We start from the raw sequence: 57,671 nt of genomic DNA, 5'->3' as shown, positions 1-57,671 counted from the left end.
ATATTTCTCGCTTTAATTGTTGTACTTCAATATTGATGTTTTCTCTTGTGTTTCCGGCAAACAAATCGTTTTCTAAATCTTCAATTTTATTACCTAAGGTTTCAATAATACTAAAATAATGATCTACAACAGCATCAATTAAGGCATACAATAAATAGTCTGATTTTAGACCGCGTATTCTACCATTACCATGGCGCAGGCGTTCTCTTACTGTATCAAAGACATCGCCTTCTGCTTCTTGAAAAGAAAGGACGTAATTTTTTCCTAAAACGAAGCTCACTTGTTCTATAATAATGTTTTCATCGTTATCATAATACAGCATTTTAAGTACAATAAATAGATAGTCGTCATACTCATCAATTTTAGGACGTTGTGTGGTATTTACGATATCTTCGAGAACAAGAGGGTGTAATTCGTACTGTTTACCTATGTTTTCAATCTCATTAATGGAGTTTAACCCATCAATATTTATCCAAGTAACAGAATCTGTGCTTTTGTGTATTTTGGCATCTTCAATATTGGTGAGGATGCTTTCATCTAAGGTTTCTTTGGTGTAATCAAAGGATTCAATATGAAGTCGTTTTTCGGTTTTTACACCAGTATAAACTAAAGTGCCCGGAGCTTTTCCAATATGTTTTTTATAATTATGTGTGCGTTTTTTTATTGGTTTATTCTTCATAAGTTATAAAATACTACTGTCGTCTAAAGCATCCTTTTGCAATAAAGTTACAGCTTTTTGAAGAATGAGATTGTTTGGATAGGTTACTAAATCTCCATTATCCTCTCTAAGATGAATTTGAAACGCTCTAATATCTTCAATAATAGCCTCTAGTGGATAGTCTTTATCATGAATTTTTATTTTATCACCAACTTTATATGGGAAAGAAAAAAACATAATTACACCAGAAGTGATATTACTTAAAATAGACCAAATAGCAAATAAGGCCACTCCAATAACTGCAAATACAGAAGAAAATACAAGTGTAATATCTCGTGTTTCTGCACCAAGAATAAAGGCTTCTATTAAAATAGCTATAAGAACAAAAACGACAGTTACATATCTACCAATTAATGTTGCTCGTGCTTCTGTAGTACCGCTTTTTTCGCCTGTTTTTTTTACAGTAATTACAATAATTGTCCTAATTATAAATAATACGATTAATAATATAATCGTATAAATGAATTTGTCTTGATAGTTGGAAAACATTGAACTCATGTAAGGCTTATTTTGCTACACAAATATAATTCAGAAACCATAAAGTCTATTGTAATTTTAAAGTTTCTCTAAGGTTTAAATCTGTATTGCTTTTTTTATTCCAATAGTCAGATTTTAAGGTTTCTAATTTTGTAGCTTTTGTAGTTAAGGTTGCGCTAGAAGTACCTATTCCGTTAGTTGTGGTTTCTTCCCAACCTAAAATATCGAAAGGAAAATGAGGATTGAAATTTATTTTTAAAGTTCGGTTTGCTTCAGGATACGAAATGGTATAACTATTATTTTCTAATTTGGTAAAAGCTTTTTGAGGTTCTAAGGCTTCGTGATTAAGTCTTGTAGATTCTAATGCCGGAATTAGGTCTAATTGCCCTACAGGAAGACTTTTAGGATCTATTCTTAATTTAGTCCATAATTCATTTTCGGTCCATGTTTTATCTAGCTTAAAGTTTTCGTCAGCTTCCCCTTGAAAATAAGAATGTGATTGTACTTCAAAAGTATTGCGATTATTTAATTGCATATAAACATGTCCACACCATTCTTGTATAGAAGCAGAGATTTTTAAGGCATGTTGATTATTAGTAACGGGATAAAACGTACTCTGCATTATAGAGTATGGATATATGCCCGTATTAAAATTTTTAGTCGCATTTAATTTTAAAACAGGAATATTAGTTTCATTATAGTTGTCTGCTTTGACTTGTACATTGGGTAGAAAATCTTCTGTGACATAAACTAAAACAGCTGTGCCTTCTCGTAATTCGCCATAGCGAGCTTGTTCTAATTTGTAGGATGTTATTTCTGCTTCACCATCATACCAATACGCTTTAAACTCTTCTGATAATTTAGGTGCTGGTGCTAGCTCTTCTGTTTTAGGTTCTGAAACTGTGGCTGTTTCTAATGTTTTGGTCTTGTTTTCTGTACAAGATGTAATAATAGATGTTACTCCTAGAATTAAAAGGTAAAAAAAGTTACGTTTTATATATTTCTCCATGACTTGAATGTTTTTAGATTCTGAAACTAATCTGAAATTAAGACATTTTGCCTCATAATTTCAAAGTATAATAAAGATAAGACTCTAAAAACCTTTGACAATGGTATTTAACGTTTCGTAAAGTAAATGTGTTGGCAAACCAACAACGTTGTTATAAGAACCTTCAATACTTGTAATGCCTATTGCTCCAATCCATTCCTGTATACCATAAGCGCCAGCTTTATCTAGTGGTTTATAGGTTTTAACATAGTGCCAAATTTCTTCGTCTGTTAAAGCCTTAAAAGTTACTTTTGTTGTTGTATTAACAAGGTGTTGCTCTGTTTTTAAAGTAAAACAGATAGAAGTAACAACTTCATGTGTTTTATTACTCAACGATTTTATCATAGAAAAAGCATCGTCTTCATCTTTAGGTTTGCCAATGGCTTTATGGTCTAGCCAAACAATTGTATCGCTTGTAATAAGAATGTTTTTATGCTGAATGTTTTCTGTAAAAGGTGTCGCTTTTAATTTTGCTAAATAATCAGTGATTTCTTCACGTTTTAAGTCTTCAGGATAAATTTCTTCAACAGGTTTTAACTGAATGTCAAAGTCAAGATGCATTGCTTTTAAAAAAGCATGACGACGCGGGGAAGCAGAAGCAAGAATGATATTGAAATCTTTGAGTTTGTCATTAAGCATTAGCGATGGTTTTATATTAAAATAGTTACGAAAAAAGAAGTTTTATATAAAGATAAAATAAGGGTTATTTTAATATAAAGTTATATAGCAATAAAGACAACATACCTGTGAGCATTACTAATTTTAAAACTAAACTAATGTGTTTGTATTGTGCTTTCTTTTGGGCACTAAATAATTTTATACTCACATAAATTAGCGGAGCGATAACTAATATTAAAAAATAGCCAACGACAAGTTGTTGCTTAAATAAGTAGGTAATTACGTAGTAAGTTATAGCGCATATAGGAATAAGAGACAGAAAAAATGCAATTTTATTAGCACGTTCTCTTCCTAAAATAATAGGTAGCGTTTGAATTCCTGCTTTATAGTCGCCATCAATATCTTCAATGTCTTTTACTAATTCTCTGATAAGATTAATCATAAAAGCAAAAATGGCGTAATCTCTAATAATATTAATGAATGTTAATTGGACAGCTTTGTTATTTATATTTATTGCAGGGATTAACTCAATAATACCCACCAATAAAATGCTTAATGCCACCACAATAGACACGACAATATTACCAACTAAGGCTATTTGTTTTAGAGAAGTCGAATAAATATAAAGCAATGCAGAAGCTATAAAAAAGATAGCAAAAAAACCGGATTTATTAATCTCGTTAGTAATATAAAACCCTAAGCCAACACCTAATATATTAAGTATGATAAATAAAGTATATGCATTTTTTTCGGAAATATGCTTATGGATAATAACTTGGTTGGGTTTGTTTATTTTGTCAGTTTCAACATCATAAATATCATTAATAACGTAGCCTCCAGCAGCAATACAAAGTGTAGCTAATACTAGAAGGAAAAAGTTAAAATCGTTTAAGGTGGTTAATACGCTATGACTTTCGTGAAATGGTAATAAAAGCGCATATTTTACTAAATATTGCATTAGAGCAATCATTAGTAAATTTTTCCAACGGATTAAATTTAAAAAGTGAATCATTTGAAAGCTTAGTGGGATAAAATTTTAGTGATTAAATAAAATGTGGTAACCGCAATGATAATAAAAAGAATAGTGCTAATAATTACTGTTCTTTTTAAGAGTTTACGTTCTTGTTGTCGTATTTTATTTTTAATTTTTTGTTTGTCTTCTCTTGTTAAATCTTTATGCAAAAAATGCATTTTGTAATGTAGATGTGCTTCAAGATCTAGCTTATCCTTATATTTAGAAAAAGGCTTTGACGACCTTTGGTTAAATGTAGCCTGACTATTTCCAAAGCCAATATATCCAAACCCTGTGCTATGTCTTCTTCTGCTTGACATCTATGCTTTAGTCATATTTTGCATTAAAATTTCCATTCCATTTGCCTTGTACTTTTAGGACTTGCTCAATCACATCTCTTACAGCACCTTTTCCTCCATTTTTATGTGAAATATATTTTGAAATGGCTTTAATTTCTGGAACAGCATCTTGCGGACAACACGGCAAACCAACTAATTTCATTACGGGATAATCTGGAATATCGTCTCCCATATACAACACTTGTGATTTTGAAATATTGTGTTGATCTAAATACGAATAGAGTTGTTCAATTTTATTATGAGCTCCTAAAAAGATGTCTTTAATACCTAATCCAGCCAAACGTTTTCTTACACCTTCGTTAGAGCCTCCAGAAATAATACAAAGATTAAATTGGGCATCAATTGCTGTTTTTAGCGCAAACCCGTCTTTAATATTCATAGTTCTTAACATTTCGCCTTCTGTGGTTACTGTGATTGTACCATCGGTTAGGACACCATCAACATCAAAAATAAAGGTGGTAATGTCTGCTAAATATTCTTTGTAACTTTTATCGTCGTTCATTGGTTTATTTATTTTTTTGTTACTGGTCTAGAGGTTAGATTATGCGTCTTTTTTATAGAAGCTGTCAGTAATTTATAAATGGCTTCGTGTTCTTCTTTTTCAATCAGTTTTAGTTGCCGCTTTATTGTTTTTTTATCATTTCGTTTGGCAGGTCCTGTTTGTGCCATATAGGGAGACATTTGTTGAATTTTCTTTGCCGTTTCTTCAATTAAAGGGTGCAATATTTTAAATTCTATATTTTTAGTTTCGCAGATTTCATGACCAATTCTGTAGAGTTGGTTGGTGAAATTATTAACAAAAACAGCTGCCAAATGAAGTGTTTGTCGTTGTTCGGTTGTAATCTTATGAGGTTTGCAACCTACTGCTTTGGCTAAATCTTTTAATAGTGTAAGATTTTCCTTTTCGTAAACTTCTACACAAATAGGAACTTCCGAAAATTCTATTTCAGCCGTTTTAGAAAAAGTTTGTAAAGGGTAAAAAACACCAATCTTATTCTTTTTATCTAAATCGTGCATGGCAACACTTCCTGAGGTATGAACCACCATACGATTAGAAAATGGTAAATCAGAAGACAATTGTGAAATGCTATCATCGCTAACAGCAATAATGTAAATGTCGGCTTCCTTTAATTCGTCTAGCGAGTCTGTAATATCAACATCATTAGCGTAAGACGAAATTGATGCTCGCGTACGGTTATACCATTGGACAACTGAAACGGTTTCAGATTTTAAAAAGGCTTTATATAAATGTGTGGCTACGTTGCCAGCACCTAGTAATACAACTGATATCATGCTGTAAAAATACTAAGATTTCTTATTTTAGAATCACTAGAATGGGATTAAAAGAATAACTTTGGGTAACATTAAAAGAATGAGTCTATTTAGTAGATTGTAAATGTTAATTTCTATGGGTAAATCAGACATAAAAAATAGAGAAGATGTTTTTCTATTGGTATCAAAATTTTACGAAAAGGTAAGAAAAGATGAAAAATTAGGACCATTTTTCAATGAAACTATTAAAAATTGGGACGAACATTTAGAACATTTAACCACATTTTGGGAATCGAGTTTATTCCTAAAAACTAAATATTATGGTAATCCATTAGAAGCACATGTTAAAGTTGATGCTGCATTTAATCATAGTATTACCGAGTTGCACTTTGGCTTATGGTTAAATCTTTGGTTTCAAACTATAGATGAGTTGTTTGAAGGCGACTATGCCGAAAATGCTAAACGTAGAGCACGTAAAATGGGTACCTTTATGTATATGAATATTTTTGCTGCAAGAAAGGCCTAATTTTTTATAGGCATCTTCATAAATTTGTGTTTTAAAATCTAAAACAAAACACAGATGAAACTGATTAGAGAATTTAAGGAATTTGCAGTTAAAGGAAATATGATGGATATGGCAATAGGTATCATCATTGGTGCGGCCTTTAATAAAGTTATAGATGTTTTAGCAAAGCAGGTTATTTTACCACCTTTATCCTTATTGACAGACGGAGTTAATTTTGGTGATAAGAAATTAGTGTTACGAGAGGCTATAAATAGTGCTTCTGGTGAGATTATGACTAGTGAAGTTGCTATAGCTTATGGAAAATTATCTGAAGTGTTTTTAGATTTCTTAATCATTGGATTTACGGTTTTTATAATTGTAAAGTTTATGAATAGACTTAGAAATAAAGCCCATGATGCTAAAGATAAAACAGTGGTGACACCAAAGGATATTCAGCTCTTGTCAGATTTAAAAGAATTAATGGAAGAGCAAAATAGAATGCTTAAATCTAACATAAGGAATTAGGTTTGTAAATATGTATAAATTTAACATGTTTTAGTATTTTAATCTCATTTCCAAATCACTAAAATATCCTATCTTTGCGCGAGCTTAAAAAGCCTATAGTTATGCAAAAGAAGATCGCTAATTTCCTATTCTCCACTAAACTTACTGCGTTTTTATTTATTGCCTTTGCTGTTGCAATGGCAGTTGGTACTATTCTAGATAGAAACATGGATACATCGCCAACACCATACACAAGAACGCTAATATATAATGCATGGTGGTTTGAAGCCATAATGGTGTTTTTTGTAATTAATTTTATAGGTAATATTTTCAGATTCCGTTTGCATAAAAAAGAAAAGTGGGCCACTTTAATTTTGCACTTATCCTTCATACTTATCTTGTTCGGTGCTTTTGTGACACGTTATATAGGATTTGAAGGTATGATGCCAATAAGAGAAGGCGAAACAGAAAGTGAGTTTTTCTCTCAAAAAACATATATAGGAGGACGAATTATTGGTGATTATAAAATTAATGGCCAATTACAACAACGAAGAATAGAAGAAGAAGTCGATTTTTCTCCACGATTAGATAATGATTTTGAAAAAACCTTTGATTATGGTGATACCGAAGTAACCGTTAAACTCGAGGAATTTATTCCTGGCGCAGAGGAAGATATCATTCCTAATGAAACTGGAAAACGCTATTTAAAAGTTGTAGAGGCAGGCGATAGCGGAGCTCATAATCACTTTTTAGAGGATGGTACAGTAGCTAATATTCACAATGTTTTAGTGTCTTTAAATAAGTTTCAAGAAGGAGCTATTAATATTACAGAAACGGAAGATGGGCTTTTCATTAACTCTCCTTACGATGGGGAATACATGACTATGGCAACTCGTGCTACAGGTAAGTTAATTAAAGATAGTTTACAGCCTTTAATCCTAAGGTCTAGATATATTATTGGTAACATGCAGTTTGTATTGCCAAAACCTATTGTAAAAGGTGATTTTGGAGTTGTAAAAAAGCCGGAGCTTCTAAAAAGTAATGCAGATCCAGATGGCCTAGTCTTAAGTGTAACCGCAAATGGGGATACTAAAAAAGTAGGTATTTTAGGTGGTCCTGGTAATTATACCGCTTTGAAAGAATTTAAAGTAGGTGGTTTAGAAATAGCATTACAATATGGCCCTAAGTTGTTAAAACTACCATTCGAAATTAAACTTAATGATTTTATTGCTGAAAAATATCCAGGTACGGAAAAAGCCTATTCTTCTTATGAAAGTAAAATAACTGTGTTTGATAAAGAAGACGGAGATTTTGATTACCATATATACATGAATCATGTTTTAGATCATAAAGGTTATCGTTTTTTTCAGGCGAGTTTTCATCCCGATGAAAAAGGAACAGTCCTTTCTGTAAATCATGATTTTTGGGGAACATACATTACTTATGCAGGTTATATATTATTGTATTTATCAATGATGGCTATTTTATTTGTAAAGAACACGCGTTTTGATGATATCCGAAAAAGACTAGCTAAATTAAAAGAGAAGAAAGCAAAAATGATGACCATGATTTTGCTTTTAATTAGTTTCTCTGGTTTTGCTCAAGTGCATTCAGAAGATGATGGTCATAACCACCAAAAGAAAACAGATAAAGCACAGATAGACTCAATACTTAGAGTGCATATTACACCAAAAGAACATGCCGCGAAGTTTTCTAAAATGGTCGTTCAGGATTATAGTGGTCGTATGATGCCAATGCATACCTATGCTTCAGAGATGCTTCGTAAATTAAGTAAAAGTGATGTTTATGAAGAATTTGATGCAGACCAAGTCTTTTTATCTATTCAAGAAAGTCCTATGCTTTGGTATAATGTGCCAATCATTTATTTGAAACCAAGAAAAGCAGATTCAATACGGTCAATAATAGGTATTGATTATGGTGAAGAATATTCGAGATTAGTAGATTATTTTACGCCAGAAGGTAGGTATAAACTAGCACCTTATTTAGAAGAAGCTTACAAAACACAAGTGCCTAATGGCTTTCAAAAAGAAGTAAAAGAGGCAGATTCTAGAGTTAATTTATTATATAATGCTATAGAAGGAAGGTCTATTAAAATATTTCCTGTTCCTAATGATGATAATAATAAATGGATTTCTTCTTTAGAGTTTAGAGAGCAAAACTATAGAGAAAAAATTGAAGATACGCTTTACGGTAATTTTATAAATAATGGCTTTAGTGCGTATTTAGTCACTTTAAATAATGCCAAACAAACTGGAGATTATTCTAAAGCAGAAGAATTACTAGAAGGCATTAAAAAAACACAACAACGTTTTGGAAGTGAAGTCATGTTATCTGACGAAAAAATTAATTCCGAAATTCTGTATAACGATTACGATGTATTTAGACAACTCTTTAGCTGGTACATGTATGCTGGTACATTATTATTTGTTTTAATTATTATTCAGATTTTTAAGTACCAAAGTAAAGGCCTTAAGGTTGCAATAAATGTATTGCTAGGTGTTATAGTATTGTTGTTTGTGATGCATACTTTAGGTTTAATCTGGAGATGGTATTTGTCAGGTCATGCACCTTGGAGTGATGCTTATGAGTCCATGATTTATGTCGCTTGGTCTACCATGTTGTTTGGATTTATTGTAGGTGTTACTAAGAAAAAAGATAGTACAGGAACCTCTAAGTCAATTTTAGGAAAATTTACGACATCTAGTTTAACTGTTGCAGCTGGAGCTTTTGTAACATCTATGATATTAATGATTGCACATTGGAATTGGATGGATCCAGCTATTGCAAATCTTCAACCTGTATTACAAGGGTATTGGTTAATGATACATGTTTCTGTAATCGTTGCAAGTTACGGACCGTTTACCTTAGGAATGATTTTAGGTGTGGTTTCATTAGTCTTAATGATTTTTACCAACAAAGCGAATAAGGATAGAATGCTCATTAATATTAAAGAGTTAGCCATAATCAACGAAATGGCACTAACGGTTGGTTTAGTATTGTTAACTATTGGAAACTTCCTTGGCGGAATGTGGGCCAATGAAAGTTGGGGACGTTATTGGGGTTGGGATCCAAAAGAAACTTGGGCACTTATTAGCATTATGATTTATGCCTTTGTTATTCACATGCGTTTAGTTCCTGGATTAAGAGGTAAATGGATTTACAATTTAATGTCAATTATAGCCTTTGGAAGTATTCTAATGACGTATTTTGGGGTTAATTTCTATCTTGCAGGATTGCATTCGTATGCAAGTGGTGATCAAATATTAAGCTTTCAGTTTATTGCAATAACGCTTGGTGTCATTGCATTACTAGGGGTTTTGTCTTATATGAAATATAAAAAGCATTATAAGTAATAAGTAAAAGCTTTAAAAATTTGTTTTAAAATTGGTTGATAGATATGAGTATTTATCAACCCATTTTTTTTGTTGAGAGTTCTCTAATGAGTTGCATCCATTTTTATTAAATTTACATCTCTTAGAAACATAATTATGACTAAAAATAAACGAGGCTTAAATACCATTTGCACACATACAGGTGAAGTTAAGGACGAACAATTTAAAGGAGCAGTATCTCCTATATATTTAAGTACATCTTATGAGTTTTTAGATGTGGATGTCAAACGATATCCTCGGTATTTTAATACTCCTAATCAAGACTATTTAGCTCAAAAAATTGCGGCTTTAGAACATACAGAATCGGCTATGATTTTTGGTTCTGGTATGGCAGCAATTAGTACAATGTTTTTAGCCTTTTTACGACAAGGAGATCATTTGGTAGTTCAGAATACGTTATATGGTGGAACCTTAAATTTTATAAAAGAAGAATTTCCTAAATATGGTATAGAATACACCTTTACCAATGGGTATCAAGTTGAAGATTTTAAAGCAGCTATTCAACCGAACACAAAATTGATTCACATTGAAACACCTTCCAACCCTTTAATGACTATTACAGATATTAAAGCGATTGCAAAACTGGGTAAATCTAAAGGTATTTTAACCTCTATTGACAATACCTTTGCTTCACCAGTAAATCAAAATCCTATAGACTTAGGTATTGATATGGTAATGCATTCTGCAACCAAATACTTTGGAGGTCATAGCGATATTTTGGCTGGTGCTGTAGCAAGCTCTAATGAGCATATGGAACGCATATGGAATGTAGGCAAGAATCTTGGTGGAAGTCTAAGTGATATGACTGTTTGGATGTTAGAACGTAGTATGAAAACTTTAGGGCTGCGTGTAAAAGCACAAACCAAAAATGCTATGAAGTTGGCCAAATGGTTAGAAAAACATCCAAAGGTTTTAAAGGTTTATTATCCAGGATTAAAGTCGCATCCAGATTACAAGTTAGCCAGGTCACAAATGAAAGGTTTTGGAGCTATGTTGTCTTTTGAATTGATAGATGGCATCGATTCGCAACAATTTCAAAAAGAACTCAAGCTTATTAAATCGTCTATGAGTTTGGCTGGTGTTGAGAGTACTGTGTTATCACCGCATTTAACATCTCACGCATTATTAACTCAAGATGAACGTGATGCTATTGGACTTAGCAATCAGTTAATTCGATTTTCTGTAGGTATAGAAGATGTAAAGGATTTAAAACGTGATATAGAACAAGCTATAAATAGTACAAAGCACTAATATTTAAAGTGTTTTTTGTCTAAAATCACATTTTAAATTTAGTTGTAGAGACAGTCTGTTGAAGTTTTTAGTTTTAAATGAATGTCTTGCGTAACCTATTTCGGTATTTATAGTGTTGGTTATTAAAATACCCAGCCCCATAAAAGCTCTATTTTGTTGAAAATCAAAAGCGTTTAAATTGAAATGAATTTCATCATAGGATGAAATAAAGAGCATGTTATTTAGTGGTATTTTAATTTTAAATCGATAACGTATTCTATGTTTTAATAGGTTTTCTGTAGGATATGCTAAGAACCGTTGTTCTAATCTTAACCTATGAGAAAAACCAATAGTGTTTGCTTTATGATTAAAGACTAACTGTTCAATTATTCTATTGTCTCTGGTATGGGGAATATCATTGACTTCAAATGATGAATCAATATCACCATAAGCATAGCTTAAACCAATGGATAATTTTGGGTTAAAATGATAATTCAGCCCTATGATTCCTAAAAGTAAGTGTGCTTTATTAGCGGGTAATTCATAGTTCCAATTAGTGAATGAGCCGCTTACGCTGAATTTATCACTTATTTTGTTAGATGACGTCACTTCATACCAAGATCCTAATTTATTTTCTCCTGTGTTTTGTGCATGCAATTGCGCTTGAAATATAATGAAAGCGAATACGATGTATAGGGTGTTTTTCATAATAGACTGTATAAGAAAAAGAGCCCATTTCTGGGCTCTTTTCAGTCATGGAATTATTAAATATGGTCGTTTAAATGATGGTGTTCATCAATTAATGGACCACCTTCAATGATTTGTTGAGATGCTTCACTTGCAAATTTTTCAAAATTCAAATGGAAAGAATGTGCAAGTTGAATAGATTTACTAACATACTGGCCTTTATTTTCCCAAGTATTCATTGGGTCTAATATGTCGTCAGGTACATTAGGACATGATTTTGGCATAAATAAACCAAATATTGGATGTTGTTCGAAATCTACATTATCTAATTTTCCTTCAAGAATCGCCGTAATCATAGCTCTTGTATATTTTAGTTTTATACGAGAACCAACTCCATAAGGTCCTGCGCTCCAACCCGTATTAATTAGCCAAACGTTGACACCTGCATCTTGCATTTTTTTACTTAACATTTCAGCATAAACTGTTGGGTGTAATGGCATAAATGGTTCTCCAAAACATGCAGAGAAAGATGGTACAGGCTCTGTAATACCAGCTTCTGTACCTGCTACCTTGGCGGTGTAACCAGAAATAAAATGGTAAGCCGCTTGGCCTGGTGTTAATTTTGAAACCGGTGGCAATACACCAAAAGCATCAGCTGTTAAGAAGAAAATATTGGTAGGATTACCAGCATAAGATGGCTTTTGAATATTATCTATATGATAAATAGGATAACTTACGCGTGTGTTTTGTGTAATGCTACTGTCCATATAATCAACTTCTCCATTGTCTTTGAAGATGACATTTTCAAGAATTGCACCTGGTCTAATGGCTCTAAAAATATCGGGTTCTTTTTCTTCAGTTAAGTCAATCACTTTTGCATAACAACCACCTTCAAAATTGAAGATATTGTTTTCTGCTGTCCAACCATGCTCATCATCACCAATTAATTTTCGGTTTGGATCGGCAGATAAGGTTGTTTTACCTGTACCAGATAAACCAAAGAAAATAGCTGTGTCTCCATCTTCGCCAACATTAGCAGAACAGTGCATTGGTAAAACGTTTTTTTCAACCGGAAGAATAAAGTTTAATGAAGAAAAAATACCTTTTTTAATTTCACCTGTATAAGCAGAGCCACCAATTAAAGCAATTTTCTTAGTAAAATTAAGAATTGAAAAATTTCCTTGACGTAATCCAACGGCTTTAGGATCTGGTGCTTCATATCCTGGTGCGCAAAGTACTAACCATTCTTCTTCAAAATTTTCTAATTCAGATTCATCAGATCTTAAAAACATATTATATGTAAACATGTTAGACCATGGATATTCTGTTACAGTTCTTACATTAGTTTTATATTCTGGATCAGCACATACGTAAGCATCTCTAACATAAATTTCTTTGCCGCTTAAATAGTTAGTGATTTCAGATTGTAGTTTATCAAAATTATCTGGGGAAATTGCTTTGTTCGTTTTTCCCCACCAAACTTTATCTACAGTATATTCATCTCGTACTATAAAACGATCTTGAGGTGAACGTCCTGTGAATTTTCCTGTATTTACAGCTAAAGTGCCGTTCGCAGTTTCTTTTCCCATTCCTTTTTCAATAGTAATGGCTTGTAGTTTTTTAGGAGAAAGATTCCAATGAGCTTTGGTGTCCTTAAGTCCATATTTAGTAAGGTCTCTAGTTTTCATACTTGAATTGTTTAATAAAGTTTCCATGATTTATAATTTTTTAATTCCACGTTCCTTTTAAAATGGCCAAATTAATGGCACTAATAGTAAAGAGGTTATTAAGAAGAGTAGAAGCAATGGTGCACCTACTTTTAAGTAATCCATAAATTTATAACCACCTGCAGTCATTACCATAGCATTTGTCGTTGTGCCTACTGGTGTTAAAAATGCGGTTGAAGCACTAATCGCTACTACAATCATAAAAGGAGCTGCAGAGATGTTAAGCGTGTTTGCTGCAATAATTACAATAGGTGCCATTAATACTGCTGTGGCTGAGTTATTAATAACTTGACTAAAAGTTGTAGTGAGTAAAAACACACCTCCTAATAAAACGACAGGGTGTAAGCTTCCTAATGAAGCGACCAAACCGTTAGCAATCAGTTCTGCTGTACCCGTTTTTTGTAATGCAATTCCCATTGGTATCATAGCTGCAATCATTACAACGCTTATCCAACTTATACCTTTGTAAGCTTTTACCATTGGGACACAACCGGTAATCATTATTAGGCCAGCTGATATTAATGCGGCAACTGCTCCTGGTACAATTTTAAATACTAATAATGTAATCATTAATAATAAGGCAGCTAATGCGATATACGATTTAATAGTAAGGTCTGTAACCGTTTTAGCCATACCTTCAGGACTACCACAAATAACCAAATGCTCGTAGTGTTTTTTTAACTCATCAATAGCGCCCCATTGTCCTCTAATTAAAAACGCATCACCTGCTTTTACTGTAATTTCTCTGTCTATTAAAGGTTTTGCATTTCTAGACGCAGCCATAAGTTGTACGTTGTAACGTTCAAAGAAATGCCCTGAACTTATATTTCGTCCTACAAGTGCAGATTGCGGAGTTACCAAAACCTCTGCCATACCAACTTCTTGATTGATGAGGTTGTTTCGTAATTCATTAGCAATAGGTTCTAATGGTAAGAGACCTAATCTAAATTTTATCATTAAGGTATTAATCGCTTCAGTATTACCTTTAACAGTAATAATATCGTGGTATAAAAATTCAGTGTCGTCTGTCGGAAGTTCAATAAAAGGATGATTACCTTTTAGACGGTTTGGATGTCTACGTTTAATACGTAATATGGTAATACCATAATCTTTTTCAAGATTCCAATCCCCTAATTTTGTATTTAAGAATGGAGATACAGATCTTACTCTCAATCTATAATAGTCGCCATCTACTTTATATGCTTCAATCCATTGGTGAAGTGTAGTGCTAACATTAACAGGCTTATTATTGGTTTTATTGCTAGGCAAAAGTCTGTAGCCTATATATTTAAAGTAGAGTAGTGTTAATAATAATAGCGGTAATCCTATAAGTCCAAATTCAAAGAAAGAAAACCCTTCTAAACCACTTTCTAGCATTGTATTATTTACAATAATGTTTGGAGGAGTGCCTGTTAAAGTTAGCAGACCACCAGTATTTGAGCCAAAAGCTACGGGCATTAATAATTTAGAAGGTAAGGTGCCAATACTCCAAGCAGATGCTATGGTTACAGGCATTAGTGTTGCTACAGTACCAGTATTACTTACGACTCCAGATAGTAATCCAGAACCTAAAGTTGTTATTAATAAAAGCTTCATTTTGCTTTTGCCAGCCATTTTTATAAATTTTTCACCAGCCAAAGCAGTCCAACCTGTTTGAGAGAGTCCTTCTCCTATAATAAATAGAGCAGCAATCATAATCACGGTTGGATTACTAAATCCGCTTAATGTTTCTGTTAAATCTAAAATTCCAAAGACAAACAAGCTTAACATAGAAAGAAGTGCGATAATATCTGGTGTGAATTTACCCCAAATGAATAAGGAAATGGTAATAATTAGAATGGCTAACATTAAGGTCATAAGGACGTTATCTTTAAATAATAGCGTAAAGATAGAGTCAATAGGAAGCAATATTCATGACGAAAGTCATACTTTAGAAGTATTGCGGATTTTTCAATTTAGACCACTAAAATTTGAGAAAATCAAAGATTTATGCAATCGAAACCGTTTGCGAATTAAAAAGAAAGCGATTATCTACCTTCTTTTTAATATTTTTGATACTTAGAAAAAACTTAAAGACGTATGAAATTAGATATTTTGGCTATTGGTGCACATCCAGATGATGTTGAATTAGGCTGTGGAGCAACCTTAGCAAAAGAAGTTTCAAAAGGAAAAAAAGTAGGTATTATAGATTTAACAAGAGGTGAATTAGGGACCAGAGGAACAGCCGAAACACGTGATGAAGAGGCTTTTAATGCTGCTAAAATATTAGGAGTACAATCTAGAATTAATATGCGATTTGCTGATGGTTTCTTTGTTAACGATAAAGCACATCAATTAGAACTTATTAAAATGATTCGCTATTACAAACCAGAGCTAGTTATTTGTAATGCTATAGATGATAGGCATATTGATCACCCAAAAGGAAGCCAGTTAGTTAGTGATGCTTGTTTTCTTAGTGGATTAAAAAAAATTGAAACCATTTATAAAGATGAAAGTCAAGCACAAGAAGCTTGGCGACCAAAAGCCGTATACCATTATATACAGTGGAAAGATTTAGAGCCAGATGTTGTTGTTGATATTTCTGGTTTTATAGATAAAAAGGTAGCATCAGTATTAGCTTATAAAACGCAATTCTTTGATCCTAATAGTAAAGAGCCTGAAACTCCGATATCTAGTAAGAACTTTACAGATAGTGTAGAGTATAGGGCAAGAAATTTAGGGAGATTAATTGGTGTGGAACATGCTGAGAGTTATACAGTTGAGCGTTACGTGGCCGTAGAATCGTTATTTGATTTAAAATAATTTCAAAAACTGTTTGCAAGAGATAACAAATAAATTATCTTTGCAATCCAATTTAAAATGGTGGTTGTAGCTCAGCTGGTTAGAGCGTCGGTTTGTGGTACCGAAAGTCGCCGGTTCGAACCCGGTCTTCCACCCAAAAGTAATAAGCCTTTCAGAAATGAAGGGCTTTTTTTGTGGAGTGAATTTAAATGCTACTTTTAATTAATAGAAGTCAAAAGCGTTTTGATGTCTTTCTTTAAACGGGTAACTTCTTCAGGAATTAAACTGTTATAAAACCCACGTATGTTTTGGTTGTGATCCAAAATGGCAATGTAACTACTATGGTAGAAGTCTGTACCATCCTCGTTAGGTTTAAAGTTTGTCATAAATTGAGCGGCTAAATGTTTAGTGTTTTCTTCACTAGAGGTTACAAACAACCATTTATGATTTGGTATTGCTGTAGCTTCAGAATAGTTTTTTAAGACTTCAATTGTGTCATTTTTAGGGTCTATAGTATGAGATATAAGTAGAACAGCATCATTAGTTATAAACTCTTCAGCAACTTTAATAAGTTCTGTTCGCATAGGCGGACAGATACTTGGGCATCGTGTAAAAAAGAAATTAGCAACAATAATTTTGTTCTGAATGGTTTCAGTAGAAACGTCTGATCCGTCTTGGTCTTTAAAATCAGAATATTTAATAGAATAAGTTTCTGTTTCGCCTTCAAAGTTAATTTTATAGCTTAAAATAGGCAGTTCTTCAACATTCGATTGGCAACCCATAAGTACTATAGCTACTAAGACAAATTGTAATTGCTTCATTAGTTTACTTTGTAAGCTTTTAATTGTTCGTGCATTTCTTTGTCGTATAGAAATAGAAACATACTCGCCATCATATCCTGATCGCTTCCAGATGTGTTATTAACTTCTAGTATCAATTCATAAGCATGATCTGGATACAACATTACACCTTCTGCACTCGAAAAAGACGACACACGTTTTAAACCTGTTTTATCAGTATAATTTTCAGCAATAGATGTAAATATTACCGTGTCTTTGGTTTTATTTTTTAAAGTTAATGTCTCAGCATAAGGGTGTAAATGTGTAGCAATATGGTGCAATGTTGTGCTGTCTTTTAGCTGAAGTTGATGTGTAATATCATAACTATATCGCTTTTTGCCAGGGAACACAACCCAATGACCAGAAAGGCTTTCTCCTTCATCGTTACTATAACTATGGTTTCCTGTTTCAACCGGTAAGCACATATTAGGATTGGCTTCGGTTGGACCTTGAAAAGGATTATCTGTATTATAAGGTAACATAATAAAAACCGTTTTGCTTTGTAGCGGTTTCATCGTTTTACTATGCGGTTTATAGCCTAAATTGATTTGATGTTTTACAGAAAACGGATCACTTTTTATATTATGATTAAGAGTTTGTGTGGATAAAAATAAATTTTCATTTCCAAATACAGGAAAACCAAAACCATCAGGAAAGTTATACTTTTCAATGCCGTTGCTCATTGAAGTTAACCTTGGATAGTGTTGTCCAATGCGTTCGTTTAAATTCCAGCGCGAATAATGTTCGCCATCATAAAAATCAATATTTGTATGGCATATATAATCGTTGGAGAGTGCATCGACTTCGTTTGTACTTATGGCCTTGGTTTCAAATGAAGTTATCCAAACCAAATCATCCGTTTTAGAATCTATTTGAAAGGAGCGCATCACCTTAGGGCCTTCCATAGATTTGTATATCTGATCGACAACAAGTGTTGGTGTAATAAGCGATAATGTTTGGTCTTTATTTGTGATATTCCAAGTGTTATCAACCAAGCCAAAAGTGTGATTTATACGTGTTTTTATAATAGCTTTATGCCTGCTAGGGAGATTTAAATAATAAATTCCACCAACACTTATGGCAACAAGCAATAATAAAACTGAATATTTTAGTATTTTCGAGTTCACACAATAAAAGTACTATTATTTTATGCAAGCACATAGTGAAAAACGTGTTTTTGGTTTAGATCTAATGAGGGCTATGGCAATAGTACTAGTTGTTTTTTCTCATGTATCTTGGATAGTACCAAATGCACAAGGAGTGATTCCAGATTTAATGGGGATTGCAGGAGTTCTTGGCGTAGAAATATTTTTTGTACTTAGTGGCTTCCTTATAGGTCAAATTATTTACCGTCTTTATACCTCTGATAATTTTAATTTTAAATCGGTCTCGTATTTTTGGGTGAGACGATGGTTTAGAACACTTCCTAATTATTATTTAGCATTAATTATAAATATAGGTATCTCCGTTTATTTAGGTTTGGCTTTACCAGATCGTCTTTGGACATATTTTCTATTTCTTCAAAATTTGACTACAGAAATGCCTTCTTTTTTTGTAGAGTCTTGGAGTTTGTCTATTGAAGAGTTTGCCTATATAATAGGGCCTTTATTGTTGTATTTTACACTGTTTATAAAGACAGAGTTGTCAAAATCGAAACAGTTTTTATGTGTAACGTTTCTTATTATTTTAATTTTTATACTAACTAAATGGTTTTATGCAATTAATGATGATGTAAAAACAATGCATCATTGGAATTCCCATTTAAAAGCAGTGTTGATTTATAGAATAGATGCTATTTATTATGGCGTTTTTGCTGCTTATATCTCTATAGTAAAGCCAAAATTTTGGAAACAAAGTAAATATATAGCCTTGGGATTAAGTGTGTTAAGTTTAGGTGTTATAAACATTGCAGTTCCTTTACAGTATATATTTATTGAAACGCACTCTACATTTTGGAACTTTTGGTATTTACCACTCAATTCAATAGCTATATTATTGGCATTGCCAATGCTAAGTGAATTAAAGAAAGCCCCAAAACTAATAAGTAGGCCAATTACATTTATTAGCTTAACATCTTATGCTATTTATGTTTTACATTATTCTATTATTTTGCAATTAATGAAATACAATTTGCCAACTGATAACTTACCTAAATTTGATATTCTAATTTATATCTTAACGTATTTAAGCTTGACGCTCATTTGCGCATATTTTGTTTATCGTTTATTTGAAAGACCTCTCACTAATTTGAGGGACACTTTAAAGCTCAAAACATACTTCAATTAGTTTTTTATTTACATAATATTTTGAAGATTATATAGGTAAGTGACAAATTCATAATTATTCTAAATAAGCGTAATTATTAATTTGATATTTAAGTTGCTGTAGAATTATTAAATGTATAATAAATTATATTTAAAAATGCTGAATTGATAGTAAAACACATTAAACTAGTATTTAATTCAACAAAATCCCAATTTTGTTACATATTTTTTAAAACCCTTTATAATTCGTAAATTTGTGACACAAACAAACTAATTATCAACCTTAAATATACTATATGGCTTTTGACATTGATATGATTAAAAAGGTTTACGCTAACATGACAGAGCGCGTTGATGCTGCTAGAGACATTGTTGGTAAACCATTAACACTTTCAGAAAAAATATTATACTCACACTTATGGGACGGAAAACCTACTACAGCCTTTACAAGAGGAAAGGATTATGTAGATTTTGCTCCAGACCGTGTGGCATGCCAAGATGCAACTGCTCAAATGGCATTATTGCAATTTATGCAAGCAGGTAAGCCTAAAGTGGCTGTACCAACTACAGTGCATTGTGATCACTTAATCCAAGCAAAAGATGGTGCTGCTACCGATTTAAAGAATGCCAATAGCACGAGTAGTGAAGTGTTTAATTTCTTGGAATCTGTTTCTAATAAGTATGGTATTGGTTTTTGGAAACCAGGAGCTGGGATTATTCACCAGGTTGTATTAGAAAATTATGCATTTCCAGGTGGAATGATGATTGGTACTGATTCTCATACTGTAAATGCTGGTGGACTAGGAATGGTTGCCATTGGAGTTGGTGGTGCTGATGCTGTAGATGTTATGGCGGGAATGGCTTGGGAACTTAAATTTCCAAAACTGATAGGAGTAAGATTAACAGGGAAACTTTCTGGTTGGACAGCGCCAAAAGATGTCATTTTAAAAGTAGCAGGTATTGTTTCAGCTAAAGGTGGAACAGGTGCTATTGTAGAATATTTTGGGCCTGGAGCAACATCTATGTCTTGTACGGGAAAAGGAACAATTTGTAACATGGGAGCTGAGATTGGAGCAACAACTTCAACATTTGGCTACGATGATTCTATGGAGCGTTATTTACGTGCTACAGATAGAGCTGATGTTGCAGATGAAGCTAATAAAATTAGACCATACCTAACTGCTGATGAAGAGGTATATGCTAACCCAGAACAATATTTTGACCAAGTTATTGATATTGATTTATCTGAATTAGGACCTTTATTAAATGGACCATTTACTCCAGATTTATCAACACCAGTTGGTAAAGATATGTCTAAAATTGCAAATGAAAATGAATGGCCTATAGCTGTAGAATGGGGATTAATAGGTTCTTGTACGAACTCGTCTTATGAAGATTTATCAAGAGCATCATCTATTGCACAACAAGCCATAGATAAAGGCATTAAAATGAAAGCTGAATTAGGAATAAATCCTGGTTCTGAGCAAGTGCGTTATACCGCTGAACGCGATGGTATTTTAGGAATTTTTGAAAAATTAGATGCTAAAATATTCACCAATGCTTGTGGTCCATGTATTGGACAATGGGCAAGATATAGCGACCCTAAAAATGCACCAAAAAATAGTATCGTTCACTCATTTAACAGAAACTTTGCTAAACGTGCAGATGGAAATCCAAATACGCATGCTTTTGTGGCTTCACCAGAAATTACAGCTGCAATAGCTATTGCAGGACGTTTAGACTTTAATCCTATGACGGATAAGTTAATTAACGAAAATGGAGAAGAAGTTATGTTTGATGAGCCTACAGGATGGGAATTGCCTCCTAAAGGTTTTGAAGTAAAAGACAATGGGTATTTAGCACCAGTTGCAGATGGTAGTGGAGTAGAAGTTACTGTAAGTCCTACGTCTGAAAGATTAGAGTTATTAACTCCTTTTACACCTATAGGAAATGAAATTAAAGGAGCTAAATTATTAATAAAAGCTTTTGGAAAATGTACCACTGATCACATTTCAATGGCTGGACCATGGTTACGTTTTAGAGGACATTTAGATAATATTTCTAATAACTGTTTGATTGGTGCTGTTAATGCATTTGGAAAGAAAACCAATTTTGTTAAAAATCAATTAACAGGTGAGTTTGGTGGTGTTCCAGATACAGCAAGAGCTTATAAAGCTGCAGGAGTAAAATCAATTGTAGTTGGTGATCATAATTATGGTGAAGGTTCTTCAAGAGAACATGCGGCTATGGAGCCAAGGCATTTAGGTGTAGTTGCTGTAATTGTAAAATCTTTTGCGCGTATTCACGAAACAAATCTTAAAAAACAAGGTATGTTAGGTTTAACGTTTGCTAATGAAGCTGATTACGATTTAATTCAAGAAGATGATACCTTCAACTTTATTGACTTAAATGAATTTGCACCTGATAAGCAATTGCATTTAGAAATTGTTCATGCAGATGGTAGTAAAGATGTAATAGCGTTGAATCATACCTACAATGATGCACAGATTGATTGGTATAACGAAGGTTCTGCTTTAAACTTAATAAAGAAAGAAAACAACGCTTAGTTGTTAACTTAATAATTAAAAAAAAATCCGCTAGAATTTCTAACGGATTTTTTTTATGCCAATTAATAAAGGATTAACACTAAATTAAAAAGGGTATATTCGTTTTTAAATAAAATCATATGAAAAAAACACTACTCTTTTTAAGTGTCATCTTGTTGTTGCAAACCAATGAGATTTTGGCACAAACCATTGAATTACCATCTAGTTTATATTTATGTGATACTGGTTCTCTTGAGCTTGATGGAACTGTAATAAACACAACCGATACAAATATTACTTATCAATGGTATTATTCCATTTCATTGAATGTTTCTACGATACCAAGTAATGAAATAACAGGTGCAACTAACCCAATATTAACATTAACAGGTGATGGTACTGAATATGGATACTATAAAGTATTAGCAACACTGTCTGATGGAAGTGTACATGTAGATCAAACTAAAATTTCAATAAGTAATTCAGTAAACACATATCTAATTGTTGATTGTGATTTCTTTTTGATACAAGACTTGCAAAACTATTACGAGTTGCTATATACATCTAACATAACCTTTAGTTATTATCAAGATGAGATTGATGCCATAGAAGGTAATGACTTAAGTGCTGATAGCTTTTATAGCTATGATTTATATAATCTTTATCTTCGAATTGAGGTTAATGATGGGGAGTGTGTAGATATAATACCTTTAGATATTTACGTGAATAGTATATATGCCTATTGGGTTCCTAATATGGGAGATTGTTCCATTGATGCCACGGACAACGTATTTGATTTAACTACAAATGATGCTCAAATTATTGGAGGACAACAATTCGCAGTGGTTAATTATTTTGTTAGCTATAATGATGCTAATAATCTAAATAATCCAATTACGAATGCTTCTAATTATACGGCATTGTCGCCTAATCAAACTATTTATGCAAGGGTATATGACCCAAATAACACTAATTTTAATTGCGATCCATCTCAAAGTATTATCCAATTTCAATTATTATCAATTTCTGAACCAACTCCAAATACTGAATTAGATTATATCGTTTGTGATACTACAAGTGGTTCTGATACTGATGGTATTGGTGCATTCGATTTAACGAGCAGAAATACTTTAGTATTGTCTGGCTTAAGTACATATCAGTATAATATAAGCTATTATAATACTTTAGTTGATGCTGATGCTAATACCAACCCTATTTTATCTCCTAATAATTATATAGGGAGTAATGAGGTGATCTATGTTAGAGTAGAAAGTAGTTTAAACTCTGAATGTGTTCAAATATCACAGATGAATTTAATAGTACAAGATACTTGCGATGATATTTCAGTGAATTTACTTTCTTATTGGCAGGCTCCAAGACCAGGATTTACATATAGAAATATGCTAATTGTAAAGAATAATGGCGAGTCAACGGTAAGTTCTGGTAGTGTAACATTTGCTAACGATGCTATTGCGGCATATTCAGGAGCAACAGGATTAAGTGCAGGCAATACCATTACACCAACAGCAACTGGATTTACTTTAGACTTTGTGGATTTACTACCAGGAGAAAGTGAAGTGATTTATATTGATTTATTGGTCTCGACTTCTGCTAATTTAGGAGATATGATTACTAATGTTGCAGAGTATACAACATCTTCAAGTGATGTGGTCATTGAAAATAACACTTCTAGTTTATCAGAAATTATTATTGGTTCTTATGATCCTAATGATATTAATGAGTCTCATGGACCAGAAATTGAACATGTTAGTTTTACGGAAGACGATTATCTATATTATACCATTAGGTTTCAAAATGTAGGTACTGCTAGTGCCATAAATGTAATCATAGAAAATACTTTAGACCCTAAGTTAGATAAGACGACCTTCCAAATGTTAAGCGCTAGTCATTCGTATGGCATTGAGCGCGATTTTGATAATTTAACATGGAATTTCTATAATATAAATCTAGCAGATGAAACTACTGATGAACCTAATAGTCATGGTTTTGTTTATTATAAAATAAAACCATTAGCAGGCTATGAAGTCGGTGATATTGTACCAAATACAGCAGCTATTGTTTTCGATTTTAATGAACCTGTAATTACCAATACGTTTAATACAGAATTTGTAGCTCCCTTAAGTATATCAGAAAATAGTATTAAAAGTGATTATTTATTATCTCCTAATCCTTCAAAAGATATGGTGAGTTTAAGTTTTACATCAACACAATCAAATATTGAAATTGCCGTTTTTGATATTTTAGGAAAAATGGTATTAACACGCAAAATGCAACAAGTTTTAGCAATAGATCTAAATATTTCAGTATTAGAAAAAGGAGTTTATTTTGTGAAAGTAAAAAATGATATAGGAGAACTTAAATCGAAAAAGATTATTAAAGAGTAATCTCTGATGTTTTAATAAAAGCAAAGCCTTTGAGTAATCAAGGGCTTTTTTATGTTAGGGTGTTCGTTTAATCTCGACAATTAAACTATCTAACAAATACGTCCTCTAATGCAATCACTGTGGTTCTTTGATAATGTTAACCTTTTTAAGGTACTCTGCCCTCATAAAGTCAAGATTTATACTAACGAACATAATTTTTGTTCGTACAAAAAGAAAGACTATATCTATATTGAAGCAGATGCTGCCAATAAAGTTTATTTAATTGAACATGGAAAAGTTAAAATTGGCTATTACAGTGAAGATGGAAATGAAATCGTAAAAGCCATTCTTACTAAAGGTGAATTGTTTGGGGAAAAAGCAATTTTAGGAGATGAAAAACGTGATGAATTTGCACAGTCCATAGATAACGAAACTTCTATATGTCCTATAAGTGTTGATACCATGCACGATTTAATGAGAGACAATCAAAATTTTAGTTTTAAAGTCTATAAATTCATTGGTTTAAAGTTTAAAAAATTAGAGCGTCGGTTACAATTGTTATTGTTTAAAGATACTAAAACACGCTTAATTGAATTTCTAGATGAACTTTGTGTAGATTTTGGTTACGACTGTGACAAAACCGGAGATTATGTTATTAAGCATCCCTATACTCAAAAAGATATTGCTTCGCTTATAGGTACATCGAGACCAACAATTAATATCCTTCTTAATGGGTTAAAAGAGGAAAATTACTTAGATTTTAACAGAAAAGAAATAAGAATCTTAAAAAAATCAGCATAGTGTTAGCTATCTAACATTTAAAGAGGTTTTGGTCGTTTAATTTTGAAATATAATTTTAAAATTAAAAAAGCAATGAAGAAAAAAATGATTTTAGCGGTATTGGCATTAGGGATTTTTGCCAGTTCGTGTAGTAGTGATGATGATAACACAAGCTCAGTAAATTCAAATTTAACCCTCAACCTTGATGGTTTAGAAGCGTTAGGTGATGATTTTGTTTATGAAGGATGGATTATTGTAGATGGATCTCCAGTATCTACAGGAACATTTAGTAGTGTAGATTTTCCTCAAACATTTAATGTAAATTCAGAACAGTTAGCTATGGCAACTACATTTGTATTGTCTATTGAACCTGCAGTAGATTCTGATCCCGATCCAGCTGCAACAAAAATTTTAGCAGGTGATTTTTCAGGAACTTTGGCAAGTGTAAATTCTAATGGTATAGTTGCAGATTTTAGTACTTCTACAGGTAACTATATTTTAGCAACACCAACAGATGTAGATGATACTAACGAGGAAAGTGGAGTTTGGTTTTTAGACAACTCTAGTGGAAGTGCTGTTGCAGGATTAGATTTACCAACATTAACTGAGGGTTGGAAATACGAAGGTTGGGCAGTCATAGATGGAACACCAGTTAGTACAGGAACATTTACAGATCCAACATTAGCAGACGATAATGCAGCCACTTCAGTTTTTAAAGGAGAAGCAGGAAATGGACCAGGTTTTCCAGGTGAAGATTATTTACAAAACGCTCCTGCAGGAATGACGTTTCCAACCGATTTGCGTGGGGCAACAATCGTGATTTCTGTTGAACCAGTGCCAGATAATAGTCCAGCACCTTTTACGTTAAAACCCTTAGCGCATGTAGTACCAGAAGAAGCTTCAGTGCATACAACCATTTCAATGGAAGTAGGACCCGTTTCTGTTATTTCAGGAACTGTAACAAAAAGTTAAGTTAGATTAAATTTGTTAGATTTGAAGCGCGATACCAAATTTATGGTGTTGCGCTTCTTTATTTTATAGGAATACGAATATGAAAAAATCAAATAAGAAAAAATCTATAATTTCTAATATTGTTGGTATTGCGGTTATCTTGTTACTTATTATACCTCAAACAAGAAGTGCTATTCAGGTAACGCTTCATAAGGGGTTGAGCTATGTGAATCAATCATCACTTATTAATAAAGAAGACAGGGTGTCTGTAAGCTATACAGATTGGCAGTTAATATCCGATACCAATAAGGTTATTAGTTTTAATGATACTAAAGGAAAAGTTGTATTTATAAACTTTTGGGCAACCTGGTGTCCGCCTTGTATTGCAGAAATGCCAAGTCTTCAAGAGTTGTATAATGACTACAACGCTAAAGTAGAATTTATGTTTGTTACTAGTGATGATTTTAAAACTGTAGAAAAATTTAAAACAAAAAAAGGGTTTAATTTTGAAGTGTATAATCCATTAAATCAAGTGCCTTCAACCTTGTCAACTCAGACGATACCAAGAACTTTTATTATTAATAAAGAAGGAGAAATTGTTGTAGACGAATCTAGTGCTATAGATTGGAATAGCGACAAAGTAAGAGAAATGCTTAACACGTTAATAGATTAGCTTGGTTTTAAGCTTTTTATAGCTTAATGCGTTTCATAAGGTATAAATTGGTAAGTATAAGTGTAAACGCATATACCATGTCTTCAATAGGAATTGTGAAAATTCTAAAAGCAAGATTTTGACTATTGTCATACCATACAACTTCATTTTCAATACAACTCCCGGTTAATAGTCCGTTTACAATAAAAAAAGGAATTAACATTACTAAGAAGGTTACGTAGTATTCTTGCAGAAGTTTAATATTAAATTTTAAAACAAATAGAATTAAACCAATAGCATAAATAAAATTAACTAAAGTGTACCATTTGTCATAGGCAAAAATTAATGTCATTGATAATATTGCTAATGAGATGTAGCTTATAGTTTTTGTGGTCTTTTTAGAAACGCTCATGTTTGGAAAATAATATAAGAGCGAATAATGTGTAAATACACAAGCATAAGGTATACATATAAAAAACAACCATTCTTCAATGGGTAAATTGAAGACTCTATACTTTAAAAAATAGGCGTCATTAAAACCCCAAAATCCGTAGTGCGTAAATATAATATCCCATGGAACATAGAAGCACATGGTTATTATGATGGCAATAAATAAAGATTTCCAATGCTTATAAAACTGTAATTTTGGATGAAAACTGTAAATAAAAGGTATAGAAAGTGACCCTAAATCTAAAAGTAAATACAGATAATTCATTAGTTATTGTTTAAAATATTTAAAAGGAACAATTAACATTCCGAAGTTTTCTCCTTTGTCCTTCCCTAAGTGTTTATGGTGAATCTTGTGGGCACGTCTCAATCCTCTTGCGTATTTATTATCTATGTTTCGTAGCCACTTAAAACGTTGGTGAATAAATATATCGTGAACAATAAAATAGGCTGCACCATATACTAAGATACCTAATCCTATAGGTAGGCAATACCAAATGGCTTCGTAATTCCATAAGTAAAAACAAACCATACTAACAATGGCATAGAAAATAAAAAAGGCATCATTACGTTCAAACCAACTATCGTGATCTTTTTTGTGATGATCTTTGTGTAAATTCCATAAAAACCCATGCATAATATACTTGTGTGTAAACCAAGCGTTGAATTCCATGATAAAGAATGTACTTAAGAAAATCAGTATCCAAAAAATAGTTTGCATAATTATCTATTTATTTTTTAAAGTAAATTCAGTTGATATTTAACATAGCTTCTTGTAAGTAGCTCTATTTTTCTGTAATTAGGTACTCTAATTCTAGTCGATTTAATCTGTAAAGCAGGAGTTTTTTTCAGTTTATCTAATAATTGACTATAATAACGATAAGCCATAAATACTCCAAATTTAGCTTCTAAAGGTAATCGTTTTATGCCTTGTAATCCTTTTTCAAAATCAGATTCTATATCAGATATAATTGCTTTTTTTGAAGTTTCGTCTAATTGATTCAAATCCGTATCTGGAAAATAAGTTCTATTTAAACCTTCAAAGTCGGCTTTTAAATCACGTAAGAAATTGACTTTTTGAAAAGCTGAACCTAGGCTCATTGCAGATGCCTTTAGGTCTTCATATTTTTCAGTATCACCCTTAACAAAAACTTTTAGACACATTAATCCAACAACATCTGCCGAACCATAAATGTACTCTTCGTATTCATCATGGGTTAAATAATCTGTTTTGTGAAGATCAAGTCGCATGCTGCTCATAAAAGAGTCTACCAAATGTTTGTCAATGCCATAGTTGTGATAGGTTTCTTGAAAGGAATTTAAAATAGGGTTTAAGCTAATTCTATCTTCTAAAGCAGCTTCTAAATCCCTTTCAAAATTGTTAAAAAGCTGTTCTTTGTTATAGTCATGAAATGTATCAACAATCTCATCAGCAAATCTTACAAATCCGTAAATATTGTAAATATCTTGCCTTATGCTATGTGATAACATTTTTGTAGCTAATGAGAATGATGTACTGTAAGCGTTAGTAACTGCTTTACTACATTCTCTAGAGACATTGTCGAAAATTGATTTCATACTGTGTGTTATTAAAATTAATTTTTTTGAATTAGTTCTGACACTAATTTTCCCGATATTAAGGCTGGAGGTACACCTGGTCCAGGTACAGTTAATTGCCCCGTAAAATATAAGTCTTTAACTTTTTTGCTTTTTAATTTTGGTCTTAAAAAGGCTGTTTGCGTTAAAGTGTTAGCCAAGCCATAAGCATTTCCTTTATAAGAATTGTATTCGCTTATAAAATCATTAACACAAAAAGACGACTTAAAAAGAATATGTTTTTGAACATTTTGATCTGTTCTTTTTTCAAAACGTTTTATAATAAGATTAAAATAGTGGTCACGTAATTGAGGTGTGTCTTCTAAACCAGGCGCAATAGGAATGAGGAAAAAACCTGTTTCACAATGCTGAGGCGTCATAGTTTTATCTGTAACAGAAGGAAAATTGGCATAAAACAAAGGTTCTTCTGGCCATTTAGGATTGTCATAGATGTCTTTTGCGTGAATTTCAAAATCTGTGTCAAAAAATAAATTATGATGTTCTATATTTTGTAGTTTTTTATCAAAACCAATATAAAAGAGTAGGGAAGAAGGAGCAAATGTTCGTTTGTTCCAATAAGCTTCGCTATACTGTCTGTGTTGTTTTTCTAGTAAGGTTTCTGTATGATGGTAATCTGCGCCACTTAAAACAATATCAGAAGGAATAATTTTTTCATTAACAGTGATGCTTTCAGCGGTATTGTTTTTAACCGTTATCTTTTTAACATTGCTGTTTGTATAAATAGAGACGCCTATGCTTTCTGCTAAGCTTTGCATGGCTTTAATAATTTCATACATACCTCCTTTAGGGTGCCATGTTCCTAAGCCAAAATCTGCAAAATTCATAAAACTATAAAAAGAAGGTGTCTGATTAGGTTTTGCACCTAAAAACAAAACAGGAAACTCTAGTGTTGAAATAAGTTTTGGATTTTTAAAGTTTTTACGAACTTCTGAGCTTATGGTTTTAAAAAACTGGTCTACTCTTGTAATGGTTTCCTTAGATACCAACTCAAAAGGTGAAACACCTGGTTTTAGTACAACTTTATTTATTGCAATATCGTAGTGCTCTTGTGCTCTTGTTATAAATTTTCTTAATGGTTTAGAGCTTCCTGCTTCAATACGTTCAAATTCTTCACAAATTTTATCCATGTGATCACCTATGGTAATTACATCGTCTAAAAAGAAGATTTTATAAGCAGGACTGAGCTTGTCTAGTTGGTAGTAGTCACTGGTGGTTTTTCCAAAGTCGTTAAAGAATTTTTCAAAAACATCAGGCATCCAATACCAACTTGGGCCAATGTCAAAGGTAAATCCATCTTTAATAAGTTGTCTTGCTCTTCCTCCTACAGTATCATTTTTTTCGTAGATAGAAACAGTATGTCCTGCTTTAGCTAGATAGCATGCTGCCGATAGAGCTGAAAAACCAGAACCTATTATGGATATTGTTTTAGACATTAATTTATAATTCTTTAATTAGTGCTTTAATAGAATCGAATGGTTTAATATGTTCAGGTAATTGCATTTTGTCAATACCATCTAACATTTTTCCTAAAACCCAGAAACTCGTATTAGAGTTTTTTAACAAGGCATCATCAAATTCTTCTATGTAGCTTAAAAGATTTTCTTTTTCAGGCTTAACAGTAAAATAAGATACAAAAATAATCTCATCATAGTAGTTTTTAATATCTCTAAGACTTTGTATTGGAACACTTGGCCCTAAAAATATAGACCTGTAGCCGTGTCTAATAATCTCATAATTAATAAACATTAAGCCCAGTTCGTGTATTTCGTTATCAGGCAAATAAAGCACAAATGTTTTATTGGATGTGTGCATTTGTTTGGCCTGAATTTTTTCGGTATTGACTAGTATTTTCTGGCGGATAAGTGTAGAAACAAAATGTTCGTGAGCAGGAGTAATTGTGTCTGTCTGCCATAGCAATCCAATTTCTGATAAGAAGGGTATAAGAATGTTGTAAAAAATATCTTGAAAAGCTTTTTCATTAAGAAGCGTATCATAAGTCTTATAAAAGAGAGCTTGGTCAAAATTAAGCATGGAAAGTTTAAAAGCATTTATGGCATGGCTCTCCATATTTGATTCCGTTGCAATTTCTCTTACTAATTGCGGGATTTTCTGAGAATCAATGGTTGCAATCTTAGATATTTTATAGCCATTATTATTAAGATAACTTACGTTAAGAAGCTTTTGAAAATTAGCTAAGTCGTAATATCTAATATTTGTTTCTGTACGTTTGGGCTCGAGCAAATTATAACGCTTTTCCCAAATTCTAATCGTGTGTGCTTTAATTCCGGTAAAGTTTTCTAGATCTTTAATGCTAAACCTATCTTTAATATTGTTCATTTTTTTTTGAAAATGTTTAAACAAAAATAAGGTTTATACCAATACGAAGTTTAGAATTAACAAAAATTATGAAAAAAAAGAATTGTAAAATGCAATGAAACCTAGTGAAGGCTTATTTATTAGTGAAGAATATAAATGTGATTTTTAAGTAATTGTGCGCACGAGAAGACTCGAACTTCCACGGACTAATGTCCACCAACCCCTCAAGCTGGCGCGTCTACCAATTCCGCCACGTGCGCAAAATAATGAAGTAAATATAAAAAAAGTTAAGCATTACGCTTAACCTTTTTTTTAGTGACCAGTCTGGGGCTCGAACCCAGGACCCTCTCCTTAAAAGGGAGATGCTCTGCCAACTGAGCTAACTAGTCGTTATGTTTTTTTCTAACGAGGGTGCAAATATAAAACCTTTATATAAATACAAAGAACAGAATCAAAAAAAAATATTTTTTTTTATTTGATGACGGTTTTAAGTGTCCTAGAATATTTATTTAATATGTAATTATTCGTTTTGTAGTGATTTGATACTACGTGTTTTAACTGTTTTTTTTGTTTTGTTAGTTTATTTTTTAATTAATCGCTTATCTTAAAGTGTGAGTTACGTTTAGACCAAAAAAAAAGTTAAGCATTACGCTTAACCTTTTTTTAGTGACCAGTCTGGGGCTCGAACCCAGGACCCTCTCCTTAAAAGGGAGATGCTCTGCCAACTGAGCTAACTAGTCATAATGCTTTTCTCTAACGAGGGTGCAAATATATAAGCTTTCTTTAATTTAACAACACTTTTTTAAATTTTTTTTTGTTTTTTTGTTGTGAACAAACCTATGGGTTTAATAATCAATTTGTAAGTGTTATGATTATAGTTTTAATAGGATATATGGGATCGGGAAAATCAACTATTGGTAAGGAATTGGCTACGGCTTTGAAGTACAGTTTTTTAGATTTAGATGCGTACATTTCTGATAAAGAAGAAAAATCTATTTCCGAAATATTTAAAACAAAGGGAGAGATTTATTTTAGAAAAAAGGAAACGGAATATTTAACCGAAATTTTAAATTCTTCTAAAAACCTTGTGCTAGGATTAGGTGGAGGTACACCTTGTTATGGAGAAAACATGAAACTTATGGTAGAGCACCCTAATTTGAAGTCGTTTTATTTAAAGCTTTCAATTCCTCTATTAACAACCCGATTATTCTTAGAACGCGAAAATAGACCCTTAATAAGTAGAATAAATTCTGAAGATGATTTAATGGAGTTTATTGGAAAACATTTATTTGAGCGTTCACATTATTACAGTCAGGCGCAATACACGTTAAATACAGACCATAAAACCCCTCAGGAAGTTTTAGAAGAACTTTTAGTTTACTTAATCTAAATAGGCCTCGTAAGGTTGTTTAGATAAATTTACATGAACATGTTCAAATAAAGATGTAGAAAGTGAAATACCTTTAAAGTCGGCCTTAACAGGATATTTTTTATGATTTCGATTAACCAAAACAGCAGTTTTAAACTGTTTGAGTGGCACATCTAAAAAGTGTTTAATGCCATATATTAAAGTGCTACCAGAGTTTAATACATCATCAATTAATACCAACGATTTATTGGTGTAACTTTCTTTACTAATAGATGTTTTAATAGGTTCTGTTGGTTCCGCTTTATTTATGGTGACTTTACATAAGGTAGATTCTATATCAGAGATTTTATCTAAATTGGATTTTATTTTCTTTGCTAATAGATAACCATTGTTCTCAATACCTGCAATAATGAGTTCTGTCTCATTGGCATTACTTTCATAAATTTGGTAAGCAATTCGTTTTATTTTATGCTCTATTTCTTTATGACTTAAAATGGTGTTTTTAGTTAGTGCCATGGCTGCTCTTTACAAGATTAAAATTTACAATAAGCGACAATTTGTAGCTTAACAATTTAAGTTGACTGTAATTAAGGTAAGTCAAATGCCTCTTAAAGGCTTTCAAAGATAAAAAACAGTTCTTTACCTTGTCTTTCTTTTATAGAATTAATTGATGGTTCTAGAATTTTTATTTTAAACTTATTCTTAAAAAGTGATTTATATTCAGTTTCATTTCCGCCAAAAGGAGGTCCTTCCTCCGTTAATTCAAAATTAAATAATAAGCCAACAAGTTTTCCCTTAGGTTTTAATAAGTGATGCATCTGTTCAACATACTGTTGTCTCAAGATTGGGTTTAGTGCACAAAAAAAGGTTTGTTCAATAATAAGATCAAAGTTGTTACTTAATGCAAAAAAGTCAGCATTTAAAAGTTGGTCTTGAGGAAATTTAGGAACGCGATTTTTTAAATTAACTAAAGGCTGTTGAGCAAAATCCAAAACATAAACATTTTTAAAGCCCTTATTCCATAAATATTCGGCTTCATAACTATTACCAGCACCAGGAATTAGAATTTTTAATGATTTATCCTTTAATTGATTAATGTAAGTTTTAAGCGGAGTAGAGATGGCGCCAATATTCCAACCAATTTGGTTGTTGGTATATCTATTTTCCCAGTAATTTTTGTTTAAGTTATTCATGTTAAAAAAGAGGAAGTTATTATTCTTCCTCATCGTTATAAAAATCATCTATATCGCGTCTGTCTTTTTTAGTAGGACGCCCTACACCTTTCTTTCTGTAGTAGTCTTTACTATATTTTAAAAGCTCTTTAGCTTCAAAAGCAGACTTTGGTGTTGTATCTGTTCTGTATAGGTCAACTAATTTAGCTCCTACACGATTGGGAGGTAAATCATTAACGGTAAGCTGATATATAATTTGATCCTTTCTAAGTTCTATTTTATCTGTTGGAAAAACTTCTCTAGATGGTTTTATTGCTACGCCATTAACTTTTACTTGTCCTTTTTTACAAGCTTTTGTCGCAATACTTCGTGTTTTGTAATACCTCACGCACCATAAATATTTGTCTATTCGCATATCTTAATTTACTAAAAACTACGTTAATGTTGTAGTACAAAAATATTATATTATTGTATCTTGCGCCTTAAAAATATGCAATAATGAATTTTGTGTGTTAACTTACTGATGGTTAAACATGAACAATATATATTTCTATGAAAATTAAAACTTTAAAAATTACCCTTTTTTTATTAACTCTAATAACAGTCTTTATCTCTTGTAGTAGTGATGATGATACAGGAACATCTATAGTCATTGCAGATAGAACAGAACAACAAGTTATAGATGATGCTGCCATTGTAAATTATCTTGAAACACATTATTACAATTCTAGCTTTTTTGAGACTGGTTCAAATCATAAATATTCGGACATCATAATTTCGGAATTACCTTTAGATGTTAATGGAAATCATGTAAATCCAGACAACGAAACCGTTCTTATGGATGTTGTAGAAACACGTACAGTAACTTATTTTGAAACAGAGTACAAGTATTATGTTTTAAGTTTAAATCAAGGAAGTGGTGGTACACCTAAATTTACAGATGCTTTGCGTGTAAGATATGAAGGAAGTTCTGTAAATGAAGTAGCAGGAGGAGAGGAAGCGGTTTTTGAATCTTCAGCTACACCAATAGATTTAAACTTACAGTCGGATGGTTATACAATTGCTGGAGCTATAAAGGCATGGCAGCTTGTTTTACCTACATTTAAAGCAGGTTACGTAGATGGTGTAGTAGATGGTGTTGTTAACTATACAGATTTTGGATTAGGTGTAATGTTTGTACCTTCTGGTTTAGCTTATTTTTCTGCTATTACTACTGGTTCTTCTTATGATAATCTTATTTTTAAGTTTGAATTACTTCAATATGAAGTTGTTGATCATGATAATGATGGAATTCCATCTTATATAGAAGACTTAGATGGAGATTTGGACGTAGATGATGATAATACGGACGAAGACTCGCTTCCTAATTTTATTGATAATAATGATGACGGTGATGGTGTTTTAACAATAGATGAATTGATTCCAACAACATATACTGTAGATACAAATATGGGAGAAGTTGAGCCCGTTTTAGCGGCAAATGAGTTTGAACGTAGTCGATCTGTTAATGATGGTGTAATTACAATTAACACAGTAACTATTGCAGATTCTAATAATGATGGTATTCCAGATTATTTAGACGCAACAATTGAAATTAATTATAACGAACAATGATTTTTAAAGAAATTTAGTTCAGTAAAAAGTAAAAAAAAGCCGCTCATTTATTGAGCGGCTTTTTTATTTCATTAAGTTTATAATCCTATAGATAAACTTAGTATTAATTGATCTGGTCTTGTATCAATTCTACTTACTGCACCAGCTCCAATATTGTTGTTTATAAAAGTTGCTTCGTTAGTATTAAATCCTCTTTCGTATCTAAGATCTATACCTATTTTATTGAAGTTAACTCCAATTCCAAAATTTAATCCTACAGAAAAATCATCATTAACGTTGTCAATAGAAATACCTTCAAATTCGGTGTCTAATATGTATTGAAACGAAGGTCCTGCAAATACACTCAATGGGCCTAGCACTTTAATACCAACTAATACCGGAGCATCAATTTTTTTAACCGAAAACACATTGCTATTATAATCACTTTTTGTTGCTGTATAAACCAACTCAGGTCTTAAATAAAGCTTGTTTCCTATTTTTCCAAAAACACCAATATGATAGCCTACGTTGCGATCAGGGTTTTTGGCATTATCACCAATAGATTCAAAATAATCTCCGTTAGCACTGTAATTTAAACCTCCTTTAAAACCAAATAAACTTTCGTTTTGTGCATTAATGCTAAATCCAATAAAAGCTAAAATTACAGTTAGGGTAACCGATTTTTTCAAATGTTTCATAATGTTCGTTTTTAAGATTAACATGTGTAATATCAAAAACGTTGCCAAAATGAAGTTATTTTCTTTTCAATACTTTTTTAACAGCATTTTGAATGGCATCACTATTCAATCCATATTTTTCCATGAGTTGCGCTGGAGTACCCGATTCACCAAAAGTATCGTTTGTAGCTACAAATTCTTGAGGTGTTGGATGATGTTGTGCTAAAACTCTAGCAACACTTTCTCCTAAACCACCAAGATAATTGTGCTCTTCGGCAGTAACAATACAACCTGTTTTAGCCACAGAGTCTAAAATAGCTTTATCATCTAAAGGTTTTATTGTGTGAATGTTTATCACTTCGGCAGAAATACCAGCTTCATGTAATGCTTTTGATGCTTCTAGAGCTTCCCAAACCAAATGCCCAGTTGCAACTATAGTTACATCTGTACCTTCAGTAAATTTAATAGCTTTACCAATCTCAAATTTCTGATCTGCAGGAGTAAAAATTGGAACAGACGGACGACCAAATCTTAAATATACAGGGCCATCATAGTCTGCAATAGCTATAGTTGCTGCTTTGGTTTGATTGTAATCACATGGATTAATAACCACCATTCCAGGTAACATTTTCATTAATCCAATATCTTCTAAAATTTGATGTGTCGCTCCATCTTCACCTAGAGTTAAACCAGCGTGCGATGCACAAATTTTTACATTTTTACCTGAGTAAGCAATAGATTGACGAATTTGATCATAAACGCGGCCTGTAGAGAAATTAGCAAACGTTCCTGTAAAAGGGATTTTTCCACCAATGGTTAAACCAGCAGCAATTCCCATCATGTTAGCTTCTGCAATTCCAATTTGGAAAAAACGTTCTGGATTTTCTTTAATGAATTCGTCCATTTTTAAAGATCCAATTAAATCAGCACAAAGTGCTACAACATTAGGATTGGTTCTTCCAAGTTCTGCTAAACCAGCACCAAAACCACTTCTTGTATCTTTTTTTTCTGTGTATGTATATGTTTTCATAATAATGCCCATAAAAATGGGTATCTGTTTAATTAGACTTTTTTTAGTAATCTCCTAAAGTTTCAGGGTTTTGAGCTAAGCCATTAGCTAGTTGCTCATCGTTTGGTGCTTTACCATGCCAAGCGTGTGTATGCATCATAAAATCAACGCCATTACCCATAACTGTGTGTAATAAAACACAAACAGGTTTCCCTTTTCCTGTTAAGGATTTAGCCTCTTTCATACCTTTTATAACAGCTTCAATATCATTACCTTTTTCAATATCTAAAACGGTCCAACCAAAAGCTTCAAATTTAGCCCTTAGACTGCCCATTGGTAAAACGTCATCTGTAGAACCATCAATTTGTTGTTGGTTTAAATCTATTGTAGAAATTAGATTATCCACTTTTTTAGCCGAAGCATACATTATGGCTTCCCAGTTTTGACCCTCTTGAAGTTCACCATCACCATGAAGACTATATATTAAGTGATTATCATTGTTCAGTTTCTTTGCTTGTGCTGCACCAAGTGCTACAGACATGCCTTGTCCTAAAGAACCAGATGCAATTCTGATGCCTGGTAGCCCTTCATGTGTAGTTGGATGACCTTGTAAACGCGAATCTATAAGTCTAAACGTATTTAATTCTTCAACAGGAAAATAGCCAGACCTTGCCAATACACTATAGTATACAGGTGAAATATGTCCGTTGGAAAGAAAAAATAAATCTTCTCCAATTCCGTCCATGTTAAAACCATCTTTAGTTTCCATGAGCTCTTGGTATAGAGAAACAAAAAATTCGGCACAACCTAATGATCCTCCTGGATGGCCAGAGTTTACTTTGTGTACCATTCGTAAAATATCTCTACGAACTTGAGTAGTTAAATCAGTTAATTCTTTAATGTTTGGCATGTTATATTGCTTAAGTTTTATGCTACAAAAGTAACTTTTTACTAAGGGTTTTCAAAAGTTGAAAAGGTGCACTTATTAACGAATTGTATGATTTGCTAACAATTTTAATTGATTATTTGGATTTTATTAAGAAGTAATGTTTTTGAGTTATTTATATTTGCCATCTGACTTACAATTCGGGAAACAAGCATGCTAAAATTATTATTGGTTAAACAAATGATTAATAGTAAACAACATGTGTCCACTGAAAAATAATAAGTACATACACATGAAATTTACAAGAGTAGCAAACGATAAAGAAACTAAAGCAAGAGCAGGATCTATTACAACAGATCACGGTACTATAGAAACTCCTATCTTTATGCCCGTAGGCACAGTGGCTTCGGTTAAGGGAGTGCATCAAAGAGAATTGAAAAATGATATTAACCCAGATATTATTCTAGGAAATACCTATCACCTTTATTTAAGACCTCAAACTCCAATTTTAGAACAAGCTGGAGGTTTGCATAAATTTATGAATTGGGATCGTAATATTTTAACAGATTCTGGAGGTTACCAAGTATATTCCATGTCTTCTAATAGAAAGATTAAAGAAGAAGGTGTAAAGTTTAAATCTCATATTGATGGTAGCTACCATGTGTTTACGCCAGAAAATGTGATGGAAGTACAGCGTAGTATTGGAGCCGATATTATTATGGCTTTTGATGAGTGTACACCTTATCCATGTGATTATAACTATGCTAAACGTTCTATGCATATGACGCATCGTTGGTTAGAGCGTTGTTTAACACATTTAAAAAAGACCCCTTTTAAATATGATTATGAACAAACATTTTTTCCGATTGTTCAGGGAAGTACTTATAAAGATTTAAGACAACAATCGGCAGAATATATTGCGAATGCTGGTGCAGAAGGGAATGCTATTGGTGGACTTTCTGTGGGAGAGCCAGCAGAAGAAATGTATGCCATGACAGATGTGGTATGTAGTATTTTACCTGAAGATAAACCACGCTATTTAATGGGAGTTGGAACGCCAATCAATATATTAGAAAATATAGCGTTAGGTGTAGATATGTTTGATTGTGTAATGCCAACACGAAATGCTAGAAATGGCATGTTGTTTACGGCTCATGGTTCTATTAATATTAAGAATCTAAAATGGGCTGATGATTTTTCGCCAATAGATGAAATGGGAATTACATTTGTAGATACAGAGTATAGTAAAGCGTATTTAAGACACTTATTTTCTGTTAATGAATTATTAGGGAAACAAATTGCAACCATTCATAATCTTGGATTTTACCTTTGGTTAACGAGAGAAGCCAGAAAACATATTATTGCAGGAGATTTTAGAACATGGAAAGATAAAATGGTAAAACAAATGGATAACCGTTTGTAACATTTGAAACTAAAAAGAATAAATTAAACGAAACAATTAAAGACGAAATAACAAAATTGAAAATTCTAGACTGGTACATATTAAAACGCTATTTGCTTACATTCCTCATGATGTTATTGCTGTTTGTTCCTATTGGAATTACAGTAGATCTGGCCGAAAAAGTAGGTAAAATGTTAGAAAATGATGTACCTTTTGGAGAAGTTGCATATTATTATTTAGATTTTACGGTTTATTTTGCAAACCTTCTATTTCCTTTATTTTTATTTTTATCTGTTATTTGGTTTACATCCAAACTAGCTAATAATACAGAAATCGTTGCTTTTTTAAGTTCTGGAGTTTCATTTTCACGCTTTTTAAGACCTTATATAATTGGAGCTACAATTGTTGCTAGCTTCGCTCTGTTTTTAGGGATGTATTTAGCTCCAATAGCTAGCCAAGGGTTTAATGAATTTAAATTTAAATATTTAAGAAAGAATCGGAAAGTACAGCAAACAAGAGATGTCTATCAACAAATTAATGACAATGATTATATCTATGTGAGTAACTTTATACCAAGAAATAAATCGGGTCAGAATTTTACCTACGAACATTTTGAAGGCAACGAAATGAAGTATAAAATTTTCGCAAGTAATATTCGCTACACAGAAGAAGATAGTACATATCAGCTTACCAACTATATGAAACGTTCTTTTAACAATGGAATAGAAACAGTAGAAAGAGAAAATAGAAAACAACTGGATTTACCATTTGAACTCGAAGATTTGACTCCTGTTCAGTATGCCGCAGAAACAAAATCGTATGGGGATTTACTTAAGTTTATTGCTGCAGAAAAAAGACGAGGCTCTCCTAATATTGGCCGTTATGAAGTAGTGAAATTAAGAAAATGGAGTATTCCTGTTTCTATATTTATTCTTACAATTATTGCTGTTGCCGTATCTTCTGTAAAACGACGCGGAGGTATGGGAGTTAATCTTGCTGTTGGTATTGCTATTGCTATGATTTATGTCTTTTTTGATAAGGTTTTTGGCGTTATGGCAGAGCAGTCTAATTTTTCGGCTTTAGTAGCAGTATGGTTTCCTAATGTTATATTTGGTATTTTAGCTATATATCTGCTGCAAAATGCCAAACGCTAAACTTAAGCATTATTTACATTTACATTTTCTAGTCATAATTGCTGGATTTACCGCTATATTAGGTGAGTTAATTACTATTGGAGCGCTAGAACTCGTATGGTACAGAATGGCTATCGCTGGAATTTTAATGTTTATCTACATCAAAATCATTCGATTAAATATTAAGATTTCTAGCAAAACATTTTGGCAATTTTCTGCGGCTGGAGTTATTATCGCATTACATTGGATTACTTTTTTTGAAGCCATTAACCAAGCTAACATATCCATTGCTTTGGCCATGTTTTCTTCAGGTGCCTTTTTTGCTTCGTTCATTGAGCCTTTATTTTTTAAACGACGTATTTTGGGCTATGAAATTATCTTTGGTATTATAGTAGTATTGGGAGTGGTTTTAATCACCAGTAGCGAGATGGGTTATGTTAACGGCATTATTTTGGGGCTGTTTTCAGCTTTATTTTCTACTTTATTTGCCGTTATAAATGGTCGTTTTATTGAGAAACATAATGCCACAGTTATTTCGTTTTACGAGTTTATAAGTGGCGTACTTTTTTTAACAGTTTTCATTTTATTGTCAGGTAAAACATTCAATGCTGAGTTCTTTACATTATCAAATTCAGATTGGATGTATTTATTCATTTTAGCATCTATCTGTACAGCATATGCATTTATTGGTTCTGTAGATGTAATGCGTTATATAAGTCCATTTACGGTTATTTTAAGTTATAATCTAGAACCACTTTATGGTATTGCAATCGCTTTAATGCTTTTTCCAGAAACCGAAAAGATGTCTCCTCCATTTTATATAGGGGCAAGTCTTGTATTAGTAACCGTTTTATTTGATGCGATTTTTAAAAATTATAAAAGACGAAAAAGTAAAACAAGCCAAATTACCGATTAGCTCTTTTCTTATGTATATATTTAAAATGAAATCATAATGTATTAAGATCCTTTATAATTGAATTTTTACCATTAAGAAATTTTAACTGAAGGTTCTGATGGTCATATTATAATATACGATTTAACAACTCTGAATATAAAAAATAAGAATAGTACTTCATAATTTAACACTTAAATTTTTCTATTTGTTTGATAATTGGTATATTTAAAAAGGAATATTAGCTTTTAAGTAATGCTATTTCTAAAGCTTTAAGTATTTTGAATAAAATAGTATTGTTGACTCTAATTATTTTAATAGGAAATGTATGTGCCATAGCACAGACAATTCCTTATGAATTAGATTGGGGAACTTATTATGGTAATAGATTTAATGAACAGCAAGATGCTGTGGTTGATGCTTTTGGTAATATTTATATTTTATCAAATATAGGCAATAGTGCTATAAATGATGTAACTAATTACGCTACACCTAACGCACATCAAAGTGATTATGGTGGTGGTACGCGCGATGTATTAATTACAAAATTGTCTCCCCAAGGAAACTTAATTTGGGCAACTTATTATGGTTGAGAAGGTTACGATTCCGCAAATCAAATAGTTATTGATGATCAAGATAATATTTATATCGTTGGTCAAACTTCAAGCTCAATAAATATTGCCACACAAGATGGTTATCAGACCACAATGGTTTCTGGATCTGGCGAAGAACCTAAAAATGATGCTGGCTTTTTGGTTAAATTTTCAAGTAGCGGAGAGTTACTTTATGGAAGCTATTATGACGGTGAAAAAGAGGATCAGATTGTGTCGATTGAGGTAAGCGCAACTAGTGTTTATGTTTGTGGTAGGACAAAATCAAGTAATTACATGGCAACTCCTAATAGTTTCCAATCAACTATATTAGGAACTTCCGAAAATCGACAGGCTTTTTTTTAGTCAAATTTACCCATACAGGTGAGCGAATTTGGGCTACTTATTATGGATCGGAAATGAACGACGTTAATCCCATACTTTTAGAAATTGGTGGGATTGGTTTAGATGAAAATGAAAATATTTATATTTCTGGTGTTACATCCGATAATTCTGGTTACTTCGGATCTTCAGATGCTGTATATCAATCACAAAATCCAGGAGAATTGAGTAATTTTATTTCCAAATTTGATACTGTTGGGAATCGAATTTGGTCAACATATTTTGGAGGTACGAGTACAGATATAGGTATAAATTTACGATTGTATAATGGTTTTCTTTATATGGCAGGTTATACTTATAATCAAGGTTTGTCCATTGGTAGTACTGTGTATCAAACACAAAGGTTGGGTATTAGTGACGATTTTTTACTTAAAATGGATCTGGATGGGCAGCCAGTATGGACAACATATTTTGGCGGTTCAGGAATTTCTGGAATAAGAAGCTATGTTAGTTTTGGAGATGATGATAGTATTTGGCTCACTGGACTTACTGATGAAACAGAAGGCATTGCTTCATCAAATGCATACCAAACAGAATTAAACCTAGGTAATAACACAACAAACAGCGATGTTTATTTTGCAAAATTCAATGATTTAGGTCAATTAGATTTTGTAAGTTATTATGGTGGCGAAGGCGAAGAGGTTAATCGTGCTAAAACGGTTTTATCCACAAATAATGAGTTTTATATTGTTGGTACTACACAAAGCGAACAGGGCATAGCAACGATAGATGCGTTACAAGAGTCCGTTATTACGGAGAATCCAGAGGATAATTATTCAACTATGTTTGTGGCTAAATTTTATCCTAGGGCATTAGGAAATGAGGATTTAAATAACAATCATTATAATATTTGGCCAAACCTTTCAACTGGTAGTGTAACCCTTTCAAGTGCTAACGATGAATTCTTCAACTTACGCTGTTTTGATCTCCAAGGACGTCTGGTAAAACGCATGGATCACATTCTAACCAATAAGGTTATTGACCTAAACAACATATCTGCAGGTGTTTATTTTTTGGAAGTGACATCTCCTTCTAGAAACAAACATGTGTTTAAGGTTATTTTTGAATAGCTTTTCAGTTTTGAGTTAATTTTATAGTCATTTCTAATAGTTTAGCACTATACCATGTGTAAATAAATTAAGCATGAAAAGTTTCCGATTACACTTTAAGTTTTTAAATAAATTCTATTTTTGTAAATTGGATACATGAAGCTACTTTTCTATTTATTTTTTATAAAAGTGAATTAGAATACGTAGGTTTGTATCCTAACTATACTAACTAAAATAAATAACTTCAAATTGTATGGAATACTTAGAGTTTGAATTACCCATAAAAGAACTAGAAGAACAGCTAGATAAATGCGAAATTATAGGAAAAGAAAGTGATGTAGATGTAACCGAAACCTGTAAGCAGATAGAAAAAAAATTAGCTGAAACAAAGAAAGATATCTATAAAAACCTTTCGGCATGGCAACGTGTTCAATTATCCCGTCATCCTAACAGGCCTTATACTTTAGATCATATAAAAGCACTTTGCGGCGAGACGTTTTTAGAACTACATGGAGACCGTAATGTAAAGGACGACAAAGCCATGATCGGTGGTTTAGGTAAAATTGGAGACCAAACCTATATGTTTATTGGCCAACAAAAAGGATTTAATACTAAAACCAGACAATACCGAAATTTTGGTATGTCTAATCCAGAAGGGTATCGCAAAGCATTACGACTTATGAAATCTGCCGAGAAATTCGGAATTCCAGTGGTTACTTTAATTGATACTCCTGGAGCGTATCCAGGTTTAGAAGCCGAAGAACGAGGTCAAGGAGAAGCCATTGCTAGAAATATTTTAGAGATGGCTCGATTAACCGTACCAATTATTACAATTATTATAGGAGAAGGAGCATCAGGAGGGGCCTTGGGTATTGGAGTAGGTGACCGCGTGATGATGTTAGAAAACACGTGGTATTCTGTAATTTCACCAGAATCTTGCTCTTCTATTTTGTGGCGAAGTTGGGAATATAAAGAACAAGCTGCTGAAGCTTTAAAACTAACAGCAAAAGACATGAAACGCATGAAGCTTGTGGATCAAATTATTAAAGAACCACTAGGTGGTGCTCATACAGATAGACCTAAGACATTTTTAGCAGTGAAAAACGCTATAGAGAAGTCTTATAGTGAATTAAAAAACTTATCACCAAAAGATTTAGTGAATCAACGTATGGAAAAATACGATGCTATGGGAGTCTATAAAGACTGATTCCATTAAACATAGGAAACTAAAAAAAACTGAAGTTTAAGCTTCGGTTTTTTTTGGCGCCATTAACAATAAAATAGAGTTATTAACAGTTAGATTGTTAACTAACTGTTAAGATTGAAAACCACTTATAATCAGATCGTCAATACTATTTGACTACTTTTGTTACTTATGAAACAACCCAATCCAGTACAAGGCTATAAAGTTGAGAAAAGCACAATTATTAACTTAGAAAAAGGAAAGATACCACCTCAAGCACCTGATTTAGAAGAGGTTGTGCTTGGTGCAATGATGATTGATAAAAAAGGTGTAGATGAAGTAATTGACATCTTAAGCCCAGACGCTTTTTATAAAGAGGCGCACAAGCATATTTTTGAGGCTATTTTTAAATTATTTGAGAATAGTGAGCCGGTCGACTTATTAACCGTTTCTAGTCAATTAAAGAAGGACCAAAAATTAGATTTGATTGGTGGTGATTTTTATCTCATTTCATTAACACAACGCGTAGCTTCTTCTGCCCACATTGAGTTTCATGCACGTATTATTCTTCAAAAATACATTCAACGAAGTCTAATCAAAATTTCAAATGAAATTATAGAAGAAGCTTACGACGAAACCAGAGACGTTTTCGATCTTTTAGATACCGCTGAAGCCAAATTATATGAGGTGACTCAAGGTAACGTTAAAAAATCTACAGAATCTGCTCAGAGTTTAGTTATTCAAGCCAAAAAGAAAATTGAAGAGATCTCAAATAAAGAAGGGATGAGTGGAATTCCTTCTGGTTTTGATAAATTAGATAAGCTAACGTCTGGTTGGCAACCTAGTGATTTAGTAATTGTAGCTGCACGTCCTGGTATGGGTAAAACAGCGTTTACACTAACCATGGCTCGTAATGTGGCTGTAAATAGTAATACTCCTGTGGCTTTCTTTTCTTTAGAGATGTCTTCAGTACAGCTAATTACACGTTTAATTTCGAGTGAAACAGGTTTGTCTTCAGAAAAATTAAGAACAGGTAAGTTAGAAAAACACGAATGGGAGCAACTTAACGTTAAAGTTAAGACCTTAGAACAAGCCCCTTTATTTATAGATGATACTCCTTCACTTTCAATTTTCGATTTAAGAGCAAAAGCACGTCGTTTGGCATCTCAATACGGTATTAAGATGATTATGATTGACTATTTGCAATTAATGACAGCAGGAGGAAGCCAAAAAGGAGGTAATCGTGAACAAGAAATTTCGATGATTTCCCGTAACTTAAAAGCTTTAGCAAAAGAATTAAGTGTTCCTGTTATTGCCTTATCTCAGTTATCACGTGCTGTAGAAACACGTGGCGGAAGTAAAAGACCTTTATTATCCGATTTACGTGAATCTGGTGCGATTGAGCAAGATGCAGATATTGTATCGTTTATATACAGACCAGAATATTATAAGATTGATGAATGGGATGATGAAGAGCGCTCTCCAACCGAAGGACAAGGTGAATTTATTGTTGCTAAACACAGAAACGGTGGTTTAGAAAACATCAGATTGAAATTTATTGGTCACTTAGGTAAGTTCGATAATTTAGATGATTTTGATACACCATTTGGTGAATTTCATTCTAAAATGAATGAAGCTGCTAATGATAATACATTTACTCCTGATAATTTCCCTTCTCCTTCAGATGCTTTTGGAGGACCAGAAGATGATGGAGTACCTTTTTAACAGCTTTTTATGTATTTGAGCACTATTTTTTATCCTATCTTTGTATGCTTTAGATAAAATCAAATTGCCTCATGTTAGACCAAAGACGTACAACAAACATTTTGTTGTTAATTATTGTAATTCCTTTAGTGTTTTACTTACTAAAGATTCTGTCTTTTATTTTTATTCCATTGATTTTTTCAATGTTTATAGCTTTGCTATTTCTACCATTAATGCGATGGTTAGGACGTAGAAAAGTACCAAAAATTGTTAGTATCATTATCGTTTTATTACTCGTTTCTATTGGTCTTAAAATAGGTATAGAACTGGTGCAATTATCTAGTAAACAAATATTAGCTAACAATACCGAATTTTTATCAAAAGCCGAATTAAAAATTGCAGATCTCAAAGTCTATCTATTTGATAACTTCGGAATAGAAATTGAACAAGAACACGGACTTATTGGTCAATTATTTGAAAAAGAAAATCTAGGGTCTACGCTCGGATTTGTAAATTCGTTTCTAACAGCCTTATTAATGACAGTATTCTTTGTGGTATTGTGGTTGGCAGAATCAATAAACGTTCATAAATTGCTTAATAATACACTATTAAAACAAAAGCATACTTCTATTAAAACGTTTATGAAAATAGAAAAAGACCTTATTAAATTTATTAAGGTAAAAGTTTTAGTCAGTGCTTTAACCGGTCTATTTACAGGATTAATGTGTGTGTTTTTTGATGTGAGTTTTCCTATTTTCTGGGGATTATTTGCTTTTGCTATTAATTTTGTTCAGATGGTAGGCTCTTTTATTTCTGTAATTCTATTATCTATTTTTGCGTTTGTAGAATTGGATCCCACGAGTACTCTGTTCTTTTTTATCTTCGCTATTTCTATGGTTCAAGTGACTTTTGGTGCCATTTTGGAGCCCATTTTTATGGGAAAATCCTTCTCTATAAATGTCATTGCAGTATTGGTAATGCTGATGTTTTGGGGATTTCTTTGGGGTATTCCAGGCTTAATTATGGCTATTCCTATTACTGTTTTTATTAAAATTATCTTAGAGCAGTTTGAAGGGACTAAGGTCATTGCTAGTTTACTTTCTGGTAATGAGACTCAGCTAGATTAAATTCAAATGTGTTTTCTTTAAAGAAATTCATTGTTCAGATTTTATTCAACTCAATAGGTCTTAAAAGATTATTAAATAAGACTTAAACAGACTAAAATTTGGTTATATTTCGTTCTAAATTTATGAACTTGAAAAATCTATTTCTTATCATCTTTACTTTATTTTTAAGTATAAATGCTTACGCATCCTATATCCTTATTCCTATGGATGCCGAAACACAAAATAATCATCTTAAAGCTTATGGTGTTACTTATTGGACACTAGAACGAGAGCTTAAGGTAAAATGGTTACTTAATTATAGAGGAGGTTCGTTTTTATTACCTGATGCCGAAATTATTCAACGAGAATGCCAAATTAGAGGCGTATCTTTTGAAGTAATTTCAGACGCAAAAGCAGCTCAAATATTAGAAGATATTGCAAGTCCTGCAGTAAATCAAGAAGCTATTGTGTTAGAAAAAGCACCTAAAATAGCAGTTTATACACCAAAAGGTTTAAAACCTTGGGATGATGCGGTGACTATGGTGTTAACCTATGCTGAAATTCCTTACGAAACCATTTACGATGAAGAAGTTTTAAATGATGAATTATTACTTTACGATTGGTTGCATTTACATCATGAAGATTTTACAGGGCAATATGGGAAATTTTATAGAGCTTACCGCTCAGCAGCATGGTACATTGAAGATAAAAAAGAAGCCGAAGAATTAGCCGCAAAGTTAGGCTACGATAAAGTATCTGAGGCTAAATTGGCTGTAGCACTTAAAATTAGAGATTATGTTGTTGGAGGTGGATTCATGTTTGCCATGTGTTCTGCAACAGATAGTTTTGATATTGCGCTTTCTGCAGAAGGAGTAGATATTTGTGAACCGATGTTTGATGGCGATGGCAGTGATCCTGGCTATCAAAATAAAATTGACTTTAGTAAGACTTTTGCTTTTAAAGATTATATTTTAGAACGTAGTCCTAATGTGTATGAGTTTTCGTCAATAGATATGACTCAAAAACGTCAAATACCTAAGATGACAGATTATTTTTCTTTAATGGAGTATTCTGCAAAATGGGACCCAATCCCTACAATGTTAACTCAAAATCATACTGCTTTGGTCAAAGGGTTTATGGGACAAACTACATCGTTTACTAGAGACCAAATTAAATCTAATGTTTTGGTAATGGGAGAAAACAGAACCAACGGTGAGGCTAAATATATACATGGTATTAAAGGAAAAGGTTTCTTCACTTTTTACGGTGGTCACGATCCCGAAGATTATACACATCGTGTAGGTGACCCAAAAACAGAATTAGATTTACATCCTACATCTCCAGGATACCGTTTGATATTGAATAATGTATTGTTTCCTGCAGCTAAAAAGAAAAAGCAGAAAACATAATATAAAATTTATTTAGTGAATCAATATTAAATACTTTTAATTTTAATAAGGATAATCAAAACGTTAGAACTATAATCATTAACGATAAGGTCGCTTTAAAGCGACCTTTTTTTATTAACTTAAACGTGTAGTATTACTTATTTAATAAAACTCTCAAAACAAATGTTATCAAAAGAAACCATACTCCACAAAATTCAAATCTTAATTACTAATCACTTTGAAACCCCTGAAGATGCTTTTGCTTTTTTTGATAAGGATGGTGATGGAAAACTCAATAAAGCTGAAATCGTAAAACTATTAAAGGATGCTGAAATTACCGGATTTATTCGTGGTATGGTCTCTTCAAAATTAATCGAAGGCTACGATAAAGATGGTGATGACCTTATCAGTTGGAAAGAATTTAAATCTGCTATTGATGAAATTACAGAGGAATCTAAATAAAAAAATGTTATAGCCATATGATTTTTTTTCAAAAAGAAATAAAACTTCAAGCGTTTTCACGAGGTTTCCATCTGATTACATCAGATATTTTACGAGCAATTCCAGAACTAAAACAAATTAGTATAGGGCAATTACAAGTGTTTATTAAGCATACATCAGCGAGTTTAACGATAAATGAAAACGCAGATCCAACAGTACGATTAGATTTTGAAAGCTATATCAATAAAATGGTTCCAGAAAATCAGGCTTATTACCAACATACTTACGAAGGTTCTGATGATATGCCTGCCCATATAAAAGCATCATTAATGGGAACCTCTGTTCAAATTCCTATCACAAATGGTCAATTAAATCTCGGGATTTGGCAAGGTATTTATCTCTGTGAGCATAGAAATAGAGCAGGCGGTAGGCAATTAGTGCTTACGGCTTTCGGTAATTAGTTGTTCTAAAACCAATTCTACACCATTATTATCATTAGATTCTGTTTCAAAATTAGCCACATTTTTAACATTAGGATGTGCATTTGCCATTGCGTAACTATATTTGGCGCATGTCAACATTTCTAAATCATTATTATAATCTCCAAAGACCATAGTTTCAGAAGGACTAATGTTGAGTTGTTTTTGTAGAAAGCTTAGCGCATTTCCTTTATTAGTAATAGCTTCAGAAATATCGACCCAATGATTTCCTGAAACCACAACATTGAGTTCTGGTTTTAGATGTTTTACAAAGGGAAATATATGTTTTTCAGAATTTGAGGTGTGATACAATGCTATTTTAATGATATCATCTGTGATGTCTTCAAAGGAATCAATAATGGTATAGTCTGAGTAATATTCAGAAAAAGTCTTTACCAAATCATCTGAAGCTCTAAGAATGAAAGCTTGATGTTGCGTACAGAAAATAGGGTAGGTGTCTGCAATAGTTGAAATCAAGGTATAAAGTTCTAATACTCTATTTGGATTTAGCTGATTAGAAAGCAGTACGTTTTGATTTTGAATAACTAAACCACCATTTTCTGCTACGATTATAATATCATTTTTTATAGGTTGAAGTTTTTTTACAATGCTATAATAAGGCCGTCCACTTGCCGCAACAAATTGGATATTTTGTTGTTTTAAGTCTTTAAATAGCTCAAAGAATTTGGAACTCACATCGTGATTAGAGTTTAGTAAAGTACCATCCATATCTGTAACTACCATTTTAACGTCCTTCATATTGTATTCTTAAAAATTGTATTCAAATAAAATAAAATAAAAAACCGATTCCATTATGAATCGGTTTTTGTTTTTAGTGAGCGCCTACATGACAACCGCAGGTTTCTCGTGTAAAACTTTGCGATTCCTCATGCCACGGAAACGCTTGGTTATATTTATTATTTTCCCAGTAGAATTTGGTACGTTCCTTTGCGTGATTTCCAATTTCATTCATGGTTTCAGTGTCGTATAATCGACCATTAATCATGGTGTAAATAATACTTTCAGAATTTCTAATGTCTTCTAAAGGGTTTTTATCCATCACAATTAAATCGGCTAATTTTCCTTTTTTCAGCGAACCAATATCATTACCTGCACCTATATAATTAGCTCCATTTATAGTCGCAGCTTTTAAGACGTCATGATTGGCCATGCCTCCTTGTTGAAGTGACCATAATTCCCAGTGCGCTCCAAGGCCTTGTAACTGACCATGGGCACCAAGGTTAACTTTTACTCCAGCATCACTAAGTGCTTTGGTGGTTTTAGAAACCAATATATGGCCATTTTCATATTCTTCATCCGGAACCATAACACGATGCCTAGAACGTGAATCGATAATGCCTCTTGGAGTATACTTTAAAAGCTTTTCATTTTCCCAAACATTGGTTTTTTGGTACCAATAGACTTCACTATTCATACCGCCATAATTTACAATAAGTGTTGGTGTATAACCCACATTACTATTTCCCCAAAGTTCTAAAACATCTTTATAAACAGGTGCTACTGGGATGTTGTGTTCTACACCAGTATGCCCATCCATAACCATGGTGATATTGTGGTAAAATGTTGAGCCTCCTTCTGGAACAACAAATATACCTTCCTCTCTAGCGGCTTGTAATACTTGTTGTCGTTGCTCACGTCTTGGTTGGTTATAACTCTTAACCGATAAGGCACCGAAAGCTTTGGTTCTTCTAATAGATGAACGCGCATCTTCAAGATTATTGATGACCGCTTTAAAATCGCCATCAGCTCCATAAAGAATAAATCCTGTAGAGTAGAGACGTGGTCCAACAAGTTTTCCGGTTTTTTGTAATTCTGAAAGCGCAAAAATAGTTTCAGAATGCGCAGATGGATCATGAGACGTCGTCACTCCATAAGCTAAATTCGCGTAAAATTGCCAGTGTTTTTGTGTGGTTAATCCATATCTAAAACCACCAATATGTGCATGCGCATCCACCATGCCTGGCATTATTGTTTTTCCTGAAACATCATAGACTTTAGCATCGGAAGGAATTGTGATGTCTGAAGTATTTCCAATAGATTCAATTATATTCTCATTAATAACAATGGTGCCATTTTCTATGATTTCATCACCTTCCATAGTAATCAGTCGCGCTCCTTTTAAAGCAATTCTTCCTGAAGGTTTATCTGTTTTAGCTTCTAAATTTATTTTTATACCTTTTTCAACAAGTTTAGCATCTTCAGAAGCTTTAACTGAAAAATATTGGTTGCCTAAGGTCCAATGCAATGTTTTGCTGTCTTTAGACCAATGAAGATTAATCCCTGCATCTTTAGAAAGCTGTGTAATTGGAACATATTTACTTTTATCAGTTAAGTCTAAAGTATGTCCAGATTGAGGCATTGGCGCCAAATATACTTTATGTAAATGAACAAAAGCAATCCAGTTGCTATCAGGACTTGGTACCAAAATATTACCATGTTTTGATTTTACGAGTGTGCGTTCATCAAAACCATTAAGATCAACACTTTTTAATTCTTTAGTTAAAGCCCCAAAAAATTGTCCGCCATTTTGGTAAATAATTCGTGTATTATCAGCATTAAACATTGGGAAATCTCCTTCTTTGGTTACAAATTTGGTGTTTGTCCCATCACTATTCATCAAATACAAACCTGGTTTTTTTGAAAATGTTCGACCTTGTTCGTTGTTTCCTCCTTCTTTTCTATAGACAATATGTTTACCGTTATGTGAATACGACGGGTTTCTATAAATGCCTTTTTCTGAAGTCAGTTTTGTAGCAGTACCACCAGTTGAAGGAATGGAGTAAATAGCACCTAGGTTTTGATCATTCCAAGTTACATAAGTAATGGTATTTCCATCAGGTGAAAAGGATGGTTCAAATTCAAAATCGGTGCCTTTAGTTAATCGTTTAGCTTTTCCATTTGGTAATTTTTGTGTGTACAAATAACCAAGGGCATTAAAAACAATTGATTTTCCATCAGGAGACGTGGTCGCATGACGAATCACTTTAGCGTCAAAAGTATCAGGTGCTACAGGAGTATCAAATTCAACAGCTTTAGCAATCTTAATAGTTGCATTAGCTTCAAACGGAATGTCGGATACGTTAAGCGAATTGATATTGATCTTATTAATTTTTCCGCCAGACCAAATTATGATGTCTTTATTATTAGGCATCCAATTAAAGTTGGTGTACACTCCAAAAATAGCCCAAGCTTCTTGTTGGTCTTTATTTAGTTGATCATAAACAGGCCATTCTTCTCCTGTTTCTAAATCGTGTATATATAAAACAGATTTAGTGCGAATACGTTTTACAAAAGCTAGTTTTTTTCCATCTCTGGAAATTTGAGGACGTGCAGCACCACCTGGACCTCCGGTGATTCTTGTCGTTTTACCAGTTTTCATGTCGTAGCGATTGATCACATAGATTTGACTGTTTGGGTCTTTGTTGTATTGAAAAACACCTCCAGGATAAACATCTTCACTGTAGTATAAATACTTCCCATCTGGAGAGATAGTTGGTTCGTTAACATCTTGTTGGTCATTCTTCTTTTTAGTAAGCTGTAAACCGCTACCGCCAGTTTTATGATATAGCCATAGTTCGCCAGCTCCTAAAGAACGCCCAGAAGTAAAATGCTTTCGGGCAATAAGATAATCGCCATCCGGTGTCCAAATAGCATTGTTTAATAATCTGAAATTTTCTTTTGTGATTTGCTTAGCATCAGAACCGTCAGTATTCATGACCCATATATTATCGCCACCACCAGCATCACTGGTAAATGAAATCTGTTTGCCATCAGGGCTAAATCGTGGTTGAATTTCAAAGGGCAAACCTTCTCTTAGTATTTTTGCTTTACCACCATTGCTGTCCATGATGTAGATATCGCCTAATAAATCAAAGACAATAGATTTCCCATCAGGACTTATATCCAAATTCATCCAAGTCCCTTCATTGGTTGAAAGTTTTAGGTCTTTAAATTTCCAGTTACCTTCGGGGTTAGATACATCCCAAGGTTTGGGTTTTTCTTTATCTTGACTATGACTATACGTATTAAAAGTAACGAGTAGAATAAGGGTTGCGATAAACTGAATACGTTTCATGGAATTGATTTTAATTAAAGCGTAAGTTAAAAATAAAAAAGGAATTTTGTATGCATATGCGCTTATGTAAACAGTTTAGTTTTTAATAATTAGACATAAAAAAATCCGATTCAAATAAATGAATCGGATTTTATAAGCGAAATGTTGTTATTAATTTGGCTAAAAGCCTACTTTACTTTGTTTACTATAGCTTCAAAAGCTTCTGGGTGATTCATTGCTAAATCGGCAAGTACCTTACGGTTCAATTCGATATTATTAGATTTTAATCCTCCCATAAATTTTGAATAGCTCATTCCATGCTGTCTTGCACCTGCGTTAATACGCATAATCCATAACGAACGGAATGTTCTCTTTTTTACTCTACGGTCTCTGTACGAATATTGCATCGCTTTGTCAACCGCATTTTTTGCTACTGTCCAAACGTTTTTACGTCTTCCGAAGTAACCTTTTGCTTGCTTAAGAACCTTTTTTCTTCGGGCTCTTTTTGCTACTGAATTTACTGATCTTGGCATTTCTTTAATTGTTTTTGTAGTAGGCGGTCTAAATCGACACTTGCTAAATAATTTTGCCTAACTCCAGGGTTTATAATTTGTTTTAACCGATTAAAACCGTATTACTTTAAACGTAACATTGTTTTAATATTGTCCTCATCTGCTTTATGTACTAAACCATCATGAGTCAATTTTAGCTTACGTTTTTTAGATTTTTTTGTCAATATGTGACTCTTAAACGCATGCTTTCTTTTAATCTTACCAGTGCCAGTTAGTTTGAAACGTTTCTTAGCACTCGATTTTGTTTTCATTTTAGGCATTTTCTCCTCTTTTTAATTTACGTTTCGCTTATTATCTTAAATACACTTATAGCTTTAGCTATAGTGATTTTTTATTTAATTCTTTTTAGGTGCGATGAACATAATCATTCGCTTTCCTTCAAGTTTAGGCATTTGTTCTACCTTCCCATATTCCTCAAGATCTTGTGCCAACTTTAATAATAAAATTTGACCTTGCTCTTTAAAGACAATAGATCGTCCTTTAAAGAATACGAACGCTTTTAACTTCGCTCCATCTTTTAAGAACTTTTCAGCATGTTTCTTTTTGAATTCATAATCATGGTCATCTGTTTGAGGACCAAAACGAATTTCTTTAACAACGACTTTAGTCGCTTTAGACTTTAATGCTTTTTCTCTTTTCTTCTGTTCGTAAAGGAATTTTTTATAATCCATAACTTTACAAACAGGAGGTTTCGCATTTGGCGATATCTCTACAAGATCTAAACCTTGTTCGTCGGCTATGGATAAAGCCTGTTTAATAGGATAAACACCTATTTCGACATTATCTCCGACTAATCTTACTTCTTCAGATCTGATTTTAGAATTTATACGGTGTTTATCTTCTTGAGATACACGTCTTGTAAAATTCTTTCTGTTTCTACGTATTGCTATGGCTTCTGTATTTTAAATTAAACTTAATATTATTTAAAAGTTTTTAAACTTTTACTAATTCTATCTTTTACTATTTCTTTAAAGTCTTCTACACTAATTGTGCCAAGGTCTTCACCTCCATGTTGGCGCACAGTTATTGTATTATCCTTTTCTTCTTGCTCACCGACGATAATCATATAAGGAAACTTTTGCATTTCAGCTTCGCGAATTTTCTTACCTACAGTTTCATTTCTGTTGTCTGTGAGGGCGCGAATTTCGTCATTTTCTAGCGAAATTAAAACTTTTTCGGCGTATTTTTCATATTTCTCGCTTATTGAGAGTATAATTACCTGCTCTGGCATTAACCAAAGTGGGAAGTTTCCGCCCGTATGTTCTAGTAATATAGCTATAAAACGCTCCATACTTCCAAAAGGCGCACGATGAATCATAACTGGTCTGTGCATCTCATTATCACTACCTTTATAAGATAAATCGAAACGCTCAGGTAGGTTATAATCTACTTGTATTGTTCCTAATTGCCATTGTCTTCCTAAAGCATCTTTGACCATAAAGTCTAACTTTGGACCATAAAAGGCAGCTTCACCTGTTTCAACAACATAATTTAAACCTTTGTCTTTTGCAGCGTTTAAAATTGCTTCTTCCGCTTTTTGCCAGTTTTCATCACTTCCAATATATTTTTCAGGATTTTCTGGATCTCTTAATGAAACTTGAGCAGTAAAGTTTTCAAAACCTAAAGACCCAAAAACATATAATACTAAGTCTATAACGTCCTTAAACTCTTTGTCCAATTGATCAGGAGTACAGAAAATATGAGCATCATCTTGAGTAAACCCTCTAACTCTTGTTAAACCGTGTAACTCGCCACTTTGTTCATATCTGTATACAGTTCCAAATTCGGCATAGCGTTTTGGAAGTTCTTTATATGAAAATGGTTTAGCGTTATAAATTTCACAATGATGAGGACAATTCATTGGTTTTAATAGAAACTCTTCACCTTCAGAAGGAGTTGTAATAGGTTGGAAACTGTCTTCTCCATATTTTGCATAATGACCAGAAGTGACATAAAGCTCCTTTTGTCCAATATGTGGTGTAACTACCATTTCATAACCCGCTTTCTTTTGAGCTGCTTTTAAGAAATTCTCTAAACGTTCTCTAAGAGCAGCACCTTTTGGTAACCAAAGAGGTAAACCTTGACCGACCTTTTGAGAAAAAGTAAATAACTCTAATTCTTTACCTAATTTCCTATGGTCTCTTTTTTTAGCTTCCTCTAAAAGATGTAGGTATTCTGTTAATTCTTTTTGCTTTGGAAAAGAAATACCATAAACTCTTGTTAATTGCTTATTCTTTTCGTCACCTTTATAATAGGCTCCAGCAACACTTAAAATTTTGACAGCTTTAATAATTCCTGTATTAGGAATATGGCCACCACGACAAAGATCAGTGAAACTAGAATGATCACAAAAACTAATAGTGCCGTCTTCAAGGTTTTCAATTAAGTCAACTTTGTAATCGTTTTTACCTTTATAATAGGAGAGAGCTTCTGCTTTAGAAACATCACGCATTTTAAAGTCGTGCTTGCCTCTAGCAATTTCAATCATTTTGTTTTCAATTGTTTTAAAATCTTTCTCAGAAATAGAACCTTCCCCTAAGTCAACATCATAATAAAACCCATTCTCAACAGCAGGACCAACCCAAAGCTTTACATTAGGATATAATTCTTCTAGAGCTTGCGCTAAAACATGGGCAGAAGAATGCCAGAATGCTTTTTTACCATCATCATCTCTAAACGTATATAAAGTAAGATTACCATCGGTGGTCAATGGAGTGGTAGTTTCAACAGTTGTGTCATTGAATTTTGCAGAGATAACGTTGCGAGCAAATCCCTCGCTAATATCTACAGCCACTTCATAAGGTGTTACATCTTTTTCAAAAGATCTAACAGAACCATCTGGTAAAGTAATTTGTATCATTATATATAGTATAAATTTTAGTCTACAAAGATATATCTATATAAGGAATAGACAAAGTGAAGTTTCTATAAATATTGCATTGTTTTTTTAGGGTATTTCACTTTTGCTTTTTAGTAGCAAAAGTGTCGCGTCATCCGCTATATCTTTTTTACTAAGTTTACTTTAGAGTAGAATATACTAATCTCATAGACTATGTTCTTATCTTGTCATTATATATAGAAGTAAAAAAAGGATGCCGCTTCTACCGCTAATACAGTTGTAATTTAAAAAGACCCTGTGCTATTAAAAGCTGTTTTTTGGCACTAAAGACTAGTGTTTGCTATCAGCTAGAACAAAACAGTAACTTTTTATGATTGTTAAATTGCACAGAATTAAGGTTTTAAAATAAAAGTGAAAATAAAAAGGAAAAAGGAGTTGTGGGAATGAAAAAGGGTTTTATATTTGCACCCCGAAACAAAGACAACAAGTCAAGTTTCAGCCGTTCATTTCCAGACAGATTTAGCTTTGAAAAAATAAATAATATTTTTTTAAAATTAAGTTTG

The 57,671-nt window shown here is 32.7% G+C and carries 54 protein-coding genes and 4 tRNA genes (1 of these 58 running past the window's edge); 25 read left to right on the top strand and 33 right to left on the bottom strand.

All coding sequences use genetic code 11. The features are described 5' to 3' along the window. The 8 genes from corA to KO504_RS04760 all read right to left on the bottom strand — a co-directional run. On the bottom strand, positions 1 to 679 hold the 5' portion of the coding sequence (gene corA, locus KO504_RS04795) for a magnesium/cobalt transporter CorA (RefSeq protein WP_215925195.1). It extends 401 nt beyond the left edge of the window; the window shows 679 of its 1,080 coding nt (coding positions 1-679); the start codon lies at positions 677 to 679; its stop codon lies beyond the left edge, outside the window. Between the two features lie 3 nt (positions 680 to 682). Then, complete coding sequence (locus KO504_RS04790) at positions 683 to 1,216, bottom strand: mechanosensitive ion channel domain-containing protein (protein WP_215925194.1); 534 nt, start codon at positions 1,214 to 1,216, stop codon at positions 683 to 685. A gap of 46 nt (positions 1,217 to 1,262) precedes the next feature. After that, a complete protein-coding gene (locus KO504_RS04785; RefSeq protein ID WP_215925193.1) occupies positions 1,263 to 2,204 on the bottom strand; it encodes a septum formation inhibitor Maf in 942 nt (313 codons plus the stop codon). Between the two features lie 84 nt (positions 2,205 to 2,288). After that, positions 2,289 to 2,882, bottom strand: a complete 594-nt coding sequence (locus KO504_RS04780) for a Maf-like protein (protein ID WP_215925192.1) — start codon at positions 2,880 to 2,882, stop codon at positions 2,289 to 2,291. A gap of 64 nt (positions 2,883 to 2,946) precedes the next feature. Beyond that, entirely contained in the window at positions 2,947 to 3,873 is a 927-nt protein-coding gene (locus KO504_RS04775) for a geranylgeranylglycerol-phosphate geranylgeranyltransferase (protein WP_215925191.1), read from the bottom strand. An 8-nt stretch (positions 3,874 to 3,881) separates the two neighbouring features. Continuing rightward, positions 3,882 to 4,193, bottom strand: a complete 312-nt coding sequence (locus KO504_RS04770; RefSeq protein WP_215925190.1) for a hypothetical protein — start codon at positions 4,191 to 4,193, stop codon at positions 3,882 to 3,884. Positions 4,194 to 4,200: 7 nt separating this feature from the next. Then, a complete protein-coding gene (locus tag KO504_RS04765) occupies positions 4,201 to 4,734 on the bottom strand; it encodes a KdsC family phosphatase (RefSeq protein ID WP_215925189.1) in 534 nt (177 codons plus the stop codon). 8 nt (positions 4,735 to 4,742) lie between these two features. Further along, entirely contained in the window at positions 4,743 to 5,525 is a 783-nt protein-coding gene (locus KO504_RS04760; RefSeq protein WP_215925188.1) for a Rossmann-like and DUF2520 domain-containing protein, read from the bottom strand. A gap of 115 nt (positions 5,526 to 5,640) precedes the next feature. On the opposite strand from KO504_RS04760, the gene KO504_RS04755 reads away from it, so the two are divergent. From KO504_RS04755 to KO504_RS04740, 4 genes are all read left to right on the top strand, one after another. Then, positions 5,641 to 6,030: a group III truncated hemoglobin gene (locus KO504_RS04755; protein WP_215925187.1), complete on the top strand. Its 390-nt coding sequence runs from the start codon at positions 5,641 to 5,643 to the stop codon at positions 6,028 to 6,030. 54 nt (positions 6,031 to 6,084) lie between these two features. Beyond that, the gene (mscL, locus tag KO504_RS04750) at positions 6,085 to 6,534 is read left to right on the top strand and encodes a large conductance mechanosensitive channel protein MscL (protein ID WP_215925186.1); all 450 of its coding nucleotides are present in this window, start codon (positions 6,085 to 6,087) and stop codon (positions 6,532 to 6,534) included. A gap of 101 nt (positions 6,535 to 6,635) precedes the next feature. Continuing rightward, positions 6,636 to 9,887, top strand: a complete 3,252-nt coding sequence (ccsA, locus tag KO504_RS04745; protein ID WP_215925185.1) for a cytochrome c biogenesis protein CcsA — start codon at positions 6,636 to 6,638, stop codon at positions 9,885 to 9,887. Between the two features lie 135 nt (positions 9,888 to 10,022). Beyond that, positions 10,023 to 11,177, top strand: a complete 1,155-nt coding sequence (locus tag KO504_RS04740) for a trans-sulfuration enzyme family protein (protein ID WP_215925184.1) — start codon at positions 10,023 to 10,025, stop codon at positions 11,175 to 11,177. 3 nt (positions 11,178 to 11,180) lie between these two features. Here the strand turns inward: KO504_RS04740 and KO504_RS04735 are convergent, their stop codons facing one another. From KO504_RS04735 to KO504_RS04725, 3 genes are read right to left on the bottom strand one after another with little or no spacing between them, the layout of a single operon-like run. Beyond that, the gene (locus tag KO504_RS04735) at positions 11,181 to 11,864 is read right to left on the bottom strand and encodes a DUF2490 domain-containing protein (protein WP_215925183.1); all 684 of its coding nucleotides are present in this window, start codon (positions 11,862 to 11,864) and stop codon (positions 11,181 to 11,183) included. A gap of 56 nt (positions 11,865 to 11,920) precedes the next feature. Further along, on the bottom strand, positions 11,921 to 13,558 hold the full coding sequence (gene pckA, locus KO504_RS04730; protein WP_215925182.1) for a phosphoenolpyruvate carboxykinase (ATP): 1,638 nt from the start codon (positions 13,556 to 13,558) through the stop codon (positions 11,921 to 11,923). Positions 13,559 to 13,588: 30 nt separating this feature from the next. Beyond that, positions 13,589 to 15,427 carry an SLC13 family permease gene (locus KO504_RS04725; RefSeq protein ID WP_215925181.1) on the bottom strand — a complete coding sequence of 613 codons (1,839 nt, stop codon included), beginning with the start codon at positions 15,425 to 15,427 and terminating at the stop codon, positions 13,589 to 13,591. 222 nt (positions 15,428 to 15,649) lie between these two features. On the opposite strand from KO504_RS04725, the gene bshB1 reads away from it, so the two are divergent. Together bshB1 and KO504_RS04715 are read left to right on the top strand one after the other, a co-directional pair. Then, the gene (gene bshB1, locus KO504_RS04720; RefSeq protein WP_215925180.1) at positions 15,650 to 16,372 is read left to right on the top strand and encodes a bacillithiol biosynthesis deacetylase BshB1; all 723 of its coding nucleotides are present in this window, start codon (positions 15,650 to 15,652) and stop codon (positions 16,370 to 16,372) included. A gap of 59 nt (positions 16,373 to 16,431) precedes the next feature. Next, positions 16,432 to 16,507: transfer RNA gene (locus KO504_RS04715), tRNA-His, on the top strand. A gap of 62 nt (positions 16,508 to 16,569) precedes the next feature. Here KO504_RS04715 and KO504_RS04710 read toward each other — a convergent pair. Both KO504_RS04710 and KO504_RS04705 read right to left on the bottom strand, forming a co-directional pair. After that, positions 16,570 to 17,172 carry an SCO family protein gene (locus tag KO504_RS04710; protein ID WP_215925179.1) on the bottom strand — a complete coding sequence of 201 codons (603 nt, stop codon included), beginning with the start codon at positions 17,170 to 17,172 and terminating at the stop codon, positions 16,570 to 16,572. Beyond that, positions 17,172 to 18,281 carry a hypothetical protein gene (locus tag KO504_RS04705; RefSeq protein WP_215925178.1) on the bottom strand — a complete coding sequence of 370 codons (1,110 nt, stop codon included), beginning with the start codon at positions 18,279 to 18,281 and terminating at the stop codon, positions 17,172 to 17,174. Before KO504_RS04705 ends, KO504_RS04710 begins: the two co-directional genes overlap by 1 nt. Before the next feature lie 58 nt (positions 18,282 to 18,339). Between KO504_RS04705 and KO504_RS04700 the strand changes: the two genes are divergently transcribed. The 6 genes from KO504_RS04700 (at position 18,340) to KO504_RS04675 (ending at position 26,788) form a co-directional block, all read left to right on the top strand. Beyond that, a complete protein-coding gene (locus KO504_RS04700; protein WP_215925177.1) occupies positions 18,340 to 19,476 on the top strand; it encodes an acyltransferase family protein in 1,137 nt (378 codons plus the stop codon). 274 nt (positions 19,477 to 19,750) lie between these two features. Next, positions 19,751 to 22,021 (top strand): aconitate hydratase, encoded by a 2,271-nt coding sequence (locus KO504_RS04695; RefSeq protein WP_215925176.1) that lies wholly within the window; start codon positions 19,751 to 19,753, stop codon positions 22,019 to 22,021. Between the two features lie 119 nt (positions 22,022 to 22,140). Next, positions 22,141 to 24,405, top strand: coding sequence for a T9SS type A sorting domain-containing protein (locus tag KO504_RS04690; protein ID WP_215925175.1), 2,265 nt, complete (start codon positions 22,141 to 22,143; stop codon positions 24,403 to 24,405). A 108-nt stretch (positions 24,406 to 24,513) separates the two neighbouring features. Continuing rightward, positions 24,514 to 25,185 carry a Crp/Fnr family transcriptional regulator gene (locus tag KO504_RS04685; protein ID WP_215925174.1) on the top strand — a complete coding sequence of 224 codons (672 nt, stop codon included), beginning with the start codon at positions 24,514 to 24,516 and terminating at the stop codon, positions 25,183 to 25,185. A 72-nt stretch (positions 25,186 to 25,257) separates the two neighbouring features. Next, positions 25,258 to 26,136: an anti-sigma factor gene (locus KO504_RS04680; RefSeq protein ID WP_215925173.1), complete on the top strand. Its 879-nt coding sequence runs from the start codon at positions 25,258 to 25,260 to the stop codon at positions 26,134 to 26,136. 79 nt (positions 26,137 to 26,215) lie between these two features. Beyond that, positions 26,216 to 26,788, top strand: a complete 573-nt coding sequence (locus tag KO504_RS04675; protein WP_215925172.1) for a TlpA family protein disulfide reductase — start codon at positions 26,216 to 26,218, stop codon at positions 26,786 to 26,788. 16 nt (positions 26,789 to 26,804) lie between these two features. Here KO504_RS04675 and KO504_RS04670 read toward each other — a convergent pair whose 3' ends face one another. The 8 genes from KO504_RS04670 to KO504_RS04635 form a co-directional block, all read right to left on the bottom strand. Then, on the bottom strand, positions 26,805 to 27,482 hold the full coding sequence (locus KO504_RS04670; protein ID WP_215925171.1) for a lycopene cyclase domain-containing protein: 678 nt from the start codon (positions 27,480 to 27,482) through the stop codon (positions 26,805 to 26,807). Between the two features lie 3 nt (positions 27,483 to 27,485). Beyond that, positions 27,486 to 27,935 (bottom strand): sterol desaturase family protein, encoded by a 450-nt coding sequence (locus tag KO504_RS04665; protein WP_215925170.1) that lies wholly within the window; start codon positions 27,933 to 27,935, stop codon positions 27,486 to 27,488. Positions 27,936 to 27,952: 17 nt separating this feature from the next. Then, complete coding sequence (locus tag KO504_RS04660) at positions 27,953 to 28,792, bottom strand: phytoene/squalene synthase family protein (RefSeq protein WP_215925169.1); 840 nt, start codon at positions 28,790 to 28,792, stop codon at positions 27,953 to 27,955. Positions 28,793 to 28,809: 17 nt separating this feature from the next. Continuing rightward, positions 28,810 to 30,264 carry a phytoene desaturase family protein gene (locus KO504_RS04655; protein WP_215925168.1) on the bottom strand — a complete coding sequence of 485 codons (1,455 nt, stop codon included), beginning with the start codon at positions 30,262 to 30,264 and terminating at the stop codon, positions 28,810 to 28,812. A gap of 4 nt (positions 30,265 to 30,268) precedes the next feature. Further along, the gene (locus KO504_RS04650) at positions 30,269 to 31,168 is read right to left on the bottom strand and encodes a MerR family transcriptional regulator (RefSeq protein WP_215925167.1); all 900 of its coding nucleotides are present in this window, start codon (positions 31,166 to 31,168) and stop codon (positions 30,269 to 30,271) included. Positions 31,169 to 31,323: 155 nt separating this feature from the next. Beyond that, a tRNA-Leu gene (locus KO504_RS04645) sits at positions 31,324 to 31,407 on the bottom strand. Positions 31,408 to 31,463: 56 nt separating this feature from the next. Continuing rightward, a tRNA-Lys gene (locus KO504_RS04640) sits at positions 31,464 to 31,536 on the bottom strand. A gap of 278 nt (positions 31,537 to 31,814) precedes the next feature. Further along, positions 31,815 to 31,887: transfer RNA gene (locus KO504_RS04635), tRNA-Lys, on the bottom strand. 128 nt (positions 31,888 to 32,015) lie between these two features. On the opposite strand from KO504_RS04635, the gene KO504_RS04630 reads away from it, so the two are divergent. Continuing rightward, positions 32,016 to 32,537 (top strand): shikimate kinase, encoded by a 522-nt coding sequence (locus KO504_RS04630; protein WP_215925166.1) that lies wholly within the window; start codon positions 32,016 to 32,018, stop codon positions 32,535 to 32,537. On the opposite strand, the gene KO504_RS04625 is transcribed toward KO504_RS04630, so the two are convergent. From KO504_RS04625 to KO504_RS04615, 3 genes are all read right to left on the bottom strand, one after another. Continuing rightward, positions 32,529 to 33,032 (bottom strand): phosphoribosyltransferase family protein, encoded by a 504-nt coding sequence (locus KO504_RS04625; protein WP_215925165.1) that lies wholly within the window; start codon positions 33,030 to 33,032, stop codon positions 32,529 to 32,531. The genes KO504_RS04630 and KO504_RS04625 overlap by 9 nt on opposite strands. A 92-nt stretch (positions 33,033 to 33,124) precedes the next feature. After that, positions 33,125 to 33,709 (bottom strand): methyltransferase domain-containing protein, encoded by a 585-nt coding sequence (locus tag KO504_RS04620; protein ID WP_215925164.1) that lies wholly within the window; start codon positions 33,707 to 33,709, stop codon positions 33,125 to 33,127. A gap of 19 nt (positions 33,710 to 33,728) precedes the next feature. Continuing rightward, positions 33,729 to 34,103 carry an RNA-binding S4 domain-containing protein gene (locus KO504_RS04615; protein ID WP_215925163.1) on the bottom strand — a complete coding sequence of 125 codons (375 nt, stop codon included), beginning with the start codon at positions 34,101 to 34,103 and terminating at the stop codon, positions 33,729 to 33,731. Between the two features lie 137 nt (positions 34,104 to 34,240). On the opposite strand from KO504_RS04615, the gene KO504_RS04610 reads away from it, so the two are divergent. Beyond that, entirely contained in the window at positions 34,241 to 35,302 is a 1,062-nt protein-coding gene (locus KO504_RS04610; RefSeq protein WP_215925162.1) for an FKBP-type peptidyl-prolyl cis-trans isomerase, read from the top strand. A gap of 77 nt (positions 35,303 to 35,379) precedes the next feature. On the opposite strand, the gene KO504_RS04605 is transcribed toward KO504_RS04610, so the two are convergent. The 3 genes from KO504_RS04605 to KO504_RS04595 are packed head-to-tail and all read right to left on the bottom strand — an operon-like array spanning position 35,380 to position 37,877. Continuing rightward, complete coding sequence (locus KO504_RS04605) at positions 35,380 to 35,979, bottom strand: outer membrane beta-barrel protein (RefSeq protein WP_215925161.1); 600 nt, start codon at positions 35,977 to 35,979, stop codon at positions 35,380 to 35,382. Positions 35,980 to 36,034: 55 nt separating this feature from the next. Further along, on the bottom strand, positions 36,035 to 36,988 hold the full coding sequence (locus KO504_RS04600; protein ID WP_215925160.1) for a transketolase family protein: 954 nt from the start codon (positions 36,986 to 36,988) through the stop codon (positions 36,035 to 36,037). Between the two features lie 43 nt (positions 36,989 to 37,031). Then, a complete protein-coding gene (locus KO504_RS04595; RefSeq protein WP_215925159.1) occupies positions 37,032 to 37,877 on the bottom strand; it encodes a transketolase in 846 nt (281 codons plus the stop codon). Positions 37,878 to 38,145: 268 nt separating this feature from the next. On the opposite strand from KO504_RS04595, the gene tgt reads away from it, so the two are divergent. The 11 genes from tgt (at position 38,146) to KO504_RS04540 (ending at position 49,604) form a co-directional block, all read left to right on the top strand. Next, positions 38,146 to 39,276, top strand: a complete 1,131-nt coding sequence (gene tgt, locus KO504_RS04590; RefSeq protein WP_215925158.1) for a tRNA guanosine(34) transglycosylase Tgt — start codon at positions 38,146 to 38,148, stop codon at positions 39,274 to 39,276. A 110-nt stretch (positions 39,277 to 39,386) separates the two neighbouring features. Further along, positions 39,387 to 40,409: an LptF/LptG family permease gene (locus KO504_RS04585; protein WP_252723629.1), complete on the top strand. Its 1,023-nt coding sequence runs from the start codon at positions 39,387 to 39,389 to the stop codon at positions 40,407 to 40,409. After that, on the top strand, positions 40,396 to 41,304 hold the full coding sequence (locus KO504_RS04580) for a DMT family transporter (RefSeq protein ID WP_215925156.1): 909 nt from the start codon (positions 40,396 to 40,398) through the stop codon (positions 41,302 to 41,304). Before KO504_RS04585 ends, KO504_RS04580 begins: the two co-directional genes overlap by 14 nt. 257 nt (positions 41,305 to 41,561) lie before the next feature. Further along, positions 41,562 to 41,873, top strand: a complete 312-nt coding sequence (locus KO504_RS04575; RefSeq protein WP_215925155.1) for a hypothetical protein — start codon at positions 41,562 to 41,564, stop codon at positions 41,871 to 41,873. A 416-nt stretch (positions 41,874 to 42,289) separates the two neighbouring features. Then, positions 42,290 to 43,342 carry a T9SS type A sorting domain-containing protein gene (locus KO504_RS04570; protein ID WP_215925154.1) on the top strand — a complete coding sequence of 351 codons (1,053 nt, stop codon included), beginning with the start codon at positions 42,290 to 42,292 and terminating at the stop codon, positions 43,340 to 43,342. A 232-nt stretch (positions 43,343 to 43,574) separates the two neighbouring features. Then, complete coding sequence (locus tag KO504_RS04565; protein WP_215925153.1) at positions 43,575 to 44,528, top strand: acetyl-CoA carboxylase carboxyltransferase subunit alpha; 954 nt, start codon at positions 43,575 to 43,577, stop codon at positions 44,526 to 44,528. 168 nt (positions 44,529 to 44,696) lie between these two features. Beyond that, positions 44,697 to 46,229: a replicative DNA helicase gene (gene dnaB, locus KO504_RS04560; protein ID WP_215925152.1), complete on the top strand. Its 1,533-nt coding sequence runs from the start codon at positions 44,697 to 44,699 to the stop codon at positions 46,227 to 46,229. A 71-nt stretch (positions 46,230 to 46,300) separates the two neighbouring features. Further along, positions 46,301 to 47,335 (top strand): AI-2E family transporter, encoded by a 1,035-nt coding sequence (locus KO504_RS04555; protein WP_215925151.1) that lies wholly within the window; start codon positions 46,301 to 46,303, stop codon positions 47,333 to 47,335. A 203-nt stretch (positions 47,336 to 47,538) separates the two neighbouring features. Then, complete coding sequence (locus KO504_RS04550) at positions 47,539 to 48,723, top strand: asparagine synthetase B (RefSeq protein ID WP_252723628.1); 1,185 nt, start codon at positions 47,539 to 47,541, stop codon at positions 48,721 to 48,723. Positions 48,724 to 48,885: 162 nt separating this feature from the next. Continuing rightward, entirely contained in the window at positions 48,886 to 49,164 is a 279-nt protein-coding gene (locus tag KO504_RS04545) for an EF-hand domain-containing protein (RefSeq protein ID WP_115818022.1), read from the top strand. A 17-nt stretch (positions 49,165 to 49,181) separates the two neighbouring features. After that, positions 49,182 to 49,604 (top strand): secondary thiamine-phosphate synthase enzyme YjbQ, encoded by a 423-nt coding sequence (locus KO504_RS04540; RefSeq protein ID WP_215925149.1) that lies wholly within the window; start codon positions 49,182 to 49,184, stop codon positions 49,602 to 49,604. On the opposite strand, the gene KO504_RS04535 is transcribed toward KO504_RS04540, so the two are convergent. The 6 genes from KO504_RS04535 to thrS form a co-directional block, all read right to left on the bottom strand. Further along, positions 49,578 to 50,381, bottom strand: coding sequence for an HAD family hydrolase (locus tag KO504_RS04535; protein WP_215925148.1), 804 nt, complete (start codon positions 50,379 to 50,381; stop codon positions 49,578 to 49,580). The two genes, KO504_RS04540 and KO504_RS04535, sit on opposite strands and share 27 nt — an antisense overlap. 73 nt (positions 50,382 to 50,454) lie before the next feature. Beyond that, complete coding sequence (locus KO504_RS17450; protein WP_215925147.1) at positions 50,455 to 53,718, bottom strand: amidohydrolase family protein; 3,264 nt, start codon at positions 53,716 to 53,718, stop codon at positions 50,455 to 50,457. 167 nt (positions 53,719 to 53,885) lie between these two features. Continuing rightward, positions 53,886 to 54,230, bottom strand: a complete 345-nt coding sequence (rplT, locus tag KO504_RS04525) for a 50S ribosomal protein L20 (protein ID WP_215925146.1) — start codon at positions 54,228 to 54,230, stop codon at positions 53,886 to 53,888. Between the two features lie 101 nt (positions 54,231 to 54,331). After that, complete coding sequence (gene rpmI / locus KO504_RS04520; RefSeq protein ID WP_215925145.1) at positions 54,332 to 54,529, bottom strand: 50S ribosomal protein L35; 198 nt, start codon at positions 54,527 to 54,529, stop codon at positions 54,332 to 54,334. A 75-nt stretch (positions 54,530 to 54,604) separates the two neighbouring features. Further along, the gene (gene infC / locus KO504_RS04515; protein ID WP_215925523.1) at positions 54,605 to 55,153 is read right to left on the bottom strand and encodes a translation initiation factor IF-3; all 549 of its coding nucleotides are present in this window, start codon (positions 55,151 to 55,153) and stop codon (positions 54,605 to 54,607) included. 35 nt (positions 55,154 to 55,188) lie between these two features. After that, on the bottom strand, positions 55,189 to 57,129 hold the full coding sequence (thrS, locus tag KO504_RS04510) for a threonine--tRNA ligase (RefSeq protein ID WP_215925144.1): 1,941 nt from the start codon (positions 57,127 to 57,129) through the stop codon (positions 55,189 to 55,191). Between the last annotated feature and the right edge of the window lie 542 nt (positions 57,130 to 57,671).

The organism is Winogradskyella psychrotolerans (assembly GCF_018860565.1).
GTDB classification, from domain to species: Bacteria; Bacteroidota; Bacteroidia; order Flavobacteriales; family Flavobacteriaceae; genus Winogradskyella; species Winogradskyella damuponensis.
The sequence above is the reverse complement of the archived record's forward strand: the minus strand, read 5'-3'. Positions and strand labels throughout refer to the sequence as shown.

Bases quoted from the DNA above. Each gene is read 5' to 3' on its own strand.
- KO504_RS04700 (WP_215925177.1), top strand. From the start codon at position 18,340: ATGCAAGCACATAGTGAAAAACGTGTTTTTGGTTTAGATCTAATGAGG.
- thrS (WP_215925144.1), bottom strand. From the start codon at position 57,129: ATGATACAAATTACTTTACCAGATGGTTCTGTTAGATCTTTTGAAAAA.
- KO504_RS04620 (WP_215925164.1), bottom strand. From the start codon at position 33,709: ATGAATAACTTAAACAAAAATTACTGGGAAAATAGATATACCAACAAC.
- KO504_RS04555 (WP_215925151.1), top strand. From the start codon at position 46,301: ATGTTAGACCAAAGACGTACAACAAACATTTTGTTGTTAATTATTGTA.
- KO504_RS04535 (WP_215925148.1), bottom strand. From the start codon at position 50,381: ATGAAGGACGTTAAAATGGTAGTTACAGATATGGATGGTACTTTACTA.
- KO504_RS17450 (WP_215925147.1), bottom strand. From the start codon at position 53,718: ATGAAACGTATTCAGTTTATCGCAACCCTTATTCTACTCGTTACTTTT.
- ccsA (WP_215925185.1), top strand. From the start codon at position 6,636: ATGCAAAAGAAGATCGCTAATTTCCTATTCTCCACTAAACTTACTGCG.
- KO504_RS04695 (WP_215925176.1), top strand. From the start codon at position 19,751: ATGGCTTTTGACATTGATATGATTAAAAAGGTTTACGCTAACATGACA.
- KO504_RS04675 (WP_215925172.1), top strand. From the start codon at position 26,216: ATGAAAAAATCAAATAAGAAAAAATCTATAATTTCTAATATTGTTGGT.
- KO504_RS04565 (WP_215925153.1), top strand. From the start codon at position 43,575: ATGGAATACTTAGAGTTTGAATTACCCATAAAAGAACTAGAAGAACAG.
- KO504_RS04680 (WP_215925173.1), top strand. From the start codon at position 25,258: ATGAAGAAAAAAATGATTTTAGCGGTATTGGCATTAGGGATTTTTGCC.
- rplT (WP_215925146.1), bottom strand. From the start codon at position 54,230: ATGCCAAGATCAGTAAATTCAGTAGCAAAAAGAGCCCGAAGAAAAAAG.
- KO504_RS04600 (WP_215925160.1), bottom strand. From the start codon at position 36,988: ATGAAAACATATACATACACAGAAAAAAAAGATACAAGAAGTGGTTTT.
- KO504_RS04630 (WP_215925166.1), top strand. From the start codon at position 32,016: ATGATTATAGTTTTAATAGGATATATGGGATCGGGAAAATCAACTATT.
- KO504_RS04785 (WP_215925193.1), bottom strand. From the start codon at position 2,204: ATGGAGAAATATATAAAACGTAACTTTTTTTACCTTTTAATTCTAGGA.
- KO504_RS04760 (WP_215925188.1), bottom strand. From the start codon at position 5,525: ATGATATCAGTTGTATTACTAGGTGCTGGCAACGTAGCCACACATTTA.
- KO504_RS04570 (WP_215925154.1), top strand. From the start codon at position 42,290: ATGAACGACGTTAATCCCATACTTTTAGAAATTGGTGGGATTGGTTTA.
- KO504_RS04710 (WP_215925179.1), bottom strand. From the start codon at position 17,172: ATGAAGCAATTACAATTTGTCTTAGTAGCTATAGTACTTATGGGTTGC.
- bshB1 (WP_215925180.1), top strand. From the start codon at position 15,650: ATGAAATTAGATATTTTGGCTATTGGTGCACATCCAGATGATGTTGAA.
- mscL (WP_215925186.1), top strand. From the start codon at position 6,085: ATGAAACTGATTAGAGAATTTAAGGAATTTGCAGTTAAAGGAAATATG.
- KO504_RS04625 (WP_215925165.1), bottom strand. From the start codon at position 33,032: ATGGCACTAACTAAAAACACCATTTTAAGTCATAAAGAAATAGAGCAT.
- tgt (WP_215925158.1), top strand. From the start codon at position 38,146: ATGAAATTTACAAGAGTAGCAAACGATAAAGAAACTAAAGCAAGAGCA.
- KO504_RS04735 (WP_215925183.1), bottom strand. From the start codon at position 11,864: ATGAAAAACACCCTATACATCGTATTCGCTTTCATTATATTTCAAGCG.
- KO504_RS04605 (WP_215925161.1), bottom strand. From the start codon at position 35,979: ATGAAACATTTGAAAAAATCGGTTACCCTAACTGTAATTTTAGCTTTT.
- KO504_RS04775 (WP_215925191.1), bottom strand. From the start codon at position 3,873: ATGATTCACTTTTTAAATTTAATCCGTTGGAAAAATTTACTAATGATT.
- KO504_RS04585 (WP_252723629.1), top strand. From the start codon at position 39,387: ATGTTATTGCTGTTTGTTCCTATTGGAATTACAGTAGATCTGGCCGAA.
- pckA (WP_215925182.1), bottom strand. From the start codon at position 13,558: ATGGAAACTTTATTAAACAATTCAAGTATGAAAACTAGAGACCTTACT.
- KO504_RS04650 (WP_215925167.1), bottom strand. From the start codon at position 31,168: ATGAACAATATTAAAGATAGGTTTAGCATTAAAGATCTAGAAAACTTT.
- KO504_RS04660 (WP_215925169.1), bottom strand. From the start codon at position 28,792: ATGAAATCAATTTTCGACAATGTCTCTAGAGAATGTAGTAAAGCAGTT.
- KO504_RS04765 (WP_215925189.1), bottom strand. From the start codon at position 4,734: ATGAACGACGATAAAAGTTACAAAGAATATTTAGCAGACATTACCACC.
- KO504_RS04690 (WP_215925175.1), top strand. From the start codon at position 22,141: ATGAAAAAAACACTACTCTTTTTAAGTGTCATCTTGTTGTTGCAAACC.
- KO504_RS04550 (WP_252723628.1), top strand. From the start codon at position 47,539: ATGGATGCCGAAACACAAAATAATCATCTTAAAGCTTATGGTGTTACT.
- KO504_RS04740 (WP_215925184.1), top strand. From the start codon at position 10,023: ATGACTAAAAATAAACGAGGCTTAAATACCATTTGCACACATACAGGT.
- KO504_RS04670 (WP_215925171.1), bottom strand. From the start codon at position 27,482: ATGAATTATCTGTATTTACTTTTAGATTTAGGGTCACTTTCTATACCT.
- KO504_RS04540 (WP_215925149.1), top strand. From the start codon at position 49,182: ATGATTTTTTTTCAAAAAGAAATAAAACTTCAAGCGTTTTCACGAGGT.
- KO504_RS04545 (WP_115818022.1), top strand. From the start codon at position 48,886: ATGTTATCAAAAGAAACCATACTCCACAAAATTCAAATCTTAATTACT.
- KO504_RS04725 (WP_215925181.1), bottom strand. From the start codon at position 15,427: ATGACCTTAATGTTAGCCATTCTAATTATTACCATTTCCTTATTCATT.
- KO504_RS04595 (WP_215925159.1), bottom strand. From the start codon at position 37,877: ATGCCAAACATTAAAGAATTAACTGATTTAACTACTCAAGTTCGTAGA.
- KO504_RS04780 (WP_215925192.1), bottom strand. From the start codon at position 2,882: ATGCTTAATGACAAACTCAAAGATTTCAATATCATTCTTGCTTCTGCT.
- KO504_RS04685 (WP_215925174.1), top strand. From the start codon at position 24,514: ATGCAATCACTGTGGTTCTTTGATAATGTTAACCTTTTTAAGGTACTC.
- KO504_RS04610 (WP_215925162.1), top strand. From the start codon at position 34,241: ATGAAAATTAAAACTTTAAAAATTACCCTTTTTTTATTAACTCTAATA.
- KO504_RS04580 (WP_215925156.1), top strand. From the start codon at position 40,396: ATGCCAAACGCTAAACTTAAGCATTATTTACATTTACATTTTCTAGTC.
- dnaB (WP_215925152.1), top strand. From the start codon at position 44,697: ATGAAACAACCCAATCCAGTACAAGGCTATAAAGTTGAGAAAAGCACA.
- KO504_RS04665 (WP_215925170.1), bottom strand. From the start codon at position 27,935: ATGCAAACTATTTTTTGGATACTGATTTTCTTAAGTACATTCTTTATC.
- rpmI (WP_215925145.1), bottom strand. From the start codon at position 54,529: ATGCCTAAAATGAAAACAAAATCGAGTGCTAAGAAACGTTTCAAACTA.
- KO504_RS04770 (WP_215925190.1), bottom strand. From the start codon at position 4,193: ATGTCAAGCAGAAGAAGACATAGCACAGGGTTTGGATATATTGGCTTT.
- KO504_RS04790 (WP_215925194.1), bottom strand. From the start codon at position 1,216: ATGAGTTCAATGTTTTCCAACTATCAAGACAAATTCATTTATACGATT.
- KO504_RS04655 (WP_215925168.1), bottom strand. From the start codon at position 30,264: ATGTCTAAAACAATATCCATAATAGGTTCTGGTTTTTCAGCTCTATCG.
- KO504_RS04755 (WP_215925187.1), top strand. From the start codon at position 5,641: ATGGGTAAATCAGACATAAAAAATAGAGAAGATGTTTTTCTATTGGTA.
- KO504_RS04615 (WP_215925163.1), bottom strand. From the start codon at position 34,103: ATGCGAATAGACAAATATTTATGGTGCGTGAGGTATTACAAAACACGA.